This is a genomic window from Mycobacterium talmoniae (genome assembly GCF_001854525.1).
GTDB lineage: Bacteria > Actinomycetota > Actinomycetes > Mycobacteriales > Mycobacteriaceae > Mycobacterium > Mycobacterium talmoniae.
Genome location: NZ_MLQM01000016.1, coordinates 1 through 50,857, shown reverse-complemented (window position 1 = coordinate 50,857; position 50,857 = coordinate 1). Strand labels below are relative to the sequence as shown.

General features: G+C 69.6%; 46 protein-coding genes and 4 pseudogenes. 22 read left to right on the top strand and 28 right to left on the bottom strand.

The window, feature by feature from the left end; genetic code table 11:
* Window positions 1–198, bottom strand: a pseudogene (locus tag BKN37_RS29055) (hypothetical protein); the annotation flags it as partial.
* Window positions 199–311: 113 nt separating this feature from the next.
* Here BKN37_RS29055 and BKN37_RS05590 point away from each other — a divergent pair.
* Window positions 312–611 carry a GlsB/YeaQ/YmgE family stress response membrane protein gene (locus tag BKN37_RS05590; protein ID WP_071022922.1) on the top strand — a complete coding sequence of 100 codons (300 nt, stop codon included), beginning with the start codon at window positions 312–314 and terminating at the stop codon, window positions 609–611.
* Window positions 612–663: 52 nt separating this feature from the next.
* The gene (locus BKN37_RS05585; RefSeq protein ID WP_071022918.1) at window positions 664–1,692 is read left to right on the top strand and encodes a zinc-binding alcohol dehydrogenase family protein; all 1,029 of its coding nucleotides are present in this window, start codon (window positions 664–666) and stop codon (window positions 1,690–1,692) included.
* A gap of 10 nt (window positions 1,693–1,702) precedes the next feature.
* Here BKN37_RS05585 and BKN37_RS05580 read toward each other — a convergent pair whose 3' ends face one another.
* Together BKN37_RS05580 and BKN37_RS05575 are read right to left on the bottom strand one after the other, a co-directional pair.
* Window positions 1,703–2,470: a CPBP family intramembrane glutamic endopeptidase gene (locus BKN37_RS05580; RefSeq protein ID WP_071022915.1), complete on the bottom strand. Its 768-nt coding sequence runs from the start codon at window positions 2,468–2,470 to the stop codon at window positions 1,703–1,705.
* Window positions 2,471–2,480: 10 nt separating this feature from the next.
* The gene (locus tag BKN37_RS05575) at window positions 2,481–4,847 is read right to left on the bottom strand and encodes a phosphoketolase family protein (RefSeq protein WP_071022943.1); all 2,367 of its coding nucleotides are present in this window, start codon (window positions 4,845–4,847) and stop codon (window positions 2,481–2,483) included.
* A gap of 73 nt (window positions 4,848–4,920) precedes the next feature.
* Between BKN37_RS05575 and BKN37_RS05570 the strand changes: the two genes are divergently transcribed.
* From BKN37_RS05570 to BKN37_RS29740, 4 genes and pseudogenes are all read left to right on the top strand, one after another.
* Complete coding sequence (locus BKN37_RS05570; RefSeq protein ID WP_071022912.1) at window positions 4,921–7,323, top strand: CoA transferase; 2,403 nt, start codon at window positions 4,921–4,923, stop codon at window positions 7,321–7,323.
* A complete protein-coding gene (locus tag BKN37_RS05565) occupies window positions 7,323–8,798 on the top strand; it encodes an acetyl-CoA acetyltransferase (protein WP_071022909.1) in 1,476 nt (491 codons plus the stop codon). Before BKN37_RS05570 ends, BKN37_RS05565 begins: the two co-directional genes overlap by 1 nt.
* A gap of 120 nt (window positions 8,799–8,918) precedes the next feature.
* Window positions 8,919–11,045 carry an NAD-dependent epimerase/dehydratase family protein gene (locus BKN37_RS05560; protein WP_071022905.1) on the top strand — a complete coding sequence of 709 codons (2,127 nt, stop codon included), beginning with the start codon at window positions 8,919–8,921 and terminating at the stop codon, window positions 11,043–11,045.
* A gap of 13 nt (window positions 11,046–11,058) precedes the next feature.
* Window positions 11,059–11,194: pseudogene (locus tag BKN37_RS29740) on the top strand (alpha/beta hydrolase); the annotation flags it as partial.
* On the opposite strand, the gene BKN37_RS05555 reads toward BKN37_RS29740, so the two are convergent.
* The 8 genes and pseudogenes from BKN37_RS05555 to BKN37_RS05520 form a co-directional block, all read right to left on the bottom strand.
* Complete coding sequence (locus BKN37_RS05555) at window positions 11,176–11,673, bottom strand: DoxX family protein (protein WP_071022902.1); 498 nt, start codon at window positions 11,671–11,673, stop codon at window positions 11,176–11,178. The pseudogene BKN37_RS29740 and the gene BKN37_RS05555 overlap by 19 nt on opposite strands.
* 11 nt (window positions 11,674–11,684) lie before the next feature.
* Window positions 11,685–12,917: an NAD(P)/FAD-dependent oxidoreductase gene (locus BKN37_RS05550; RefSeq protein WP_071022899.1), complete on the bottom strand. Its 1,233-nt coding sequence runs from the start codon at window positions 12,915–12,917 to the stop codon at window positions 11,685–11,687.
* A gap of 44 nt (window positions 12,918–12,961) precedes the next feature.
* Complete coding sequence (locus tag BKN37_RS05545) at window positions 12,962–13,699, bottom strand: DUF72 domain-containing protein (RefSeq protein ID WP_071022896.1); 738 nt, start codon at window positions 13,697–13,699, stop codon at window positions 12,962–12,964.
* Between the two features lie 3 nt (window positions 13,700–13,702).
* Window positions 13,703–14,338: an endonuclease gene (locus tag BKN37_RS05540; RefSeq protein ID WP_071022894.1), complete on the bottom strand. Its 636-nt coding sequence runs from the start codon at window positions 14,336–14,338 to the stop codon at window positions 13,703–13,705.
* 134 nt (window positions 14,339–14,472) lie between these two features.
* Window positions 14,473–14,805, bottom strand: a complete 333-nt coding sequence (locus BKN37_RS05535; protein ID WP_071022891.1) for a TfoX/Sxy family protein — start codon at window positions 14,803–14,805, stop codon at window positions 14,473–14,475.
* Window positions 14,805–15,212: a nitroreductase/quinone reductase family protein gene (locus BKN37_RS05530; RefSeq protein ID WP_242657095.1), complete on the bottom strand. Its 408-nt coding sequence runs from the start codon at window positions 15,210–15,212 to the stop codon at window positions 14,805–14,807. Before BKN37_RS05530 ends, BKN37_RS05535 begins: the two co-directional genes overlap by 1 nt.
* Window positions 15,213–15,268: 56 nt before the next feature.
* Window positions 15,269–17,590, bottom strand: coding sequence for an endopeptidase La (lon, locus tag BKN37_RS05525; protein ID WP_071022939.1), 2,322 nt, complete (start codon window positions 17,588–17,590; stop codon window positions 15,269–15,271).
* Window positions 17,591–17,661: 71 nt separating this feature from the next.
* Window positions 17,662–18,618: pseudogene (locus tag BKN37_RS05520) on the bottom strand (sigma-70 family RNA polymerase sigma factor); the annotation flags it as partial.
* Between the two features lie 173 nt (window positions 18,619–18,791).
* Between BKN37_RS05520 and BKN37_RS05515 the strand changes: the two are divergent.
* The 4 genes from BKN37_RS05515 to BKN37_RS05500 all read left to right on the top strand — a co-directional run bounded on the left by BKN37_RS05515 (window position 18,792) and on the right by BKN37_RS05500 (window position 22,217).
* Window positions 18,792–19,508: an SDR family NAD(P)-dependent oxidoreductase gene (locus BKN37_RS05515; protein ID WP_242657093.1), complete on the top strand. Its 717-nt coding sequence runs from the start codon at window positions 18,792–18,794 to the stop codon at window positions 19,506–19,508.
* 110 nt (window positions 19,509–19,618) lie between these two features.
* Window positions 19,619–20,662, top strand: coding sequence for an NmrA family NAD(P)-binding protein (locus tag BKN37_RS05510; protein WP_071022884.1), 1,044 nt, complete (start codon window positions 19,619–19,621; stop codon window positions 20,660–20,662).
* A 33-nt stretch (window positions 20,663–20,695) separates the two neighbouring features.
* Entirely contained in the window at window positions 20,696–21,454 is a 759-nt protein-coding gene (locus BKN37_RS05505) for an SDR family oxidoreductase (protein ID WP_071022882.1), read from the top strand.
* Window positions 21,455–21,482: 28 nt separating this feature from the next.
* Complete coding sequence (locus BKN37_RS05500) at window positions 21,483–22,217, top strand: DUF899 domain-containing protein (protein WP_071022880.1); 735 nt, start codon at window positions 21,483–21,485, stop codon at window positions 22,215–22,217.
* A gap of 30 nt (window positions 22,218–22,247) precedes the next feature.
* On the opposite strand, the gene BKN37_RS05495 is transcribed toward BKN37_RS05500, so the two are convergent.
* The 4 genes from BKN37_RS05495 to BKN37_RS05480 form a co-directional block, all read right to left on the bottom strand.
* Window positions 22,248–22,763, bottom strand: coding sequence for an OsmC family protein (locus tag BKN37_RS05495; protein ID WP_423212761.1), 516 nt, complete (start codon window positions 22,761–22,763; stop codon window positions 22,248–22,250).
* A gap of 46 nt (window positions 22,764–22,809) precedes the next feature.
* Entirely contained in the window at window positions 22,810–23,448 is a 639-nt protein-coding gene (locus BKN37_RS05490) for a maleylpyruvate isomerase family mycothiol-dependent enzyme (protein ID WP_071022875.1), read from the bottom strand.
* 109 nt (window positions 23,449–23,557) lie between these two features.
* Window positions 23,558–24,958, bottom strand: a complete 1,401-nt coding sequence (locus BKN37_RS05485) for a mechanosensitive ion channel domain-containing protein (protein ID WP_071022872.1) — start codon at window positions 24,956–24,958, stop codon at window positions 23,558–23,560.
* A complete protein-coding gene (locus tag BKN37_RS05480; RefSeq protein WP_071022931.1) occupies window positions 24,955–27,126 on the bottom strand; it encodes an adenylate/guanylate cyclase domain-containing protein in 2,172 nt (723 codons plus the stop codon). Before BKN37_RS05480 ends, BKN37_RS05485 begins: the two co-directional genes overlap by 4 nt.
* A 122-nt stretch (window positions 27,127–27,248) precedes the next feature.
* On the opposite strand from BKN37_RS05480, the gene BKN37_RS05475 reads away from it, so the two are divergent.
* The gene (locus BKN37_RS05475) at window positions 27,249–27,674 is read left to right on the top strand and encodes a DUF1810 domain-containing protein (protein ID WP_071022869.1); all 426 of its coding nucleotides are present in this window, start codon (window positions 27,249–27,251) and stop codon (window positions 27,672–27,674) included.
* A 7-nt stretch (window positions 27,675–27,681) separates the two neighbouring features.
* Here BKN37_RS05475 and BKN37_RS05470 read toward each other — a convergent pair whose 3' ends face one another.
* The 4 genes from BKN37_RS05470 to BKN37_RS05455 all read right to left on the bottom strand — a co-directional run bounded on the left by BKN37_RS05470 (window position 27,682) and on the right by BKN37_RS05455 (window position 30,768).
* Complete coding sequence (locus BKN37_RS05470) at window positions 27,682–28,989, bottom strand: alpha-amylase family protein (protein ID WP_071022866.1); 1,308 nt, start codon at window positions 28,987–28,989, stop codon at window positions 27,682–27,684.
* Window positions 28,986–29,465, bottom strand: a complete 480-nt coding sequence (locus BKN37_RS05465) for a nucleoside deaminase (RefSeq protein ID WP_071022862.1) — start codon at window positions 29,463–29,465, stop codon at window positions 28,986–28,988. Before BKN37_RS05465 ends, BKN37_RS05470 begins: the two co-directional genes overlap by 4 nt.
* Window positions 29,466–29,630: 165 nt before the next feature.
* Window positions 29,631–30,170 carry an alkyl hydroperoxide reductase gene (locus tag BKN37_RS05460; protein WP_071022859.1) on the bottom strand — a complete coding sequence of 180 codons (540 nt, stop codon included), beginning with the start codon at window positions 30,168–30,170 and terminating at the stop codon, window positions 29,631–29,633.
* A 10-nt stretch (window positions 30,171–30,180) separates the two neighbouring features.
* A complete protein-coding gene (locus BKN37_RS05455) occupies window positions 30,181–30,768 on the bottom strand; it encodes a peroxiredoxin (protein WP_071022856.1) in 588 nt (195 codons plus the stop codon).
* Between the two features lie 118 nt (window positions 30,769–30,886).
* Between BKN37_RS05455 and BKN37_RS05450 the strand changes: the two genes are divergently transcribed.
* Both BKN37_RS05450 and BKN37_RS05445 read left to right on the top strand, forming a co-directional pair.
* Entirely contained in the window at window positions 30,887–31,822 is a 936-nt protein-coding gene (locus BKN37_RS05450; RefSeq protein WP_071022851.1) for a hydrogen peroxide-inducible genes activator, read from the top strand.
* Window positions 31,823–31,843: 21 nt separating this feature from the next.
* Window positions 31,844–33,301: a multicopper oxidase family protein gene (locus BKN37_RS05445; protein ID WP_071022848.1), complete on the top strand. Its 1,458-nt coding sequence runs from the start codon at window positions 31,844–31,846 to the stop codon at window positions 33,299–33,301.
* Between the two features lie 6 nt (window positions 33,302–33,307).
* Here BKN37_RS05445 and BKN37_RS05440 read toward each other — a convergent pair whose 3' ends face one another.
* Window positions 33,308–34,036 (bottom strand): VIT1/CCC1 transporter family protein, encoded by a 729-nt coding sequence (locus tag BKN37_RS05440; protein ID WP_071022845.1) that lies wholly within the window; start codon window positions 34,034–34,036, stop codon window positions 33,308–33,310.
* A gap of 43 nt (window positions 34,037–34,079) precedes the next feature.
* On the opposite strand from BKN37_RS05440, the gene BKN37_RS05435 reads away from it, so the two are divergent.
* Window positions 34,080–34,835 (top strand): enoyl-CoA hydratase/isomerase family protein, encoded by a 756-nt coding sequence (locus BKN37_RS05435; RefSeq protein ID WP_071022842.1) that lies wholly within the window; start codon window positions 34,080–34,082, stop codon window positions 34,833–34,835.
* Here BKN37_RS05435 and BKN37_RS05430 read toward each other — a convergent pair.
* Complete coding sequence (locus tag BKN37_RS05430) at window positions 34,816–35,061, bottom strand: (2Fe-2S)-binding protein (protein WP_071022839.1); 246 nt, start codon at window positions 35,059–35,061, stop codon at window positions 34,816–34,818. The two genes, BKN37_RS05435 and BKN37_RS05430, sit on opposite strands and share 20 nt — an antisense overlap.
* Window positions 35,061–35,747 (bottom strand): fatty-acid--CoA ligase, encoded by a 687-nt coding sequence (locus tag BKN37_RS05425; protein WP_423212760.1) that lies wholly within the window; start codon window positions 35,745–35,747, stop codon window positions 35,061–35,063. The genes BKN37_RS05430 and BKN37_RS05425 overlap by 1 nt, the downstream gene beginning before the upstream one ends.
* A gap of 258 nt (window positions 35,748–36,005) precedes the next feature.
* Between BKN37_RS05425 and bfr the strand changes: the two genes are divergently transcribed.
* The 5 genes from bfr (at window position 36,006) to BKN37_RS05400 (ending at window position 41,640) form a co-directional block, all read left to right on the top strand.
* The gene (gene bfr, locus BKN37_RS05420) at window positions 36,006–36,485 is read left to right on the top strand and encodes a bacterioferritin (RefSeq protein ID WP_071022831.1); all 480 of its coding nucleotides are present in this window, start codon (window positions 36,006–36,008) and stop codon (window positions 36,483–36,485) included.
* Between the two features lie 59 nt (window positions 36,486–36,544).
* Window positions 36,545–38,605, top strand: a complete 2,061-nt coding sequence (locus tag BKN37_RS05415; protein WP_071022826.1) for an MDR family MFS transporter — start codon at window positions 36,545–36,547, stop codon at window positions 38,603–38,605.
* Between the two features lie 97 nt (window positions 38,606–38,702).
* Window positions 38,703–39,197 carry a carboxymuconolactone decarboxylase family protein gene (locus BKN37_RS05410; RefSeq protein WP_071022823.1) on the top strand — a complete coding sequence of 165 codons (495 nt, stop codon included), beginning with the start codon at window positions 38,703–38,705 and terminating at the stop codon, window positions 39,195–39,197.
* Complete coding sequence (locus tag BKN37_RS05405; RefSeq protein WP_071022820.1) at window positions 39,194–40,537, top strand: type I glutamate--ammonia ligase; 1,344 nt, start codon at window positions 39,194–39,196, stop codon at window positions 40,535–40,537. The genes BKN37_RS05410 and BKN37_RS05405 overlap by 4 nt, the downstream gene beginning before the upstream one ends.
* Window positions 40,525–41,640, top strand: a complete 1,116-nt coding sequence (locus tag BKN37_RS05400; RefSeq protein WP_423212762.1) for an amidohydrolase family protein — start codon at window positions 40,525–40,527, stop codon at window positions 41,638–41,640. The genes BKN37_RS05405 and BKN37_RS05400 overlap by 13 nt, the downstream gene beginning before the upstream one ends.
* A gap of 624 nt (window positions 41,641–42,264) precedes the next feature.
* Here BKN37_RS05400 and BKN37_RS05395 read toward each other — a convergent pair.
* Both BKN37_RS05395 and BKN37_RS05390 read right to left on the bottom strand, forming a co-directional pair.
* The gene (locus BKN37_RS05395; RefSeq protein ID WP_071022813.1) at window positions 42,265–42,714 is read right to left on the bottom strand and encodes a nuclear transport factor 2 family protein; all 450 of its coding nucleotides are present in this window, start codon (window positions 42,712–42,714) and stop codon (window positions 42,265–42,267) included.
* The gene (locus tag BKN37_RS05390; protein ID WP_071022810.1) at window positions 42,704–44,485 is read right to left on the bottom strand and encodes an N-acyl-D-amino-acid deacylase family protein; all 1,782 of its coding nucleotides are present in this window, start codon (window positions 44,483–44,485) and stop codon (window positions 42,704–42,706) included. Before BKN37_RS05390 ends, BKN37_RS05395 begins: the two co-directional genes overlap by 11 nt.
* Window positions 44,486–44,719: 234 nt before the next feature.
* Between BKN37_RS05390 and BKN37_RS05385 the strand changes: the two genes are divergently transcribed.
* Window positions 44,720–46,510, top strand: a complete 1,791-nt coding sequence (locus BKN37_RS05385) for a CocE/NonD family hydrolase (protein WP_071022928.1) — start codon at window positions 44,720–44,722, stop codon at window positions 46,508–46,510.
* 13 nt (window positions 46,511–46,523) lie between these two features.
* Here BKN37_RS05385 and BKN37_RS05380 read toward each other — a convergent pair.
* Window positions 46,524–47,013 (bottom strand): annotated as a pseudogene (locus BKN37_RS05380) (SRPBCC family protein).
* A gap of 35 nt (window positions 47,014–47,048) precedes the next feature.
* Window positions 47,049–47,477: a DUF6188 family protein gene (locus tag BKN37_RS05375; protein WP_071022804.1), complete on the bottom strand. Its 429-nt coding sequence runs from the start codon at window positions 47,475–47,477 to the stop codon at window positions 47,049–47,051.
* 417 nt (window positions 47,478–47,894) lie between these two features.
* On the opposite strand from BKN37_RS05375, the gene BKN37_RS05370 reads away from it, so the two are divergent.
* Window positions 47,895–48,284 (top strand): hypothetical protein, encoded by a 390-nt coding sequence (locus tag BKN37_RS05370; protein ID WP_071022925.1) that lies wholly within the window; start codon window positions 47,895–47,897, stop codon window positions 48,282–48,284.
* Between the two features lie 57 nt (window positions 48,285–48,341).
* On the opposite strand, the gene BKN37_RS05365 is transcribed toward BKN37_RS05370, so the two are convergent.
* Window positions 48,342–48,608: a DUF1918 domain-containing protein gene (locus BKN37_RS05365; protein WP_071022802.1), complete on the bottom strand. Its 267-nt coding sequence runs from the start codon at window positions 48,606–48,608 to the stop codon at window positions 48,342–48,344.
* 149 nt (window positions 48,609–48,757) lie between these two features.
* Window positions 48,758–49,732: an esterase family protein gene (locus BKN37_RS05360; protein ID WP_071022799.1), complete on the bottom strand. Its 975-nt coding sequence runs from the start codon at window positions 49,730–49,732 to the stop codon at window positions 48,758–48,760.
* A 373-nt stretch (window positions 49,733–50,105) separates the two neighbouring features.
* Between BKN37_RS05360 and BKN37_RS05355 the strand changes: the two genes are divergently transcribed.
* Window positions 50,106–50,857 (top strand): DUF7159 family protein (locus BKN37_RS05355; RefSeq protein WP_423212759.1); only part of this gene is annotated, 752 nt, incomplete at its 3' end.

Genomic DNA, 50,857 nt, shown 5'->3' with positions numbered 1-50,857 from the left:
CGGCTGCACCGCCCGCCCCGGGCGCACCGGCTGCACCACCGGCGCCGGGTGCTCCCGCCGCTCCACCCGCTCCCGCCGCGCCGCCAGCCCCGGGAGCGCCGGCCGCCCCACCGGCGCCGGCCGCCCCGGCGGAGCCCGCTCCGGGGGCACCCGCGGTGGCTCCGGCACCGGCCGCACCGCCCGCACCGGCAGGGACACCGACCTAATTCGATCGTGGCCCGTTGAGGGCCCATTCGTTACGTTGCTGCGGTATACCCGAGAGAAGACGCAGACAGCCGCGCTGAGCGCGGCCGGATAGCAAGGGGTTCGGTATGGACATCCTGGCAGCAACCGAATATCTCGCCCGCTCAAGCACGCTGACCAGCGTCGGCTGGATCGGTTACATCATCATCGGCGCCATCGCGGGGTGGATCGCGGGCAAGATCGTCAAAGGCAGCGGATCCGGCATCCTGATGAACATCGTCATCGGTGTCGCGGGCGCGTTGATCGGCGGCTTTCTGCTGAGCTTCATCCTGAACACCGCCGGCGGCGGCTGGTGGTTCACGCTGTTCACCGCGGTCCTCGGCTCGGTGATCCTGTTGTGGCTCGTCGGGCTGGTGCGAAAGACCTAAGCGGTCCGCCGCGGCGCGCCGGTACCCGCCGGGGGCGGGGCATGATGAAGTCATGGCCTCGGGACTGACCGGCGCGACGATGAGCGCGTGGCGGGTGCGTCGACCCGGCCCGATGTCCACCGGCCCGCTGGAGCGGGTAACCACCGACATCCCCCGCCCGGCGCCGTCGGAGCTGCTGGTCACCGTGCACGCCTGCGGGGTGTGCCGCACCGATCTGCACGTCGCCGAGGGCGACCTTCCGGTGCACCGCGACCACGTCATCCCCGGCCATGAGGTGGTCGGGGAGGTCCTCGAGGTCGGCGCCGAGGCCGGCGACGAGTTCACCGTCGGCGACCGGGTGGGCATCGCGTGGCTGCGCCACACCTGCGGCAGCTGCAGCTACTGTCGCCGCGGCGCGGAGAACCTGTGCCCGGCATCGCGCTACACCGGCTGGGACGCCGACGGCGGCTACGCCGAATTCGCCACCGTCCCCGCCGCATTCGCGCACCACCTGCCGACCGGCTACAGCGACAGCGAACTGGCGCCGCTGCTGTGCGCCGGCATCATCGGCTACCGGGCGCTGCTGCGCGCCGAGCTGCCGCCCGGCGGCCGGTTAGGGCTGTACGGCTTCGGCGGCAGCGCCCACATCACCGCCCAGGTGGCGGTGGCGCAGGGCGCCGAGGTTCACGTGATGACCCGCGGCACCCGGGCCCAGCAGCTGGCGTTGGAGCTGGGCGCGGCCTCCGCCCAAGGCGCCGCCGACCCGCCGCCGGTACCGCTGGACGCCGCGATCCTGTTCGCCCCGGTCGGCGACCTGGTGCTGCCGGCGTGTGAAGCGCTGGATCGCGGCGGCACACTGGCCATCGCCGGCATCCACCTCAGCGACATCCCGACCCTGAACTATCAGTGCCACCTGTTCCAGGAGCGCCAGATCCGGTCGGTGACCTCCAATACCCGCGCCGACGCGCGGGCCTTCCTGGACTTCGCCGGCCGACACCACATCAACGTGACCACCCCGGAGTACCCGCTGGCCGAGGCCGACCGGGCGTTGACCGACCTGGCCGCCGGGCGGATCGCCGGCGCGGCGGTGCTGCTGGCGTAACGGTCTTAAGTCAGCTGGACAGGTGCCACACCAGGGCGGCGGCCAGCGCCCCCAACCCGTTCAGCGACCAGTGCAGGGCGATCGGCGCGATCAGGCTGCCGCTGCGCCGCCGCAGCCAGCTGAACACGAAACCGGCCACCGCGGTGGCGCACACCGCCAACGTCACCCCGGCGGCCATGCCCAGCAGGCCGCCGCCGAACAGCCGGGTGAACCCGACATTGCTGCTGGTCAACCCCAGCGACGTGGCGATATGCCACAGCCCGAACAGCAGCGAGCCCGCGGCGGCGACACCGCGAAACCCCCAGGCCCGGTTCAGCGCACCGTGCAGCACCCCGCGAAACGCCAGCTCCTCGGGGATCACGGTCTGCAGCGGGATGATGAGCATCGAGGCCAGCAGCGCCCCGGACACCGTCGCGTACCGGTTGTTGAGGAACAGCGGCCGCGTCCACGGCAGCAACGCCCCCACGGCGATCACCGCTACCACCACGGCCACCGCGGCCAGCGCGTAGCCCACCCCGGATTTCCAGTGGTCGCGGCCCAGACCCAGCTCGGCCCAGCCCAGCCCGCGGGCGCGCACCAGCAGCACCAGGCCCACCGCCGCGGCCGGTACGGCGGCCACCCCGGCCCACGGCGTGGTGAAGTGCGCGATCAGGTTGGTCAGCGCCAGCACCACCACGACGACGGCGACGTCGACGTAGATGCGGGCATGGTGCAGCGCGGAAAGCTGCGACTTCAGCGGATGCGGCCCCCCGGCCACCGCGCATTCCTGGGCTGACATTGCCGCGATTCTACCGGCGCGACGACGACGCCCAGGTCCAGCCGGCGATCGCCGGGTCGTCCTCGCCGTGCTCGCGGGTGTAGCGGCGGGCCGCCAACCGGGCGTCGGCCATCCGTTGCCGCAGCGGCGCGCACCGCGTCGCCAGCCCGTCCACCCAGTCGATGACGTCCAACACCAGGTGGAAGCGGTCCAAGCTGTTGAGCATCACCATGTCGAACGGGGTGGTGGTGGTGCCGCGCTCGTTGTAGCCGCGGACATGCATGCCGTGGTGGTTGGCGCGCCGGTAGGTGAGCCGGTGGATCAGCCACGGATAGCCGTGATAGGCGAAGATGACCGGCTTATCGCGGGTGAACAGGGCGTCAAACTCCTTGTCCGGCAGCCCATGCGGGTGCTCGGAGTCGGGCTGCAACCGCATGATGTCGACGACGTTGATCACCCGCACGGCCAGCTCCGGCAGCTCGCGGCGCAAGATGTCGGCGGCGGCCAGCGTCTCCAGCGTCGGGATGTCCCCGGCGCACGCCAGCACCACGTCGGGTTCGCCGGTGGCGGTACTCGCCCAGTCCCAGATGCCCAGCCCGCGGGTGCAGTGCGCGACGGCGGCGTCCATGTCCAGGTAGGCCAGCGCGGGTTGTTTGCCGGCGACGATCACGTTGACGTAGTCGCGGCTGCGCAGGCAGTGGTCGGCCACCGACAGCAAGGTGTTGCCGTCGGGCGGCAGATACACCCGCACGATCTCGGCGCGCTTGTTGGCGACCAGGTCGATGAAGCCGGGATCCTGATGCGACGCGCCGTTGTGGTCTTGGCGCCACACGTGCGAGGTCAGCAGGTAGTTCAGCGAGGCGATGGGCCGACGCCACGGCAGTTCGCGGCTGACCGACAACCATTTCGCGTGCTGGTTGAACATCGAATCGACGATGTGCACGAACGCCTCATAGCAGTTGAACAGGCCGTGCCGGCCGGTCAGCAGGTAGCCCTCCAGCCAGCCCTGGCACAGGTGCTCGGAGAGCACCTCCATCACCCGGCCGTCGGGGGACAGGTGCTCGTCGTCGGCGGTGGTCTCCTCCAGCCACACCTTGTCGGTGGCGTCGAACACCGCCGAGAGCCGGTTGGAGGCGGTCTCGTCGGGCCCCATCAGCCGGAACCGGTCGCGGTTGCGGGCGATGACGTCGCGCACGAACGTGCCCAGCACCCGGGTGGCCTCATGGGTGGTGGCGGCGGGCGCGTTGACCTCGACGGCGTAGTCGCGGAAATCCGGCAGGTCCAGGTCGTGCAGCAACAGCCCGCCGTTGGCGTGCGGGTTGGCGCTCATCCGGCGGTCCCCGCGCGGCGCGGCCGCGCGCAGCTCGGGCCGCAGCGCGCCGTCGTCGTCGAACAGCTCGGCGGGCCGATAGCTGCGCAGCCATTCCTCGAGCTGGGCGCGATGAGCGGGATTGTCGTGGGTTTCGGCCAGCGGCACCTGATGGGCCCGCCAGGTGCCCTCCACCTGCTTGCCGTCGACCACCGCCGGTCCGGTCCAGCCCTTGGGGGTGCGCAGCACGATCATCGGCCACAGCGGGCGGTCTTTGACCCCGTCGATCCGCGCGGCTTGCTGGATGGCCGCGATCTGGTCGAAGGCCTCATCCAGCGCGGTCGCCAGCTGCTGGTGCACGATCGCCGGATCATCGCCGGCCACGGTGATCGGCCGGTAGCCGTAGCCGTACAGCAGCGCATCGAGCTGGTCGGCGGGGATGCGGGCCAACACCGTCGGGTTGGCGATCTTGTAGCCGTTGAGGTGCAGCACCGGCAACACCGCGCCGTCGCGGACCGGGTTGAGGAACTTGTTGGAATGCCAGCTGGCGGCCAGCGGCCCGGTTTCGGCCTCCCCGTCGCCGATGACGCAGGCCACCACCAGATCCGGGTTGTCGAACGCCGCCCCGTAGGCGTGCACCAGGGCATAGCCCAGCTCGCCGCCCTCATGGATCGACCCCGGGGTCTGGGCGGCGACGTGGCTGGGGATACCGCCGGGAAACGAGAACTGGCGGAACAGCTTCCGCAGCCCGTCGGTGTCCTCCTCGATGCCGGTGTACACCTCGCTGTAGGTGCCCTCCAGGTAGGCGTTGGCGACCAGCCCCGGCCCGCCGTGCCCGGGCCCGGTGATGAAGATGACGTTGGCGTCGCGGTTGCGGATGATCCGGTTGAGGTGCGCGTAGAGCAGGTTGAGCCCCGGGGTGGTGCCCCAATGGCCCAGCAGCCGCGGCTTGATGTGCTCGGGGGTCAGCGGTTCGGTCAGCAGCGGGTTGTCCAGCAGGTAGATCTGCCCGACGGACAGGTAGTTGGCGGCGCGCCAATAGGCGTCGATGAGGTCGAGCTCGTCGCCGGAGAGGGTTGCGGTGCTCATCTGTCCGATTGTGGTCATCCGCGGTGAATAACCGGCGGCCAAACGCGGAAAACCTGCGCACTACGCTGACGGCATGGTCGACGCCGGGCTGCTGTCTTGTCTGCGGGTGCTCGACCTCGGCGACGACGCGTCGGACCCGGTGACCCGCCTGTTCGCCGACCTGGGCGCCGACGTGCTCAAGGTGGAGCCGCCCGGCGGCAGCCCAGGGCGGGCGCACCGGCCGACGCTGGCCGGCACCAGCATCGGCTTCGCGCTGCACAACGCCAACAAACGCAGCATCGTGCTGGACCCGGCCGACCGCGGCGACCGGCGCCGGCTCGTCGAGCTGGCCGGCACCGCCGACATTGTCGTGGACCGCGGGCTGCCGGGGCAGACCGCGGCCTACGGCACCTCGTGCGCCGAGCTGGCCGATCGGCACCCCCGGCTGGTGGCGCTGGCGATCTCGGACTTCGGCGCGTCGGGTCCGCGGTCGGCGTGGCGGGCCACCGACCCGGTGTTCTACGCGCTGTCCGGGGCGTTGTCGCGCACCGGCCCCACCACCGGCACCCCGGTGTTGCCGCTCGACGGCATCGCCTCGGCCACCGCCGCGGTGCAGGCCGCGTGGGCGACGCTCGTCGCCTACTACAACCGGTTGCGGTGCGGCACCGGGGATTACATCGACTTTTCGCGTTTCGACGCGGTGGTGACGGTGCTCGACCCGGTGTTCGGTGCGCAGGGGCAGGTCGCGGCGGCCCGGCGCAAACCCGACCGGTGGCGCGGCCGGCCGAAAAACCAGGACGCCTACCCGATCTACCGCTGCGCCGACGGCTACGTCCGGATCTGCGTGATGGCGCCGCGGCAGTGGCGCGGGCTGCGGGCGTGGCTGGGGGAGCCCGAGCCGTTCCGCGACCCCAAATATGACGTGATCGCGGAACGGTTCGCGGCCTGGCCGGCGATCGGCGTGTTGATCACCGAGCTGTTCGCCGGCAAAACCATGGCCGAGCTGGTGGCCGCCGGTCAGGCGCACGGGGTGCCAATCGCGGCGGTGCTGACCCCGACGCAGGTGCTGGCCTCCGAGCACTTCACCGCGGTCGGTGCGCTGGCGTCCACCGAACTGGCCGCCGGGGTGGCCGCCGACGTCCCGGTCGGCTATTTCACCGTCGACGGCCAGCACGCCGGTTTTCGCCACCCGGCCCCGCCGGCCGGGTCCGGGGACCCACGCTGGCTCGCCGACCCGGCCGATCCCGGCGCCGCGGCGGGCACGGTCGGCGGCTACCCGTTCGACGGGATCCGCATCCTGGATCTGGGCATCATCGTCGCCGGCGGCGAAACCAGCCGGCTGTTCGCGGATCTGGGCGCCGAGGTCATCAAGGTGGAAAGCGCGGCCTACCCCGACGGGCTACGGCAGGCCCGCGCCGGCGATGCGATCAGCGAGTCGTTCGCCTGGACGCACCGCAACAACCTCGGGTTGGGGTTGGATCTGCGCAGCGCGCAGGGCAAACGGCTGTTCGGCGACCTGGTCGCCGACGCCGACGCCGTCTTCGCCAACTTCAAGCCCGGCACCCTGGCCGCGCTGGGGTTTCCCTACGACGCCCTGCGCGCGCGGAACCCGCGGATTGTGCTCGCCGAGAGCAGCGCGTTCGGCGACACCGGCCCGTGGAGCACCCGGATGGGGTACGGCCCGCTGGTCCGCGCCAGCACCGGCGCCACCCGGCTGTGGACCTCGCCGGACGCCGTCGACGCCACCGGCGCCCGGCACCCGTTCTACGACGCGACGACGGTGTTCCCCGACCACGTGGTGGGGCGGGTCACCGCGATCGGCGCGCTGGCCGCGCTGATCCACCGGGACCACACCGGGGTGGGCGCCCGGGTGCATGTCTCGCAGGCCGAGGTCGTGCTCAACCAGCTCGACACCCGGTATGTCACCCAGGCGGCCGATCCCGATCAGGTCGAGGAGGACCCCGTCGTGCACGCGGTGTGCCCGTGCGCCGGCGACGACGAATGGTGCGTGATCTCGATCCGGTCGGAGGCCGACTGGCGCTCGGTCACCGACGTGGCCGCCCGCCCGCAGCTGGTCGACGACGCCCGCTTTGCCAGCGGCGGCGCGCGGCTGGCCCACCGCGCCTACCTGGTCGCCGAACTGGCCGCCTGGACGGGCACCCGCACCCCGGTGCAGGTCGCCGCGGCGCTGCAGAACGCCGGGGTGCCGGCCGGCCCGATGAACCGGCATCCCGACATCCCGGAGGATCCGCAGCTGCGGCACCGACGGCTGTTCCGCGAGATGACCCACCCGCTGATCGACCACCCGCTGCCGGCCGAGACCGGACCCGCGCCGTTTCGGCACATTCCGGCAGCGCCGCAGCGGCCGGCGCCGCTGCCGGGTCAGGACACCCGGGCCATCTGCAAGAACGTGCTCGGGCTGGAGCCGGCGCGCATCGAGCAGCTGATCACCGACGGGGTGCTGTTCGCCAGCGACGACGACAAGGAGCGGCGCTGATGGCCCTCGACCCGCGCACACCGGTGCTGATCGGCTACGGGCAGCTCAATCAGCGCGAGGAGCGGGCCGACCTGGAGCCGGTCGCGTTGATGGCGGCGGCGGCGCGCGAGGCCGCCGCGGCCCGGGTGCTCACCGCGGTGGACAGCATCCGGGTGGTCAATGTGCTCTCGGCGCGCTACCGCGACGCGGGACGGCTGCTCGGCGAGCATCTCGGCGCCGATCAGCCCGCCACCCGCTACAGCGGGGTCGGCGGCAACGTCCCGCAGTCCCTGGTCAACCAGGCGTGCCTGGACATTTGGCACGGACGCGCCGGGGTGGTGCTGGTCGCGGGCGCCGAAACCTGGCGCACCCGCACCCGGCTGCGGGCCCGCGGTGGCAGGCTCGTCTGGACCCAGCAGGACGAATCCGTTCCGCTCGCCGAAACCGACGGCGACAACGTCCCGATGAGCGGCCCGGCCGAGGACCGGATCCGGCTGGACCGGCCGGCCTACGTGTACCCGCTATTCGAGCAGGCGCTGCGGCTGGCCGCCGGCGCGTCGGTCGAGGAGCACCGCGGCCGCATCGGCGAGCTGTGGGCGCGGTTCAACGCGGTCGCGGTGCGCAATCCGCACGCCTGGATTCGGGAACCGGTCGGCGCCGCCGAGATTTGTCAGCCGGGCCCGACGAACCGGATGATCAGCTGGCCGTACACCAAGTTGATGAACTCCAACAACATGGTCGACCAGGGGGCCGCGCTGATCCTGACCTCGGTGCAGCGCGCCAAAGAGCTGCAGGTCCCGACCGAACGGTGGGTCTTCCCGCAGGCCGGCACCGATGCGCACGACACCTACGCCGTCGCCGAGCGCGCCGAGCTGCACCGATCCCCGGCCATCCGGATCGGTGGGGCGCGGGTGCTGGAACTGGCCGGGGTCGGGATCGACGATCTGGACTACGTCGACCTGTACTCGTGTTTTCCGTCCGCCGTCCAGGTCGCGGCGAGTGAACTGGGGTTGCCGACCGACGACCCGGCTCGCCCGTTGACGGTGACCGGTGGGCTGACCTTCGCCGGCGGTCCGTGGAGCAACTACGTCAGCCATTCCATCGGCACGCTGGCCGAACTGCTGGTCGCCAACCCGGGCCGGCGCGGCCTGATCACCGCCAACGGCGGGTATCTGACCAAACACAGTTTCGGCGTGTACGGCACCGAACCACCGACGTCCGGATTCCGCTGGGAAGACGTGCAGGCCGCGGTCGACCGCGAACCCACCCGCCCGGCCGCGGTGCAGTGGGACGGGGTGGGCACCGTGGAGTCGTGGACCACGCCGTATAACCGGGACGGGCAGCCGGAGAAGGCGTTCGTGGCGGTCCGCACCCCCGAGGGGTCCCGGGCCTTTGCGCTGATCACCGACCCGGCGGCGGCCGCGCTGACCGTGCGCGACGACATCGGCGGCGCCGCGGTCACGGTGCACGCCGACGGCACGGCCACGCTGCCTTAGCCCCGGGCATTCACCGGCACCCGCCGGCAGGTAACGACGGGCTAACGGCCACGACAAAAACCTACGCGAAGCGCGCCAATGTGCTTATTGTCGAGTTAGGCGTTGCGGAGGTGGGACGCGGTGCAGATTCTGATTACCGATGTCACCGGGGCGATCGGACGCTCCCTGGCCCGACAACTGCTGGCCGCCGGATACGCCGTGAGCGGCATCGCCGACTCCCCGCACGAACGGCTGGATCCCGAGGTCGATTTTGTCTGCGCGCCGCTGGCCGGCGCGGTGCTGGACGACCTGACCGACGCCGCTGACGTCGTCGTCCACCTGGCCCCGATCGAGGCCAGCGCCCCCGGCAGCGCCGGGATCGACGGCGTCGTGCAGGTCAGCCACGCGGCCGCCCGGGCCGGCGCGCGGCTGCTGTTCGTGTCCCACGCCGCCGGCCAACCGGAGCTGTACCGCCACGCCGAACAATTGGTGGCGTCGGCGTGGGCGCCGAGCCTGATCGTCCGGGTGGCGCCGCTGGTGGGGCGGCAGCTCGACTGGGTGGTGTGTCGCACCGTCGCCAGCCTGCTGCGGGCCAAGATGTCCCCGCAGACGATGCGGCTGCTGCACTTCGACGACCTGGTCCGGTTCCTGGTGCAGGCGGTGGGCACCGACCGGACCGGGCTCGTCGAACTCGCGACACCGGACACCGTCGACATGACGACCGCGCACCGGCTGCTGCGCACCGCCACCCGGCAGCCGCACACCCACCGCATCGCCAGCTGGCCGCACCCCATGCCGGAGCTGGATATGGCGGCGCTGCAGGACGACTGGACCTTCGAATGCGGTTGGCCGGCCACCGATGCGGTCGCCGACACCGTCCGCGGGCTGACCGGCCGCCGCCTGGACGTCGCCGGGGCCACCGAGGTGTCCGGCCACCTGCCGATGCCGGTGGAAACCGCGCCGGGCTGGGAGCCGTGCGACGGCGCCACGCTGCACTGCGCGGCGCCGGACGGGCTGGAGGGGGAGTTCGACGACCGCATCGATCCGCGGTTTCCGGTGTTCAGCGCCACCACGTTGGCCGACGCGCTGGCGGGTCCGCTGACCCCGATGACCCTGGATGTGCAGTTGGCCGGGCTGCGGAGCGCCAGCCGGGAAGTGGCGCAGGTATTGGCGCTGCACGGGGTGGTCGCCACGGAATGGGAGAGCCGAGGTATCGCGGTGTTCGGTCACCGCCCCTACATCGGGGTGTCCACCAGCGCGGTGGTGGCCGGCCAGCTGCCCGGCTGGGATGAACACGCCCTGACCGAACGGGCCCTCGGCGGGCATCCCCACGACCTGTTCCCGTTGGGCCGGCCCCGCTCGGCGGGAAGCCTGCCGGTGCCGGCGGCCCGGGCGATCGTGGTGACCCGGGCGTTGACCACGCTGCGGCACCTGAAAACCGACACCGAGGCGTACGCGGCCGCCGCGGCGGCCGCCCACCTGAAAGCCGCGCAGCTGGCGGCGCTGCCGGATGCCCGACTCGAGGTGCGGCTGCAGCTGCTGCGGGACCGAATCCACCAGGGCTGGAGTCTGATCGCGCTGTGGGTGGTGGACAACGGGGTCACCGCGGCCGCGGTGGAGCACACCGGCGCGGTCGGCCCCAGCACCGCCGCCGGTTTCGGGGCCGTGTTGGAAAGCCGGCGGGTGGCCGACGAGACCGCGTCGCTGATCGAGGTGTTGCAGCGCAATCCGCAGCTGCGCGAGCTGGCCCAGGAGGGCGACCTGGCCGGGATCCGCGCGGTGTCGCCGCGATTCGCCGCCGCCGTCGACGCCGTCGCGGGCCGGATCGGCCACCGCGGGCCGGGGGAGGCCGAACTGGCCAACCCGGTGTTCGGTGACGACCGGGCCCTGCTGTTGACCACCGTGGCGGCCGCCGGCACCGCGGCCGCGGTGCCGGCCCCGACGCCCGGGTCGGCGACCCTGGCGCAGCGGATGGTGGCCAACACCCTGGTCTCTCGGGAAACAGCCTACGACGCGACCATGCGGTTCACCCACGAGTTGCGGATGACGTTGCGCGAGATCGGATCTCGGCGGGTGCGCGCCGAACTTCTGGACACCGTCGACGACGTGTACTACCTGACCTGCGAGGAACTGCTGACCATGTCCGCCGACGCCCGGCTGCGGATCAAACGGCGCCGCGCCGAACGGGAACGCCTGCAGGCGCTGCATCTGCCGGACGTATTCGACCACACCTGGTCGCCGGTGGCGGCCCCCGAGGGAACCGCGTGAGGTGCCCGACTTTGTGCTTCCGCCGACCGGCCGCGAATGGTGCGACGCTGGCCGCTGGAAAGGTTTTCGTCCGGTCCGGACCGCGCGACGGTCCGACGCCGCTGCTGCTGCACGGTTTCCCGTCCAGTTCCTACGATTTTCGGTCGGTTCGCGTCGCCCATCGTCGATCCACCAGCTCGTCGAGGCTGGCCTTGCCGGCCCCGACACACAGCAGCCACAGCAGCAGCCCGATCAGCAGCCACTCCGGGGCATAGAACAGATTGCTTAGGAAATCCCACAGATCCGGGTACTTGTGCGCCAGGCTCGGCCCGATGTCGGTGATTAACGCGCCGACCATGTCTCCGGCCAGTACCAGAGCCACCAGCCGGGTACCCAGGCCCAGCATCAACGCCGCACCACCCACAAGTTCCACGGCCGCGGTAAACGGCGCGAGCACCTGCGCCGCTGGAATGCCCAAGCCGGCAAACATCGCCGTGAACTTACCGAGATCACCGAGCTTGCCGACCGCGCCACTGAAGAACATGAACCCAACGGTGAGGCGCAGCACCAAATTCGGCAGCCAGCCCAGGCCGTTCAGCGTGCCGGTGATGCGACGGTACGCAGCGCGTCCGAGCGGATGACGAACCATTGAGGCAGTGGCTAATTCAGCAACGCACCCAGCGGTGCCTGACTGTCGGCGAGCGCGTCGGGGTCCACCGGGGCCCGCGACCGGATGAGGTCCTTGATGTCGTCGAGGCCCTCCCAGATGTTGACGTTCATCCCGGCCAGCACCCGGTTTTCGCCGTCGAGCCAGAATGCGACGAACTCGCGGCCGTCGACGTCGCCGCGGAACACCACCCGCTGATAGCTGGCCGCGTACCCGACGTACTCCATGCCCAGGTCGTACTGGTCGGTGAAGAAGTACGGCAGCTCGTCGTATTCGGCCTGCTGGCCCAGCATCCCGGCCGCCGCCGTGGCCGGCTGCTTGAGCGCGTTGGCCCAGTGTTCGGTGCGGATCCGGGTGTGCAGCAGCGGATGCTGGGCTGCCGCGATGTCGCCGACGGCGTAGATGTCGGGGTCACTGCTGCGCAGCGACGCATCGACGAGCACGCCGCCGTCGCCCAGCCGCAGTCCGGCGGCGTCGGCGAGTTCGATGTTGGGCTGGGCGCCGACGGCGACCAGCACGGCGTCGGCGCTGATCCGCGACCCGTCACCGAGCTGCAGCCCGGTGGCCGCCCCGCCCGCTGTGCTGATCTCGGCGACACTGGCGCCCAGCCGCAGGTCGACGTCGTGCTCGCGGTGCAGCTTGGCGAACACCTCGCCCAGTTCGGTGCCCAGCGCGGCCTGCAGCGGCACCGGGGCCATCTCGACCACACTGACCTGCACGCCGCGCTGCCGGGCGCTGGCCGCCACCTCCAGCCCGATCCACCCCGCTCCGACGACCGCGAGCGAAGCACCTTGGGTCAGCGCGGAATCCAGCGCCTCGGCGTCGTCGAAGGTCCGCAGATAGTGCACGCCGGCGGCGTCGGAACCCGGGATCGGCGGTCGGCGCGACCGTGATCCGGTGGCCAGCAGCAGTTTGTCGTAGGACACCGTGGTGTCGTCGGACAGCCCCACCGTGCGGGTGGCCGGATCCAGCGCCACCGCGCGCACCCCGAGCCGCAGGTCAACGTCGTGGTCGCGGTACCAGTCCGCGGACTCGACGGTGAAATCGCTGAGCGTTTTCTTGCCCGCCAGGTATTCCTTGGACAGCGGGGGCCGCTCGTAGGGCAGCCGCCGTTCGTCGGCGATCAGCACCACGCGCCCGTCGAAGTTGTTGCCGCGGAGGGCTTCTGCTGCTTTAGCGCCGGCCAGGCCGCCGCCGACGATGACGAACGTGTCGGATGCTGACATGAGGGCTGCTCCGTTCCGTGGTGCGACCGATGTCGGGCCTTAGCCTACTCGGCCGGACCGGTCAGCCGCTGGCGTAACGCCAACGCGTCACCCACCGCGTGGCCATGTGGATCGTTGTTGAAATACACCCACACCTGCCGATTCTGGGCCCGCCAGGCCGTGATCCGCTCGGCCCACCGGTCCAGCTCGACAGCCGAATAGCTGCCGGTGTACAGCGCGCTCGGGTCGGGTCCGTGCATCCGCAGATACACCACATCGGTGGTGGCCCGCGGGATGCAGGCCAGCCCGGTCCCGCTCATCACCACGTACGCGGCGCGATGCCGCTGCAGCAGCGCATACACCCGGTCGTCGTCCCAGGACGGGTGGCGCAGTTCGACGGCCACCCGCAGCCAATCCGGCAGCCGGGCCAGGAACTGATCGAGGCGCGCGTCGTCGCGGCGTTGCTCGGGATGCAGCTGCACCAGCAACACGCCGGCGTGGTCACCCAGGGTGCGCCAGCAGCGTTCGAACCGTTCGATCCACGGCTCCGGGGAGGCGAGCCGGCGGTAATGCGTCAAGCCGCGGTGGGCCTTGACCGACATGGCGAATCCGTCGGGCAGCTGATCGCGCCACCGGGCGAACGTTGCCTCGGTCGGCCAGCGGTAGAAGCTGGCGTTCAGTTCGACGGTGTCGAACACCTCGACGTAGCGGGCCAGCCGGCGGGCGCTGGACAGTCCGCGCGGATACAACACCTCGGCCCAGTGGTCGTAGGACCAGCCGGAGGTGCCGATGCGCACCGTCATCGGTCAGTCGGTGACCTGGCGGCGCACATCGTCGTCCAACGACGAGCGCACCAGCGCGGCGGCCAGCTGCGCGTTGCGGCCGGTCGCCAGGTCACCCAGCTTCTTGGGGTCGGTGGGCAACCCCAGCGCCTTGGCGGCCCGGGTGGCCCGGTCATCGAAGTGGGGCCGCACCCAGGTCCACACGTCCTGCACCTCACGCAGGAACATGTCGGCCCCGGTGTCGCCGATACCCTTGAATTCCTTGAGCATTCGGGTGACCGCGGCCACATCGTGGTCGCTGCGCCGCGCCATTTTGCGCAGGTCGCCGGCGTAGTCGTCGCGGACCCGGGTGGCGATATCGGTCAGCCGGGTGGCCGAACTTTCGTCGTAGCGGACGTAGTGGGCGCGGCCGAAGGCGCGGATCATGGTGCGCCGATCGGAGTCCAGCACGGCGCGCGGGGTGCGCAGGCCGTCGCGGAACAGTTCCCGGGCGGCGCGCATGGCGATGGTCGCGTCGATCGGCTTGCTGGCCAGCATGCACAGCACCAGCAGCTGAAACAGCGGCATCGGTGTGTTCTTGAGCCGGATGCCGGCCTCGGCGGCGTAGGTGGTGCCGGCGACCTGCAATAGCCGGCGCACCCGCTGGTCGTGTGGGGCCATACGGCAGGCGTACCCGCCGCGCCCCGGCCTCTAACGTTCCGTTCGCGGGCATCGCCCGCCGATTGTGCGGTTTCATACGCTTTTCGGCGGCGGAGCGTATGAAAACGCACAACCGGCGCGGTTTTCGACGCCGGCTACTTCGGGGGCAGCCCGCGGACAAACTCGACCGATCGGTCCACCCAGCCCGTCAGCTGCCGTGTGGTGCGCACCCCGGCCCCGTCGACGCGCAGCCAGCCCCGCATCTCCCGGCCGCCCATCACCATCGGTTCGACGTGCGCGCGGTGCAGGAGCTTCTCGGCGTCCGCGGGCGGCACCCGTACCAGCAGCCCGCCGTTGCGGTTGGCCGCCACCGCTAGGTGCCCGCCGATCAGGAAGCCCAGCCCGCCGAACATCGCCTTCTCCTCGACGCCGCGGTGGGCGCTGAGCAGTTCGCGCAGCCGGTTGGCCAGGTCCTCGTCGTAGGCCATCAGTCCAGGTCGACCCGGATGGTCAGCAGATCGCTGCCCGCCACCCGGACCACCGCACTGTTCAGCCCGCCCAACTGGCGCAACCGCGCCGCCGGGTCGTCGTCGGGCAGCAGCTGGGCGGTGCCGGCGCGCCACCGGCCGTGAAGGCGCAGCCGCACCCGCGGATCGGCCTGGATGTTGCGGACATAGTCGGAGTGCGTGCCGTGCTCGGAGACCATCCAGAACTGGTTGTCGACCACCCGGCCGCCGACCGCGGTGCGCCGCGGCTGCCCGGACTTGCGGCCGGTGGTTTCCAGCATGGTCACCGGCATCCGCCGCCCAATCGGGTTGACCACCAGCCGCTGAACGGTGTGCACGACGCGTCGTTTGAGGCTCACCGCCCCATTTAACGCCGAGCAGACGCAGATTCGCACGATTGGGGCGCCGACCGTGCGAATCTGCGTCTGCTCGCGGGGGACGGGGGCTAGGCGGCCGCCGCGGTCGCCGCCCCGGCCGGCTCCAGCGCCTGCGCGACGATGTCGGCGACGTCGGTCATCGGCCGCACGTCCAGCACCTGCAGCACCTCGGCCGGCACGTCGTCGAGGTCGGGCGCGTTGCGTTGCGGGATGAACACCGTCGACAACCCGGCCCGCTGGGCGGCCAGCAGCTTCTGCTTGACCCCGCCGATCGGCAGCACCCGACCGTTAAGCGTCACCTCACCGGTCATCCCGACATCGGCGCGCACCTGACGCCCGGTGGCCATCGACACCAGCGCGGTCACCATGGTGACCCCGGCCGACGGGCCGTCCTTGGGCACCGCGCCGGCCGGCACGTGCACGTGGATGCGCCGGTCCAGCGCGGCCGGGTCGACGCCAAGCTCGGCCGCGTGCGACCGCACGTAGGACAGCGCGATCTGCGCCGATTCCTTCATCACGTCACCGAGCTGGCCGGTCAGCTGCAGACCGGGTTCGCCGTCGGTGGCGCCGGCCTCGATGTAGAGCACGTCGCCGCCCAGGCCGGTGACGGCCAGGCCGGTCGCCACCCCGGGCACCGCGGTGCGCTCGGCCGACTCCGGGGTGAACCGCGGCCGGCCCAGGTAGCCGACCAGATCCGGCTCGTCGATGGTGACCGGGGCCGGGTCCGCGGCCAGGGTGGTGGTCACCTTGCGCAGCGCCTTGGCCAGCAGCCGCTCGAACTGGCGCACCCCGGGTTCGCGGGTGTAGTCGGCGGCGATCTTGCGCAGCGCCGCCTCGGTCACCGTGACCTCCTCGGCGCTCAACGCGGCCCGCTCCCGTTGCCGGGGCAGCAGGTAGTCGCGGGCGATCGCCACCTTGTCGTCCTCGGTGTAGCCGTCGATGTCCACCAGCTCCATGCGGTCCAGCAGCGCCGACGGGATGTTCTCCACCACGTTGGCGGTCGCCAGAAACACCACATCGGACAGGTCCAGGTCCAAATCCAGGTAGTGGTCGCGGAAGGTGTGGTTTTGCGCGGGGTCGAGCACCTCCAGCAGCGCCGCCGACGGGTCGCCGCGATAGTCGGAGCCGACCTTGTCGATCTCGTCGAGCAGCACCACCGGGTTCATCGAGCCGGCCTCGCCGATGGCGCGCACGATCCGGCCGGGCAGCGCGCCGACGTAGGTGCGCCGGTGCCCGCGGATCTCGGCCTCGTCGCGCACCCCGCCCAGCGCCACCCGGACGAATTTGCGGCCCAACGCCCGGGCCACGCTTTCACCCAGCGACGTCTTGCCGACCCCGGGCGGGCCGGCCAGCACCATCACCGCGCCGGAGCCGCGCCCGCCGACGACCTGCAGGCCGCGCTGGGCGCGCCGGGCCCGCACCGCCAGGTATTCCACGATGCGGTCCTTGACGTCGTCGAGGCCGTGGTGATCGGCGTCGAGGATCTGCCGGGCGGCCTGAAGGTCGGTGGAGTCCGCGGTGGTGACGTTCCACGGCAGGTCCAACACGGTGTCCAGCCAGGTGCGGATCCAGCCGCCCTCCGGGCTTTGTTCACTCGCGCGTTCCAGCTTGCCGACCTCGCGCAGCGCGGCCTCGCGCACGTTCTCCGGCAGGTCCGCGGCCTCCACCCGGGCGCGGTAATCGTCGGAACCGTCGGGCTCGCTCTCGCCGAGTTCCTTGCGGATCGCGGCCAGCTGCTGGCGCAGCAGGAATTCCTTTTGCTGCTTGTCCATGCCGGCCCGCACGTCCTCGGCGATCTTGTCGGTGACCTCGACCTCGGTCAGGTGGTCGCCGGTCCACTCGATCAGCACCCGCAGCCGCTCGTCGACGTTTTCGGTTTCCAGCAGCTGCCGCTTTTGCACGTCGGTCAGATACGACGCATACCCGGAGGTGTCGGCCAGCGCCGACGGGTCGGTGATCTGATTCACCACGTCGACGATCTGCCAGGCCTCGCGGCGTTGCAGCATCGCCAGCAGCAGCTTCTTGTATTCGCCGGCCAGCGCGCGGGTTTGGTCGGTGGGTTCGGCCTCGGGCACCGCGGTCACCTCGACCCACAGCGCGGCACCGGGCCCGGTGGTGCCGGTGCCGATGTGTGCCCGCCGTTCACCGCGCACCACCGCGGCGGTGCCGCCGCCGGCGATGCGGCCGACCTGCAGAATCGACGCCAGCACGCCGTGGGACGGGTAGCGGTCATCCAGGCGCGGCGCGATCAGCAGGGTGCCGGACTCGCTGGCCCGGGCGGCGTCGACGGCGGCGCGGGCGGCGTCATCGAGGGTGATCGGCACCACCATGCCGGGCAGCACGATCGGGTCGCTGACGAATAACACCGGCACTGATCTGGGTTCGGTCATCAATCCTCCAAAGTTAAGCCTGATGCGCTCAACCTCGGTGGTCGCCGGTTTGTTCCCGCGACCTTCGGCGCTCACCGGGTCGACGGCATCCCAAACACGGTAAAAAGCGCCGGATCCAGGAAGACGGTGATCCCGGCGATCCCGCCGGCACCGGTGGTGAGGACGTGGATCGAATGGGCCCGCAGGACGTGGTCGCCGCCGCGACGGTATTCGGCGACGGCGGGTTGCCCGTTCGCGCCGGTCGGGACCATCACGATGTCGCCGGCCTTGGTGAAGGCCCGCTTGACCAGGAAGGCCATCACCGCGTCTCGACCGGTGAACCAGACCGGCACCGGCGGCATTTCGAGCTTGACCTCGGCTCGCAGCAGCGCGGTGAGGGCCGCGACGTCGGCGTTTTCGAAGGCCGCACAGTAACGGTCGAGCAATTCCCGGCGCTCGGCGTCGTCGGGCTCGTCCACGCTGTCTTCGGTGGCGGCGAGCTCGGCAAGATGCGCGCGGGCCCGCTGCAGGGCGCTGTTGACCGCGGCGGGTGTGGTTTCCAGGAGCTCGGCCACCTCGGCGGCGCTGAACTGCACGACGTCCCGCAGGATCAACACGGCGCGCTGACGGGCCGGAAGCTCCTGCAGGGCGGTCGCCACCGCCAGCCGGACGCTGTGCCGTGCGGTGACCGCTGATTCGGGTGTCAACGCGTCGGGCAGCGGCTCCAGCCAGTCATGGACGCCGGCATTTGCCTCCAGCGCCGTGTCCGGGTCGACCGAGCCGGCGCCCAGCCCCGCCGGCAACACCCGGCGGGCGCGGTTCTCCAGGGCGCGCAGACACGCCGTCGTCGCGATGCGGTACAACCACGTCCGCAGCGCGGCCCGCTCCTGGAACGCCTCATAGCCGCGCCAGCCGCGCAGGTAGGTCTCCTGGACCAGATCTTCGGCGTCATACACCGAACCCAGCATGCGGTAGCAGTGGGCAATCAGCTCGGCCCGAAACGGCGCCGCCCGCTCGATGAATTCCTGCTGTGCTGGCACGGTCGTTCTCCTTCGTCGGGCAGCGGGGACGGAAACCTACCTCAGTACAGAGACACCCCGCGGGCGAAATTCATCGGTGCGCACCGATGAATCGCGGTGGGCCGGCGGATCTGAAGTAGTGCGGCCGTCGCCGCGCCCGACGCTGCACCGGCACCGTCGGGCAGATCGAACAGGAGATCGTCATGGTGAGAATTATCGACAAAACGGTTCTGGTTACCGGGGGCAATCGCGGGATCGGGCGGGCGCTGGTCGAGGACGCGTTGCGCCGCGGCGCCCAGCGCGTCTACGTCGGTACCCGGGTGCCCATGACCCACCCGGATGGCCGCGTCACGCCGCTGCCCCTGGACGTGACCGACACCGCGCAGATTCAAGCGGCCGTCGACGCGGTCGAATGTCTCGATGTCCTGGTCAACAACGCCGGCCTGGCGCTCTACGACGACTTGAGCGACCGGTCTGCGCTGGAACGCCACCTGGCCGTCAACCTCTTTGGCCCCTACGCCATGATCCAGGCCTTCTTGCCGCTGCTGACTCGGTCGGGCGGGGCCATCGTCAACAACCTGTCGGTGAATGCCCTGGCCCCGCTGCCGCTGATTCCGGCCTACTCCATCTCGAAGGCGGCCGCGTTCAACCTGACGCAATCGCTGCGCACCCTGTTGGCCGAGCGGGGCGTGACGGTTCATGCGGTGCTGACCGGGCCGGTCGACACCGATATGACTCGAGGCCTCGACATCCCGAAAAGCTCCCCAGAATCCGTCGCGCAAGCCATCTTCGACGGGCTGGAGACGGACGAGGAAGACATTTTCCCCGATCCCCTGTCAGCGTCCATGGCTGAGAGCTGGCGCGGCGGCGCGGCGAAGGCACTCGAGCGCCAAAATGCGGCGCTCGCAGAGTCAGCGTAGGGATCGATCGGCGGCCGGTCCGCTCATCGCGACGAAGATGACGCCGGCTGCCGCAGCACTTCATGGATCTGGCGGAACCGAGCCCAACATAGACAAGAAGGAAGAAAGACATGAAGCACGTCATCGTCGTTACTGGCGCGACCGGCAACGTCGGTCGCCGCGTTGCGGAGCGCCTGCTAACCGCCGGGCTGGAAGTGCGCGTCATCGCGCGGACAGCCGAGAAACTCGCCCCGCTCGGCGCGCTCGGCGCCGATGTGCGGCCGGGCAGGCTGGGCGATCCGGCCTTCCTCACACAGGTCTTTGACGGGGCGACGGCCGCCTTCCTCCTGACTCCGGCGGACTTATCGACGCGAGATGTCAACGCCGAGCAGAAGAAGAACATCCAGAGCATGGTGACGGCGATCCGCGACTCCGGCTTACCCAATGCCGTTCTCCTGAGCAGCTGGGGAGCGGAGTTGCCAGATCCGGTCGGCGGCATTGTCGGGTGTCACCATTTCGAGCTATTGCTCAAAGAGATCCCGGCCCTCAACGTCGTTTGTCTACGGCCCGTGTGGTTCATGGAGAATTTCCTGTGGAACATCGGGCTGATCAAAATGGCTGGAATCAACGGTCTGGCCATCGAGCCACGGGTCCGTTTCCCGATGATCGCAACACGCGACATCGCAGCTGCTGCGGCGAACCATCTGCAACGACTCGACTTCCGCGGTCACAGCGTCCGGTACCTCAACGGACCCCGCGATTACACGATGACCGAGGTGACGCAGATCCTGGGTGGGGTGATCGGCAAACCGCAGCTGAGATATATCAATGTCCCCGAGCGCATCCTTCGCAAGGGCGTAGTCAACACTGGCGGCCTGTCACCCAACGCAGCCGACTTGCTGATTGAAACTAACCGCGGGATCAACTCGGGACGCATCACCGCCGAGCCGCGCTCCACGTCCAACACCACGCCCACGACGCTGGAGGAGTTCGCGAAGACAACCTTCGCTCCCGCGTTCGGGGCCGTTCCCGACCCGTCGTTGTCGCGCCGACTCGCAGGACGCCTGCTTCGCAGTGTTGTCGCCTTCGACCGCGCCAACTGTGGAGGACGGCACAACCCGCACCGGTCGTCCGCGGCACCGATGAATTACGGCGGCGCCACGTATCTGCATTAGTGACCGACCATGCCGACACCAGGAGTTAGCACCATGAACGAGACGACCAACGGTCTCGCCGGGACGACGGCGATCGTCACCGGCGCAAGCCGCGGATTCGGCCGGGGCATCGCCACGGCATTGACGGCCGCCGGTGCGCACGTCGTCGGCGTCGCCCGCAGCAGCGTGTATCTCGACGAGGTACGTGACGAGTTGGGTGGCACCTTCACCGCCGTGACCGCCGACGCCGCCGATCCGGCGACGGCCAGCCGGCTCATCGACGAGCACCGGCCGCGCACGCTGGTGCTGGCCGCCGGGGCCACCCCGCGGATGGGTTCGCTGCGGGAGCAGACCTGGGAGACCTTCAGCCAGAACTGGACTGTCGACGTCGCGCAGTCATTCCACTGGATCCGCCACGCGCTGCGGCGCCCGCTGGCGCCGGGCAGTGCGGTGATCGCGATCTCCAGCGGCGCCGCCCTCCACGGATCGCCACTGAGCGGCGGCTACGCGGGGGCAAAGGCCACCGTGCGGTTCATCGCCGGCTATGCCGCCCTCGAGTCGCGGCGGGCCGGGCTGGGGATCAGCTTCACGTCCGTGCTGCCGCAGTTGACGCCGGTCACCGAGCTGGGCGCGACGGCGGTGGCCGCCTATGCCGAGTGGGAAGGAGTTGACGTCGACACCTTCCTCACGGGTCGCGGTCCGGTGCTCACCGCCGAACGGCTCGGAAAGTGTGTCGTTGAACTGGCGAGCACGGCACACTCGGACCAGCACGCCTACCTGCTCAGCGCCGCCGGCCTTGCGCCGGTGGCCTGAATACCGAAATCGAAAGGCGGACAACCCCATGAAGACACCTCCGATCGTGTCGGCAGCGGACTGGGAGGCGGCGCTGCAGCGACTGCTCGTCAAAGAAAAGGAGCTGACCCGCGCCCGCGACGCGCTGGCCGCCCTGCGTCGACGGATGCCGTGGCTGGCCGTGGAAAAGGCCTACCAGTTCGACGGGCCCAACGGCCGGGTGAGCTTGGCGGACCTGTTTGACGGCCGCCGCCAGCTGATCGTCTACCGCGCCTTCTTCGAGCCCGGCGTGGACGGCTGGCCCGACCATGCCTGCCGCGGCTGCTCGATGATCGCCGACCACGTTGGCCACCTGGCGCACCTGAACGTCCGCGACACCACGTTGGTGTTCGCCTCGCCCGCGCCGCAGCCCGACATCGAGCGGCTGAAGACGCGGATGGCCTGGCGGATGCCGTGGTACACCATCACCGACGACTTCGACACCGACTTCGGCGTCGACCAGTGGCACGGCACGAACGCGTTCATCCGCGACGGCGACCGCGTGTATCGCACCTACTTCATCAACAACCGCGGCGACGAAGCGCTGGGGAACACCTGGAGCTACCTCGACATGACCGCCCTTGGCCGCCAAGAGAACTGGGAAGACTCACCGGAGGGCTACCCGCAGAGCCCGCCGTACGAGTGGTGGGACTGGCACGACGCATACGGCGAGCACGACCCGTCGCGGTGGTTTGGCGACCCCGACCCGAACGACGCTCATGACCCGCGGCCGCCGCGCGGGTAGGCGATTGAATCCGCTGCTGTGGAGGCCGGGTCAGGCGGCCACGCTGACCGCCGGGTCGTGGGTCACCGGGAAGTTCACTGAGTTGGCGATGAAGCACGCGCGGTGGGCATCCCCATGCAAGGCGAGCGCCTTGTCTACCATCTTCGCCGCGACAACCTGCACCTGCGGGCGCAGGACGGCCGCGGTGAAGTGCCCGCCCTCGGCGGTCTCGGTCATGGTGCCCACCGGGCGATCCACATAGGAGGTGACGACCACGCCATGGACTGCGCAAAGGTGGAGGTACCAGAGCAGATGGCATTGCGAGAGCGAGGCCAGCAGCAGCTGCTCGGGATTCCAGCGGGTCGGATCACCGCGGAAGGCGGGGTCGGCGGAGCCGAGGATCGTTGGGCGCCCCTCGCTGATGACCTCGTGCTCGCGTCCGTAAACGCGGTAATTGCTGGTCCCGGTCCCGCGGTCGCCGGTCCATCGGATCTCGACGGTGTAGGTGTGCTCGACAGACATCGGTGTAGTGGCCCCCTTCTGCGGCGGAACGAATTCAGTGTCCATCAACGCCGTGGTCGCCCTGGCGAAACAGTCACCAGACGAGCCGCGATCAGGTAGGCGACAGCCGTTGCTGCAGCAGGGGGAGTCCGGGCCCGTCGAGGTGGTGCAGCAGTGCGGTGCGGCCGCTGACGGCCATCATCAGGGCGGCCGCGGGACCGCGGACTTCCGCGCCCTTGCCCCACGACCGATCAATGTCGGTGCTGTGCAACAAGATACCCCGCAGCCGGCCCAGGGGCACGAAACCAACCGGCCACGGCCCGGTCAGGAAATCCAGCGCAAGCGTCGCCAGTTCGGGGTCGGGCTCGAACGGGAGGTTAAGGGGAATCCGGATGTCGCCGCCGTGGATCAAGATATCGGTGAAGGGCGCGAGTGGCCCGACCAACGGTGGGCTCAATGGGTAATCGGCGCGCTGACGCAATGTGGTAACGATGTCGGCCGCCGGCAGCTGCGCGCGACGCCGTGCGAGCTCGTCGATCGCGCGGGCCATGCTGGCGCGGCGCAGCGCCATCCTCATCGCGACCCAGACACCGTCGGTGAGGGAGCAGGCGAGATGCGCGGCCACGGTTTTGACGTCCCAGCCCGCGCACAGGCTGGGTGTCGCCAACTGCGCATCGTCCAACCCGTCGATCAGGGTGGCGATCTGGCGCCGCTCGTTCGCGACAGCGGCGAAGATACGCTCGCGGTCCACTCCCACGATTAAGACTCTAGGCCGAGTACATCCTTCGGCGTTCGCGACTGTGCGGTTTGATACGCCAAATCGCCGAAAAGCGTACGAAACCGCACAATCGGCGCAAAGCCTATTGGCCGACGGTGGCCAATGCCCGCTGCACGCCCTCGCGTTGTTCCTCGATGGTGCGTCCGATGTCCTGCAGCAGCAACGGTTTCCGCCGCACCAACTCCTCCAGGGCGCCGCGGTCGATGTGGGCCACCGCGGTTTCGGTCAGCGCGCGGGCGGTGGTCTTGACCGGCTCGCGGGTCAGCGTGGTTTGGCCCAGGCAGTCACCCACGCTCAAGGTGTGCACCGGGATCACCGCCCCGTCGTCGCTGGTGACCGCCAACTGCACCTGCCCCTCCACCAGGCAGGTCAACTGGTCGGGGACCTCGCCGGCGGACTGCAGGGTTTCGTCGACCCCGTACCGGGTGAGCCGGAGCTGCGGCCGCAGCTGCTCTTGGTCGTCGGCGCCCAGCCGCAGCGCCGGCGCGATGACCCGCAGCGCGGCCTCGATCCGCTCTGGGGTGGCGAAGTCGTCGTCGGCCTCGTCGAGGTGCAATCCGGCGCGACGCGCCGCGTACCACAGCCAGCGCAGGAACGCCGCGCGGGCGGCGCCGTCGTCGGCGGGGGAGCGCAGCGGGATCGTGGTGGTGTAGCCGGTGCCGCCGACCGCAACACTGTGCGGCGCCGCATCGCTGCGGCGTTGCGGCAGCGCGGCGGCCACCCGGGTCAACACGACGCACACCTGGTCCGGCGGGTCGCTCACCGCGAACACGGTGTCGACCGAAATCTCGTGTGCGCCTTTGGGGCGGCTCAGGTTCGTGAAGGACGCCGCCGACAGCACCGAGTTCGGCATGATCTGCAGGCCGCTGCCGGTGCGGACGTGGGTGGCCCGCCAGTTGACCTCCACCACCCGGCCGCGCGCCGACGGGGTGTCGATCCAGTCGCCGAGCTGGAACGGCTGCTCGAACAGCACGAACAACCCGGAGATGATCTGGCCGACCGAGTTCTGCAGCGTCAGCCCGAGCACGATCGAGGTGATGCCCAGCGCGGTGAACAGTCCGCCGACGTCGGCGCCCCAGACCCGGGACAGGATCACCGCCAGCCCGACGGCGATCAGCACGAATCGCGCGACATCGAGGAAGATCGACGGCATCCGGCGCCGCCAGCTGCCCTCCGGGGCGGCCTGGAACAGGGTGGCGTTGAATCCGGACAGCACCAGGATCAGTACCGCGAAACCGAACACGGTGGCGACGATGCGCACCGGGGTGGCCTCGGCGGACACCTGGTTGGCCTTGACCAGCAGCGCCAGCAGCGCACCCAGCGGCAGCAGGTAGCTGCGGATCATCCCCACCGGGCGGGCCAGCGCGCTGCCGCGCCGGGCCAGCGCCTGCTGCAACTCGGTGAACAGCACCAGACCCACCGGCAGCCCCACGGCCACCGCCAGGGCCCAGTAAAACCAGGGGGCGTCCAGGGGGTTGGTCACGGCTGGCCCTCGGCCAGGCGCCAGATCGTCTGCTCGACCCCGTCGACGGTGACGCTGCCGGCCGCGGTGAATGCGTGGCTGTCGCCGACGGCCTCGTAGACCCGGGCGGTGACGTAGATGCCGGGTTGCGGGGACTCGTTTTTGAGCTGGTAGGCGAAGTTGACCGCCGACCCCCACATGTCGTAGGCCAGGTTGGACCGGCCGATCAGCCCGCTGGTCACCGGCCCGGTGTCGATCCCGACCCGTAAGGTCAGCGCGTTGCCGGTCTCGCTGTTGAACCGCTCGACGATGCGTTGCAACTCGGCGGCGAAGTCCACCGCGCGCCGCGCGCTGTCCAGCCGCGGCACGCTGAGCCCACAGCTGGCCAGATACCAGTTGTGCATGGTTTGCACCGGCTCGATGCCGGTGCTCTCGGCGGCCGCATCGAACTGGCGGACCAGCTTGTTGACCACCGACAGCGACTCCTCGCAGGCCAGCCCGGCCGACAATTCGTCGAGATGGTCGGTCTCGGCGGCGATCACGGTGAGGTTCTGGTGCTCGATCGCGATGGATTCTTCGCCCTCGCGGTAGCGCTGCACGGCCGGCTCCGGCATCACCGACAACAACAGCCGGTCGTTTTCCCGGCGCTGCTCGTTGATCAGCTCCTGCTTGAGGGTGAGGTTGCGGCCCATGTCGTTGAACGCCACGGTCAGATCCCCCAACTCGTCGCGGGACAGCACCGGCAGCCGGACGTCGTAGTCGCCGGCGCTGATCTGGTGCGCCCCGGCCATCAGCTGGCGCACCGGTCGGACGAAGATCCGGGCCAGCAGCATGGCGGCCACGCACACCAGGAAGATGATCACCGCCGTGGAGACCACCAGGGTCTGGGTGAACGCGGCCACCGGCGCGAACGCCTCGGCGGAGTTGATCTTGGCCACGATGTTCCACCGCAGCCCGGTCAGCTCCAGCGGGGCATAGGCCTGCAGGGTCCGGCGGCCGAGATAATCCCGGGTGATCACGGTGCCGCGCTGGCCTTGGGCCGCCAGCCGGGTGGACTCGGTGGCCACCGGTTGCACCAGGGTGGTGCCGTGTTGCCGGATGGCTTTGGCGGCGACGTCCGGCGGGGTGCCGGCCCGCACCACGTCGCGCCGGTAGGCCTCGGGGTCCTCCAGGAACAGCCGCGAATCCGACCGCATCAGGTTGTCCGGACCGACCAGAAACGTTTCCCCGGTCTTGCCCATGCCGGCGGCTTGCCAGTCCCGGTCGACGGTCATCAGCCGGTTGATCTTGCCGATCGGGAACTCCAGCGCCAGCACCCCCACCCGACGGTCCGGCCCGTCGATGGGCACCGATAGCCACGCGGTGGGTTGCCCGACCGGCTCGTACTCGGCGAAGTCGGTGACCCCGACGTAGTCGACGGCGCGGGCGTTCATCGTGGTTCGGTACGCCTCGGCGAGATTGCTGTCCCGGTAGGGGCCGGAAAAGATGTTGGTGCCCAGGTCGACGTTTTTGTAGGCGGAGTAGACGACGTTGCCCCGGGTGTCCAGCAGCAGCGCGTCCTCGAAACTGGAGCGGCTCACGATGGTCCGGAAAAAGTCGTTGTAACGGGCGTTGGCGGCCGTCCAGGCGCTGCCGTCGCCGGCGTCATCGACCTTGATCGCCGCCGCGCGGTCGGTGAACGGGGCGGTGTAGTGGGCTTGCAGATACTTTTGCGCATTGGTGTTGGGCAGCAGCGAGTTGATCTGCACCTTGGTGCCGGTTTCGGCTTCCTCGCGTTTGCCCAGGTGGTTTTGGTAGAAGCTGCGCAGCGCCTGGTCTTGGGCCGGGTCGACGGGCGCGTCCGCCAGCTGATCGAGCCCGGCGGCAAACGCCCCGATCGCGTTCGCGCAGGTGGTGTCGTGGGTGTAGATGATCAGGGTGTCCTTGAGGTCCTTGAGCTGGGCCTGCAGCTGGCGCGCCTGGGCGGCGCGGATCTGGGTCAACCGGTCCAGCGCGGCCGCCTCCAACGATTGGCGCCCGGATCGGAAACCGATGACACCGACCACCGCGGCCGACAGCACACTGGTGGCCAGCAGCATCAACAGCAGCTTGGACTGGATGCTGATGCCGCGGCGCCGCTGACGTCGGCGCCGCAGTTTGCGGGCGAGGCTGGTCTCGGGTGCGTCGCGGCCTGCGGAGGTGGCGGTCATCAGGTCCTTCACGATCGGCGAGCGCGGCATCCGTTTCGACAGTAGTGCCAACCGGCGGGGCGCCCCCGCGTTACCGGTGAATCGAGGTCACGCCCGCACCCGGATGTGCGACGGTAAACGTCATGGCCGACCCGTATGACCTGTGGCGCTTCGTCGACGCGCAGGACCGCGTGTACGCCGGCGTGCTGGCCGAGTTGCGCGCCGGCCGCAAGCGCACCCACTGGATCTGGTTCGTCTTCCCGCAGCTGCGCGGGCTGGGTAGCAGCGCGATGGCCGACCGCTACGGCATCGGGTCGCTGGCCGAAGCTCGGGCCTACCTGAGCCATGACGTGCTGGGGCCGCGGCTGCATGAGTGCGCCCGGCTGGTCAACGGGGTGTCCGGCCGGTCGATCGAGGACATCTTCGGCTGGCCCGACAACCTCAAGGTCCGCTCGTCGATGACGTTGTTCGCCCGCGCCGGCGCCGACAACGCCGATTTCGTCACGCTGCTGGACCGCTATTACGGCGGGCAGCAGGATCCGGAGACGCTGGCCCGGCTGGCCGAATAGCCCCCGCTCACACCGGGCGCAGGATCCGCCAGCCGTGCGGTTCGACCGTCAGCTCGGTGACCACCTGCTGCGGCGGCGCGCCGCTGCCGGCCAGCACCTCCGCCCGCGCGGTGCCCAGGTCAGCCAACGCCACGTGCAGCGGGGCATCGTCGACGTTGAGGGCCACGATCAGCGCCTGGTCGCCGTGGCGGCTCCGGTAGATGTAGCGCCGGTTGTCCAGCCGCAGCGCCGTGGTGGACGCCTCGTAGAGCCACGGGTGCCGCCGCCGCAGCCCTATCAGGTACTGGTGCAGCGCCCGGATCTCCGCGTCCCGCCCGGCTAATTGGGCTGGGGGAGAGCCGAACTCGGGGCGCACCGCGTCGTCGCCGCCGGCCCGCTCCTCTTTGACGCCGCGATAGCCGAACTCGTCGCCGGCGTACAGGCTGGGGATGCCGCCGATGGTCATCAGGATCACTAGGGCCTGGGCCATGTGCTCGGGGTGCTCGAGCCGGCTGGCGATCCGGGTGACGTCATGGTTGCCGATGAAGGTCAGCGGCGCGAAGCTGGCCAGAAAGGCGTTGTGGCGCTGCATCGCCCAGTCCAGCTCGAAGAAGTTGGCGTCGTTGAGGCTGCTCCAGATCGCCTTCCACAGCTCGTACTGGGTGGCGGAGTCGAAGCCGGCGTCGCGCACCGTCGCGGCGTAGTCGCCGTGGATCAGTTCGCCGACGAACCAGGCATCCGGGTGCCGGTCCCGGACCCGCGGCAGCACCGTAGCCCAGAACGGTTGCGGCACGGCGTAAGCCGCGTCGAGTCGCCAGCCGTCGGCGCCGCGGCCCAGCCAATGGGTCATCACGTCGACGGTGTAGTCCACCACATCGGGATTGTCGTGGTTGAGGGTGATCAGCTCGGGGTGGCCCTCGAAGGTGTGGAAGGTGCCGCGATCTCGGCGAAACCAGCGGGCCGCCGTGTCGTTGTGCAGCGCGCGCCGATACCGGGGGAAGTCGAGCCCGACGTGGTTGAACACGCCGTCCAGCAGCACCCGCAGGCCGCGCCGGTGGGCCTGCTCGATGAGGTGGTCGAAGTCGGCGTCGTCGCCCAGCCGCGCGTCGATGCGGTAGTGGTCGGTGGTGTCGTAGCCGTGCGTGCGCGCGGCGAACACCGGCCCCAGCGCCACCCCCGAGGCGCCCAGTTCGACGGCGTGGTCGAACCAGTCGGCGACCCGGCGCAGCCGGTGCTCGTCCGGCTGCGGTGGCGTCTGCGCGGGAAACGCGCCGACAAAGCCCAGCGGATAGACCTGCCACCAGATGGCGTGCCGGGTCCAGGCCGGCGGCGTCACGGCTGGTACGCGGCCTGGTACAGGGCCTTGATCTCGTCTTCGAGCTGCGGCGCGGGACCGTCGACGACCGCCTTGGGGGCCACGGTGGTGATCGGCAGCGGCGACACCGGCGGTCGCGGGGCGCCCCACTCGGCGAGCCATTGACCCAGCTGCGCGGCCGACGTCGCGTACACGATGCGGCCCAAACCGACCCAGGCGTGCGCGGCCGCGCACATCGGGCAGTGCTCGCAGGAGGTGTAGACAGTGGCGCGGATGCGGCGCACCGGCGCCAGGTTCGCCGCCGCCCAGCGGGCGATGGCGAACTCCGGATGTTGGGTGGGGTCCCCGTCGCCGGAGCGGTTGTAGTCCTCGAACAGGATGGCGCCGTCGGCGCCGACCAACATCGAACCGAACGGTGCATGCCCCTCGTCGAGCGCGGCGCGGGCTAACTCGACGCAGCGGCCCAAGCGGTCCAGGTCGGTGTCGCTAACTGCCACGAATCCGCAGTCTACGTCGGCCCACCCAGTGCGCGAGCGTGCGTGTCCCCGGCCGACACGCCGAGCTAAAACCCGGGTTTGCGCACGCTCGCCAGTGACGGGCCCGAAAAGCGGGGAAGGGGTGTGTCAGTGGCTGACACACCCCTTCCCGATGAGTAGCGAGGGTTACCCGACGAGGTCGGCCAGGGTCTCGGCGGCGGTGATCGCCTGCGCCACCCCGGCGACGATGGAGGCCGCCTTGAGCGCCTCGAAAATCGTCTCCCGGTCGACGCCGGCCTCGCGCAGCGTGTGCTCATGGGCGGCCACGCAATGCCCGCATCCGTTGATCGACGACACGGCGAACGACCACAGCTCGAAGTTCGCCTTGTCCACGCCGGGGTTGCCGATGATGTTCATCCGCAGCCCGGGACGCAGGTCGTCGTAGGCGCCGTCGAGAAACCCTCGACCACGGTAGAACACGTTGTTCATCCCCATGATCGAGGCGGCGCCCAGTGCCGCCTGGTAGGCCTCGGCGGAGAGCGTGTCGGCAGCCTCGGCGCCGATCTCGGCCAGCACCTTGGCATTTCGCGTCGCCGCCGCACTGGCCAGCAGGGTGCCCCAGAGCTGTTCCTCGTTCAACGCCGTGGTTCGGGTGATCGAACCCAGGTTGAGTTTGAGGTCCTTGGCGTATTCGGGCAGTGCCTCTTTGAGGTTGTCGACACCCATCACGGCCTCCTTAGGCAGATGCTTTGAGCAGCTCGCCGGCGTCGAGCGTCGGGTCGCCCTTCTTCCAGTTGCACGCGCACAGCTCGTCGGACTGCAGCGCGTCGAGCACCCGCAGCACCTCGTCGACGTTGCGGCCCACCGAGCCGGCGGTCACCGACACGAACTGGATCTCGTTGTTGGGGTCGACGATGAAGGTCGCGCGGTCGGCGACACCGTCGGCGTTGAGCACGCCCGCCGCCTCGGCCAGCTCCCGCTTGAGGTCCGACAGCATCGGGAACGGCAGCTTCTTGAGGTCCTCGTGCTGCGCGCGCCACTGGAAGTGCACGAACTCGTTGTCGATGGAGGCGCCCAGCACCTGCGCGTCACGGTCGGCGAACTCGTCGTTCAGCTTGCCGAACGCGGCGATCTCGGTCGGGCACACGAAGGTGAAGTCTTTGGGCCAGAAGAAGATCACCCGCCACTTGCCGGGGTGGTCGTCGCTGGAGATCGTGGTGAAGTAGTCCTCGGGCTGCTTCGCGTCGACCTTCGACAGGTCGCCCGCGATGAGGGCGGTGAGCCGGTAGGCGGGGAACTGATCACCGATGGTCAGCAGTGCCATGTCACTCCTTCGTCGTTGAAATCATCGTGGAAATCTCTGCGCGTCCTCGCGCGCACCTTCCATTCTGGACCGAGTCCAGTCTAAACGAAAGGTGATATTTCCCACTATACTCATCGGCATGACCGATAAGAGTTATCAGCCCACGATCGCCGGATTACGGGCCTTCGTGGCGGTGGCCGAAAAACATCACTTCAGCGGTGCCGCAACCAGTCTCGGCGTCAGCCAGTCAACGCTGTCGCAGGCGCTGTCGGCGCTGGAATCGGGCCTGGGCGTCCAGCTGGTCGAGCGGTCCACCCGGCGTGTCTTCTTGACAACGGAGGGTAGGCAGCTGCTGCCGCGCGCGCAAGCCGTGATCGAGGCGGTGACCGCGTTCACCGCGGCCGCCGCGGGCTCCGCCGATCCGTTGCAGGGCAGCATGCGGTTGGGTCTGATCCCCACGGTGGCGCCCTACGCGCTGCCCGCCGTGCTGGCCGGGTTGGCGGACCGGCTGCCCGGGTTGACGCTGCGGGTGATCGAGGATCAGACCGAGCGGCTGCTGACCGCGCTGCGCGAGGGCGCGGTGGATGCCGCGTTGATCGCATTGCCGGCCGACACCACCGGGGTCACCGAGATCGCGATCTACGATGAGGATTTCGTGTTGGCGCTGCCCCCCGGTCACCCGCTGACCGGCAAGAAGCGGGTGCCGCCGACCGAGTTGGCGCAGCTGCCGCTGCTGCTGCTCGACGAAGGCCACTGCCTGCGCGATCAGGCGCTCGACGTGTGCCGGATGGCCGGGGTGCGTGCCGAGTTGGCCAACACCCGGGCGGCCTCGCTGGCCACCGCCGTGCAATGTGTGACCGGGGGGCTCGGGGTCACCTTGATCCCGCAGACCGCGGTGTCGGTGGAGGCCGAGCGCACCCGGCTGGGCCTGGCGCAGTTCGCCACGCCCCGCCCGGGCCGGCGCATTGGGCTGGTGTTTCGGTCCTCCAGCGGCCGCGACGAACCGTACCGACGGCTGGCCGGGATCATCGGCGAGTTGATCAGTGCCGACCAGCAGGTGCGCCTGGTGCGGTAGCACCGCGTTTAAACTCCCGCCATGGAGCTGGGCCGGCGCGAGTTCCTCACCCTCGGCGGTGCGGCGGTGTTGGGCGGGCTGGCCGGCGCGACGGCCGCGTGCCAGCGGGCGCCGGCCGGCAACGCCGACTACACGCTGCGGATCGGGACCGGTCTGGTGGACCTCGGCGCGGATCGGATCGTCTCGACGACGCTGTACAACGGCCAGTTCCCCGGCCCGCTGCTGCGGTTCACCGAGGGCACACCGGTGATCGTCGACGTGCACAACGACACCGACACCCCCGAACAGGTGCACTGGCACGGCCAAACCCTGCCCGTCGATGTGGACGGCTCGGCCGAGGAGGGCACCCCGTTCATTCCCGCCCACGGCATGCGGCGGCTGCGGTTCGTGCCGGGGCCGGCCGGGCTGCGCTTCTACCACACCCACCTGGTCGCCGGGGCCGACCTGAGTTTGGGGGCGTACTCCGGTCAGGCCGGGCCCGTCTACATCGAACCCAAGCGGCACCCGGGCGCCTACGACCAGGAGGTGTTCTTAACCCTCAAGGAATTCGCCCCCACCCTCAACCGCTCCGGCGATATGGGCACCGATTACCTGGCCGGTCCGCAAGACCCGCGGCTGCGTGACACCGGCGAGGCGGCGCTGGCCCACGCCCGGGCGCGCGGCCTGCCGCTGGGATTTGATCTCGATTACGGCGTGGGCGCCGTCAATGGGCGCGCGCTGGGGCACGGCGACCCGATCCGGGTCAAACCCGGTGATCGGGTGCTGCTGCAGGTGCTCAACGCCAGCGCCACCGAAACCCGCAGCCTGGCGCTGCCCGGGCACACCTTCACCGTCGTCGCCCTGGACGGCAACCCGGTGCCGAAACCCGCGCCGGTGCCGGTGCTGTGGCTCGGCGCCGCCGAACGCGTCACCGCGCTGGTCGAGATGACCACCCCCGGCGTGTGGGTGCTGGGCGACACCGACGATGAGGACCGAGCCAACGGCATGGGCATCGTCGTCGAATACGCCGGCGCCACCGGCCCGCCGCAGTGGGCGCCGCCGCCGCCATTCCGCTGGGACTACCGGCTTTTCGCGCCATCGGCAACCACCCCATCGCCGCCCGATCAGGTGATCGACATGCTGTTCGAGCGGCAGGACGCCGCCGACCACGGCTTCGACGTGTGGACGATCAACGGCCAGCGCTTCGCGATGCAGTCCGGGCGGCCCCGGTTCGCCGTCGACCACGGCAAGCGCTACCGGCTGCGCCTACGCAACGCCAGCGACAGCAACCACCCGATCCACCTGCACCGGCACACCTTCGAGATCACCCACATCGCCGGCACTCCCACCGCCGGCGTCCGCAAGGACGTCGTGATGCTGGGCAGCTACCAGACCGCCGAGATCGACTTCACCGCCGACCAACCCGGCAAGTCACTGTTTCACTGCCACAAACAATCCCACATGGACTTCGGGTTCATGGCACTGATCGACTGCAGCTGACCGGTATCAGATCAGATCGGCGATCAGCGGACCGAGGTTGTAGGTCACCACGACGGCGAAGGCGCCGAAGGCTAACTGCCGCAACGCCGCCCACCACACCGGTTTGCCGGTGAATCGGGCGGCCAGCGCACCGGCGATCAGCTGGCCGACGCCGGCGCACACCAGCCCCACCCACAGCAGGTCAAAACCGAGGATGTAGGGAATCAACGGGATGACGGCGCCGACGGCGAACGTCGCAAACGAGGACACCGCGGCCAGCCGGGCCGACGGCTTCTCCCGCGGGTCGACACCGATCTCCAACGCCATGTGGAAGTTGACCGCGCTGTCCTCGTCGCGGTGGATCTCCTCGCTGGCCTGGTGCGCAGTCTGTTCGGACACGCCGATGGCGACCAGCATGTCGACCAACTCGGCCCGCTCGGCGTCGGGATGCGAGTGGAAAGCGCGGCGCTCGACGGCCACCTCCGCGTCGATTTGTTCGTTGGCCGTGGTCACCGACGCGTACTCACCCAGCGCCATGGAGAACGCCCCGGCCAGCAGGCCGGCGACACCGCTGACTTCGACGGCGTCGGCGCTGGCGGTGGCGGCCACCGCGGCGATCAGCGCGGTGTTGCTGACCAATCCGTCCATCGCGCCGAACGTCGCCGCCCGCAGCCAGCCGCCGCTGACGTCGGTGTGCACATGATCGAAGTCGTGGGGGAGTCGACCTAACGGACGACCGGCAGCTGCGTCGGACATGGCGACATTCAAGCACCGCGAGCCCTCCGATTAGGCTGCACCCGTGACGCTGCAGATCGACGACACCAACCGGGTGCGCACCCTGACCCTGAACCGGCCCGAGGCGCTCAACGCGTTCAACGAGGCCCTCTATGACGCCACTGCCGAGGCGCTGCTGGCCGCCGCCGACGATCCCGAGGTCGCGGTGGTGCTGCTCACCGGCGCCGGGCGGGCGTTCAGCGCCGGCACCGACCTGGCCGAAATGCAGGCCATGGTGACCGATCCGGATTTCACCCCCGGCCGGCACGGATTTCGGGGCCTGATCGAGGTGCTCAGCGGGTTCCCCAAGCCGCTGATCTGTGCGGTGAACGGCGTCGGCGTCGGGATCGGCACCACCATCCTCGGCTATGCCGACCTGGCCTTCATGTCGTCGACCGCGCGGCTCAAATGCCCGTTCACCAGCCTGGGGGTGGCACCCGAAGCGGCCTCGTCCTATCTACTGCCGCAACTGGTGGGCCGGCAAAACGCGGCCTGGCTGTTGATGTCCTCGGAATGGGTGGACGCCGACGAGGCGCTGCGGATGGGGCTGGTGTGGAAGGTTTGCGCGCCCGAGGACCTGCTGGCCGACGCGCGCCGGCACGCCGAGGTCCTGGCCTCCCGGCCCATTTCCAGCCTGATGGCGGTCAAGCACACCATGGTGGAGCCGACCCGCGGCGAGATCGCCGCCGCCAGCGCGCGGGAAAACGCCCACTTCGCCGAGCTGTTGGGCGGCCAAGCCAACGCCGCGGCGTTGGCCGATTTCACCGGCCGAGGTAGCTGAACTGCGCGACGCTGCGCTCGTCGTCCACCGAAACGCAGTCGCTGTCCAGGCAATTGGGCGCCGTTTTCGACTCGGCGGCGATGATCGCCCGCAGGGTGCGTCGGCACCGGCCGCAATCGGCGCCGGCACCGCATTCGGCGGCGATCTGCTTGGAGGTGCAGGCCCCGCGGGCCACCGCGTCGCAGATGGTTTGGCTGGTGGCTCCCACGCACAGGCACACGTACATCAGCGGGCCACCTCCGTGCTCATGACGTGGGCCAGCTTTCCGACGAACAGGCTCGGGTACGCGCCGATCCCGGCTCCGGACATCCACTCCGCGGCCGCGTCGGGATGATCGATCCAGCGCTGAGCGCTGGCGAGGCTGTCGATCTCCAACAGGGTCATCACTTCCTGCCCGTCGTCGAGGGCCCGATAGAGCCAGACTTTGCGTACCCCGGCGTCGCGGAACCGATCCAGCCCGCCGTGGACCTTGACCATCAGCTCGGCGACGTCGTCGACGGTCGAGACCGCGCCGACGATCACCCCGGCCGGGACGGTGTCGGTCGCCGATGCCGTCAGATCGATCTTTTCCAGCACCTCGCCGGCGAATATCGCGGGCAGGTCGCTGACGCCAATGAGGTCAAACCATTCAAATACCGCGGGGGACCGCAACAATTCCTGCACCGATTCGCGATGGCGAATTCCCATTGTCACCAGAACTCGACCCGGTTCCCAGATCGAGTGGTACATCACCACATGGTGGGCGCCCAGCGCGACCAGCGGCGAGCGGCCCTCTTTGATCAATGACCACATTCGGTCGACGTCATTAATGCGGTAGTCCGCCGCCAGCACCAGCGAATGCAATTCGGGGCCGTTTTCCACGCGCCCGCAGCCGGGTGCGCCAGCACCGTTGGGGGATCGCACAGGCCTCATGTTAGCCGAGTCTAACCTAAGTCGACTTAGTGGAGTCTAACCTAACACCGACACGCCCGTGAGCAGCGAAGATGTCATCCGGCGCCGCAGCGGGGTCGCCGCGGGCGCCGGCGGTAGCGGCCCGCGGCGCGTCGTCGCCAAACGGCCTGCCGACGGCCACCACCTGCACTAGATTGAAAGCGCCACGACCGGCGGCGCACAGCCCAGCCCGCTTGTCGCGGCGCCCCGTGCGACAGCCTCAATATGTAGGGAGAGATCATGCAAGGTGATCCTGATGTTCTGCGCCTGCTCAATGAACAATTAACCAGCGAACTTACCGCCATCAACCAATATTTTTTGCATTCCAAGATGCAAGACAATTGGGGTTTCACCGAACTGGCGAGTCATACCCGCGACGAGTCGTTCGAGGAAATGCGGCACGCCGAAGACGTCACCGACCGAATTCTGCTGCTCGATGGGCTACCCAACTATCAGCGCATCGGATCGCTGCGGATCGGCCAGACCCTGCGCGAGCAGTTCGAGAGCGACCTGGCGCTGGAACTCGAGGTGGTGAACCGCCTCCGGCCCGGCATCATCATGTGCCGCGAGAAACAGGACGCCGTCAGCGCGAACCTGCTGGAGAAGATCCTCACCGACGAGGAAGGCCACATCGACTACCTGCAAACCCAGCTGGAGCTGATGGACAAACTAGGCGAGGCGCTGTACTCGGCGCAGTGTGTCTCTCGACCCCCGAGCTGACGCCGGGCCCCGTCGGCAAGGCGCTTCTGGTTAGCATCGGTCGCTGACGGAAGGACGCTATGACCGGATCGAGGACACCCGCGGCCGCCGCGGCGGGTCCCGAACCCGGCCACGCGCCGCTGAGCCCGCAGCGACGCAACCTGATCTTCACCGCGATCGTGCTCGGCATGCTGCTGGCGGCGCTGGACCAAACGATCGTCGCGACCGCGTTGCCGACCATCGTCGCCGACCTGGGCGACGCGGGGCATCAGTCGTGGGTGGTGACCAGCTACCTGTTGGCGTCCACGATCGTCACCGTGCTGGTCGGCAAGCTCGGGGACCTGTTCGGCCGCAAAACGGTGTTCCAGACCGCGGTGGTCTGCTTTGTGATCGGTTCGGTGCTGTGCGGACTGTCGCAGTCGATGCTGATGCTGGTCGGGGCGCGGGCGCTGCAGGGCGTCGGCGGCGGCGGGATCACCGTGACGGCCACCGCGTTGATCGGTGAAGTCATTCCGCTGCGGGAACGCGGCCGCTACCAGGGCATGTTGGGTGCGGTGTTCGGCGTGAGCTCGGTGGTTGGGCCGCTGCTGGGCGGCTACTTCACCGACTACCTGACCTGGCGGTGGGCGTTTTGGGTCAACGTGCCGATCTCGGCGGTCGTCATCGTGGTGTCCGGGGCGGCCATCCCGGCGCTGGCCCAACGCGCGAAACCGGTGATCGACTACCTCGGCATCGCGCTGGTGGGGCTGGGCGCCGCCGGCCTGACCCTGGCCACCAGCTGGGGCGGCACCCGGTATCCGTGGGGGTCGGCGACGATCGTCGGGCTGTTCGTCGGCTCCGCGGTGGCGCTGGGGGCGTTCGTGTGGGTGGAAAGCCGCGCGGCCGCACCGATTCTGCCCACCCGACTGTTCGCCAGCCCGGTGTTCACCGTGTGCTGCGTGTTGGCGTTCGTGGTCGGGTTCGCGATGCTGGGGGCGCTGACCTTCCTGCCCACCTACATGCAGTACGTCAACGGTGTCTCGGCGACCACCTCGGGTCTGCGCACGCTGCCGATGGTGGTCGGCATGCTGATCACCTCGACGGGCAGCGGAACCGTGGTCGGCCGCACCGGCCGGTACAAGATCTTCCCGGTGGCCGGGACGGCCCTGATGGCGCTGGCCTTTGTGCTGATGTCGCGGATGGATGCCGCCACCCCGGCGCTGCTGCAATCGGTGTACCTGCTGGTGCTGGGTGCCGGCATCGGGTTGTCCATGCAGGTGCTGGTGCTGATCGTGCAAAACACCTCCAATTTCGACGATTTGGGGGTGGCGACCTCGGGGGTGACGTTCTTCCGCACCATCGGCAGTTCGTTCGGCGCCGCGATCTTCGGGTCGCTGTTCTTGAACTTCCTCGATTCGCGGATGGGGGCGGCGCTGCGCGCCAGCGGCGCCCCCGCCGAGGCGGCCAGCTCCCCGGCGGCGCTGCACCGGCTGCCCGGCGGGCAGGCCGCGCCGATCGTGGCGGCCTACGCCGGCGCGCTCGGGCAGGTGTTCTTGTGGGCGGCGCCGGTCGCGGTGGTTGGGTTCATCCTGGCGCTGTGCCTGCGCGAGGTCCCGCTGCGCGATCTGCACAGCAACGCCGCCGATCTCGGCGACGGGTTCGGGATGCCGACCGACGAAACCTCGGATGCGCTGCTGGAGATCGCGATCGGACGGCTGCTGCGCGGCGCCCCGGGGGTGCGGTTGCGCAGCATCGCGCTGCGGCCCGACTGCGACCTCGACGTCGCCGCGCTGTGGGGGGTGTTGCGGATCCACCGCTACATCCAGACCTACCGGGCGGCGCGGTTGTCCGAGATCGGCGACGACCTGCGCGTGCCCTACGAGGTGCTGGAACCCGTCTTCGACCGGCTGGTCGACACCGGCTACGCGCTGCGCGACGGCGACAACCTGGGGCTGACCCGCGCCGGGCTCGCCTACGTCGATTTCGTGTCCCGGCTGATCCACGAATGGGTGCTCGACAAGCTGTCCCGGTCGGCGAGCTTCCAGGGCCGCCCGGACCGGGCGGCCGTCGATGCCGCGTTGGAGCGGATCTCGCAACAGCTTCTGGCCCAACGCGATTGGGATGCCCGGGATCAGCTCACCGGCAGCGGCCATCGAGATTGAATCCGCGCAGGCGAACTTCGAGTGGCGCCCTGCGTGCGATCAATCTCGACGCTGCAACGGCCAAAAAGACGGCATCGCGTGGCGTAGCATCACGGCCATGAGCCGAATCGGAACCTTCGCCGACGACGACCTTTCCGGCTGGTTCGTCAAATCCCCGGAACTCGGCGGCGCGCTGGCCGGCCTCAGCGACGCCGTCTACAACCGCAGCCGGCTGCCGATGCGCACCCGCGAACTCGCCCGGATGGTGATCGCGCACGACAACGAATGCGCGGTCTGCGTCAACACCCGCGACGCCGACGGGCCCGCCGCCGGGGTGGACGAGGAGCTCTACGAGCACGTCGCGCAGTGGCGCACCTGGCCCGGCTACAGCGCCCAGGAACGGTTGGCGGCCGAGTTCGCGCACCGCTTCGCCACCGAGCACACCGTGCTGCGCGACGACGAAGACTTCTGGGCCCGTGCCGCCGAGCACCTCTCCGAGGAGCTGCTGGCCGACTTGGCGTTGTCGTGCGCGCTGTGGCTGGGCATGGGGCGGGTGCTGCGGACCCTGGACCTCGGCCAGGCCTGCAGCCTCACCCTGCCCAGCCGGGTGTGACCCGCCCGGCCGCGCCGCTGGCCGCCGCGGCGATCGCCCAGCTCGAATCCGAAGGGGTGGAGGCGGTCATCGGCACCGTGGTGAATCCGGCCGGGCTCACCCAAGCCAAGACCGTGCCGCTGCGCCGGACCAACACCTTCGCCGACCCCGGGCTGGGCGCCAGCCCGGTCTGGCACGGCTTCGCCATCGACCGGACCGGGATCGCGTTCACCGACCAGGTCGGCGTGGTGGGGGACCAGCGCATCCGCATCGACCTGTCGGCGCTGCGGATCATCGGCGACGGGTTCGCGTGGGCGCCGGGCGCGTTCTTCGAGCAGGACGGCAGCCCCGTCCCGGCGTGCAGCCGGGGCACCCTGCGCCGGGTGGAGGCCGCGCTGGCCGAGGCCGGGATCGAGGCGGTAGTCGGTCACGAAATCGAGTTCGTCCTGGTGAATCCGGACGGAACGCGGCTGCCATCGCCCCTGTGGGCGCAGTACGGTGCGGCCGGCCTGCTCGAGCATGAGACCTTTATCCGCGACATCATCGCCACCGCCGCCACCGCGGGGGTCGGCGTCGAACAGATCCACCCGGAGTACGGGGTCAACCAGTTCGAAGTTTCGCTGACCCCGCAGTCGCCGGTCGCCGCCGCCGACCAGCTGGTGCTGACCCGGATCATCATCGGGCGGGTCGCCCGCCGGCACGGGCTGCGGGTCAGCCTGTCACCGACCCCGTTCACCGACGGCGTCGGATCCGGTGCCCATCAACACTTCTCGCTGACCAAGGCCGGGAAGCCACTGTTCTCCGGGGGCGACGGCACCGGCGGCATGACCCCCGAGGGCGAAAGCGCGCTGGCCGGGCTGCTGCACGGGCTGCCCGAAGCGCAGGGCATCCTGTGCGGATCCATCGTGTCCGGGCTACGGCTGCGGCCGGGGAACTGGGCCGGCGCGAACCTGTGCTGGGGCACCGAAAACCGGGAAGCCGCACTGCGTTTCGTGCACGACGGGCCCGGTGCCCCGGCCGGCGGCAACGTCGAGGTAAAAGTGGTCGACGCCTCGGCCAACCCGTATCTCGCCTCGGCAGCGATCCTGGGCCTGGCGCTGGACGGCATCGGGCAGGGCGCCGTGCTCCCGGAGGAAACCACGGTGGACCCGGCAACACTGCCCGACCTCGACCACGGCAGGTTGGCCAGCACCCAGGTCGAAGCCCTTACCGCGCTGGAGAACTCGGGGCGGCTCCGCAAAATCCTCGGCGATCCGGTGATCGACCTGCTGGTCGCCGTGCGCCGCCTGGAGCACGACCGGTACGCCGACCTGGACCCCGAGGAGCTCACCGAGAAGTTCCGGATGGCCTGGAGTGTGTGACGGTGTCGGCGCTGGCGGACCACATCGCCACGGTGGGATTGATCGATCAGCATGCCCACGGCTGTTGGGTCACGGCCGGCGACCGGCGACGGTTTGAGAACCGGCTCAACGAGGCCAACACCGAGCCGCTGGCCGCCTTCGACTCCGGTTTCGACTCACAGCTGGGGTTCGCGGTGCGCGCCCGCTGCGCCCCGCTGCTGGGGCTGCCCAGACACGTTGACCCCGAGCGGTATTGGCAGCGGCGCAGCCAGTCCGACGAAGCCGAGGTGGCCCGGACGTTCCTGGGCGCGGCGGGTGTCACCGACTGGCTGGTCGACACCGGGCTCGACGAGGTAGCCGACGTGGCGACCATGCGCGCGCTGTCCGGGGACCGCGCGCACGAGGTGGTGCGGCTCGAGCAGGTGGCCGAGCAGGCCGCGGCGGCGCCCGGCGATTACGCCGCGGCCTTCGAGGACATCCTGCAGCGGCGCGCCGCCACCGCGGTCGCCACCAAGTCGATCCTGGCGTACCGGGCCGGGTTTGCCGGGGATCTGAGCGCGCCGTCGGCGGCGCAGGTCAGCCGGGCCGCCGCGCGGTGGCGCGACAACGGCGGTGTCCGGGTTTGCGATCCGGTGCTGCTGCGGTTCGGGCTGCATTGTGCGCTGCGGCTGGGGAAGCCGCTGCAGTTGCACGTCGGCTTCGGGGACCGCGACGCCGACCTGCGCACCGCCAACCCGCTGTATCTGCGGGAGTTCCTGCAGCAGGCCGGCGACACACCGATCGTGTTGCTGCACTGCTATCCGTACGAGCGGGAGGCCGGCTACCTCGCGCAGGCGTTCAACCACGTCTATGTGGACGGCGGGTTGACCATCACCCATTTGGGGGCGCGCGCCCCGGCGTTCATCGCCCGGCTGGTGGAGCTGGCGCCGTTCCGCAAGATCGTGTACTCCTCGGACGGGTACGGGCCGGCCGAACTGCATTACCTGGGCGCGGCGTTGTGGCGCACGGGTCTGCACCGGGTGTTGCAGGGTTTCGTCGAGGACGGCGAGTGGAGCGAGGCCGACGCCATCCGGGTGGTGGACCTCATCGCCCGCGGCACCGCGGCGCGTATTTACCGGATTTGACGCGGCGGTGTGCCTATTGGACGCGCTGAGTGTGCATTGAGGGCGTCGAGTGTGCGTCCAGGGCGGAGATTCCGCGAAAATCCCGCCCTGGACGCACACTCGGCGTCGCGGTGGCACACTTGAGTCCCGAGTTGGCTCTATTTAGAGTGCCCTCACCGTTCTCACGTGCATCACCAGTCGCTGGCTAGCGGAATAGTGCCTTGTCGAATTGGATATCGCCGCTGATATCAACCCGTTTTTGTGCCCGTGTCGCTGTCCGAGGCGGCCACGCGGCACGTGCCGCGGAACCACCGATCGGGCCACCGCGACGGGTGATATCACCTACGCCATCCGATTCCGCAAGCATGACATGGTCGAGAGACGGTGCCGGTGTGACCAGTGTGGCTGTCCGCAACGTGTCGCTGTCGCGGCAACATCCCACCGGCCGTGCACCAGGCTGATGGCGCGACACCGGCTGGGCTCAGCGTCATCCCAGGTGCCGTCGCTTCGGGGCAGGGAACGCGTCGAGTGTGCACTCAGGGCGGAGATTCGGCGAAATTCCCGCCGTGGACGCACACTCGACGCCGTGGATGCACACTCAGCGTCGCGAGGACACGCCCGATGGCACACGCGACGCCGCGAACCTCAGATCAACCCCGTCGCGTCGAACACCCACGACGTGTCCGCGACGGCCAGCTCATCCATCCAGGTCGGCGGCGCAAAGTTGGTGAGCCCGCCCATATCCCAATAGTCCTTCCACAGCGTGATTTTGCCGTCGCGCACCCGGTGCACGGTCACGAACGGCAGCACCGCGGTTTCCCCGGTGGCCCAGTTCCAGGTTTCGGAGTGCTCGTACATCACGTCGGCGCCGGTCGACACCAGCAGCCCGTCATGGTTTTCGTAGCCGGCCAGCGGCTCCAACCCGACCTTGAGCCGCTTGACGATGTCCTCGGGGCCCCGGGCGGCCAAGCTAGGCCCGACCGGCATGTCGACATAGATGCAGTCCGGCGACAGAAAGGTTTTCACCGCCGTCCAGTCGCGCCGCGACAGCGCCCGCCACAGCCCGAGCACCGGCTCGTGGATGTCACCCGGCATGGGCCAGCTCCGCTGCATCCACCGCCGCGAACTGCCCGGCCCGCAGGAACCGGCCGGTGCGCTTGGTGCCCACCACCGCGGTGGGGGCACCGTCGAGGAAGACCGCCCGCCCGCCGACGAACACCGCCCGCACGGCGTCGTCGTTGCGGTTGACCATCCGGGACAGCCCGTCGTACACCGCGACCGGCGCCTCGGCGTAGTCGTCCAGGCGGGCGTCGAGATGCTCGGGATCCACCACCACCAGATCGGCGCGATCACCGACCCGCAGGTGCCCGGCGTCGAGCTGATACCAGTCGGCCAGCTCACCGGTGAGCCGGTGTACGGCATGCTCGATGGTCATGAACGGCCGCCCCGATCGCTCGGCGTCGCGGACGTGGCGCAGCAGCCGCAACCCGAAGTTGTAGAACGCCATATTGCGCAGGTGCGCCCCGGCATCGGAGAACCCGATCTGGATGCCGGCGTCGCGGGCGAGTTTCTTGAGCACCTCGGGGCGGTGGTTGGAGATGGTGGTGCGCCACCGCAGCGCGGCGCCGTGCTCGAGCACCAGGTCCAGAAACGCGTCCACCGGGTGCAGCCCGCCGCGGTCCCGCCCGACCTCGCCGAACGATTTGCCGATCACCGCGGTGTCCGGGCAGGCGACGATCTCGGCGTCGAAGAAGTCGCGGTGCCACACCCGCAGCCCGAACTTGCTGTCGTAGTCCTTGCGGAAGCGGCGACGGTAGGACTCGTCGCGCAACAGCTCGTTGCGTGCCAGCTCGTCCCGCAGGTGCAAAGCGGCGGCACCGGAACCGAATTCCTCGAACACCACCAGGTCGATGCCGTCGGCGTAGACCTCGAACGGCACCGGCAGATGCTGCCAGCGGAAATCGGCGCCGAACCGGTTCACCAGCCGCGCCAACGGACCCAGCGCCGCGATCGCGAACCGATTGGCCTTGACGTCGGCGGCCGAGAGCAGGCTGGTCTTGAGCCGGTTGCGGAACACCGGCAGCGACTGGGCGACCTGGGAGGCCAGGTTCAGCGGGTTGGTGATGTCGGGGCCGGACTGCAGCACCCGGCCCCGGCGGCGCAGCAGCGATTTCAGCCGGCGCAATTCGCGCGGCTTGGCATAGGTGGACGGCAGCGTCCGCGACCGGCACGTATCGCCGTCGAGTTTGTCGAAAAGCAGCTGCTGCGACGACATCCCGACGAAGCCGGCATCCAACGCGTCGGCCAGCATGCGTTCCATCCGGGCCTGCTCGCCGGCGGTGGGCCGCACCTCGGCGCGGGTGGCGCGGTCCAAACCCATGGTCGCGGCCCGCATATCGGAGTGGCCGAGGAACGCGGCGAGGTTGGGGCCCAGCGGCCGAGCCTCCAGCGCGTCGATGTACTCCCGCGGGCCGCGCCAGGTTTTGTGCGCGTCCACCGCGGCGATGACGTGTTCGCGCGGAATCGCCTCGACCCGACCGAACAGGTCACCGGCGTCGCTGCCGTCGACATGGATGGTCGACAACGAACAGGAGCCCAGCAGCACCGTGGTGACGCCGTGCCGCAGCGACTCGGCCAGCGCCGGGCCCTCCAGCACCTCCACGTCGTAGTGGGTGTGGATGTCGAGCAGCCCGGGCAGCACCCACGTGCCGGCGGCGTCGATCACCTGCGGGCAGCCGGTCTCGTCGAGGGGATCCGGGCTGATCGTGGCGATGCGGCCGTCGCGGATCCCGATGCTGCGCACCGCCGACGGGGCGCCGGTGCCGTCGAACCAGCGGCCGCCCCGAATGATTGTGTCGTATGTCACGTGCGTCAATATAACGGCGGCACTGGACACGTGTCCATCAAACGGCTCGGCTTAGAGTGCGGGGAGTCGATACGGAGGTAGCAGATGGCGGGATTGGGGCGGAAAGCCGGATGGGCGCTGGCGGCGCTCGGGGCGGCGGCCGTGGTGGGCCGGGCCGCGACGGCGGTCCGGGACCGCAGCGAGAACCCGTCGCCGTTCACGCCGTCGTGGACCCCGGGGCCGGCGCGCTACCGGGTGGGGGTGCGGCGCAACGTCGCGGTGCCGATGAGCGACGGGGTGGTGCTGCGCGCCGACATCCATTACCCCACCGTGCCGGAGACCGGGCAGCCGGCCGACGGCCCGTTCCCGGTGCTGCTGTCGGTGACCCCGTACGGCAAGATGGCCCCGCCGCCGGCCGCCCAGATCGGTGGCGGCCCCACCCCGTACCTGATCAAGCGGGGTTACATCGAGGTGATGGTCGACGTCCGCGGCACCGGCGCCTCCGGCGGCTCGTTCGAGATGTTCGGCCCCGAGCAGACCCAAGACGGGGTGGACCTGGTGGCCTGGGCGTCGACGCTGCCCAACGCCAACGGCCGGGTCGGCATGTTCGGGATCTCCTACCTGGCGATCAACCAGCTGTTCACCGCGGCCGCGGTCGGCCCGGATTCCCCGCTGAAGGCGATCTTCCCGGTGATGGCCGCCAACGACTTCTACCGCGACGCCGCCGCGATGGGCGGGGTGCCGCACCTGCGCACGGTGCGCGCCTACGGCGCGCTGTACACGCTGCTCAACGTCGTCAACCCCACCCTGGAGTTCTTCGCCCGCGGCGGGCATCCGCGGCCCCGGTCCGGGGGACTGGCCGCGGTGCGCCAACGCGGCCGCGACCAGCGACGCTACTTCGGGCCGCTGGTCGCCGAGGCCATGACCGGCGGCGACACCGCCTACGACGGGCCGTTTTGGGACGCCATGCGCCCCGACGTGGTGCTGCCCGACATCGCCGCCAACGGGGTGGCGGTGTTTTTGGTCGGCGGCTGGCACGACGCGTTCCAGCGCGGCGCGCCGCTGAACTACGCCGGACTGCAAAACGTGTGTGCGGGACGCCCGGCCGGGGCGCCGATGGAGCCGGGCCAGCCGGTGGCGGACCGGATCCGGCTGCTGATGGGCCCGTGGTATCACGTGTCGAACTTCGACCGGCTGCACCTGCAGGCCCTGCAGCTGCGCTGGTTCGACCACTGGCTCAAGGAGGATCCCGCCGCCGCATTCGCCGGGGCGCCGCTCACCTTCCAGGCGATCGGGAGCCCGCGCTGGTTTCACGCCCGCGACTACCCGCTGGCCGAGGCGACACCGACCCGCTACTACTTGTCCGACTCGGGCCGCCTGACGCCGGAGGCGGCAGAGCAGGAAACCGTCGCCACGCTGCCGTACCGGGCGCGGGGCCCGGTGGCCGGCCGCAGCCTCGAACAGTGGAGCCTGGGCATGAACAGCTTCATCGCCACCCAGGCCGGCCGCCCGATTCGCTACGACCAGGACAACCGCCGCCTGCAGCGCGGGGCGCTGACCTACACCACCGAGCCGTTCGCCACGCCCACCCTGCTGGCCGGCCCGATCACGCTGACCGTGCAGGCCACCGCCACCACCACCGAAACGTTGTGGGTCGCCCACCTCGACGACGTCGCCCCCGACGGGGCCAGCCGGCCGTTGACCCAGGGGGCGCTGCTCGGGTCACACCGCGCGCTCGACCCGGACCGCACCTGGTATCTGCCCGACGGCACCGTGCTGCGGCCGCACCACGTCAGCACCCGCGCGGCCACCGACCCCGTGGTGCCGGGCGAGCTGACCCGCTACGAGATCGAGGTGTTCCCCACCGCGGTGCTGATCGCCCCCGATCACCGGCTGCGGCTGACGGTCACCACCTACGACTTCCCGAATCTGGTGCCCACCAAGCCCGCCCGGGCCGCGTTGACCGGCGGCAGCTACCGCATCCAGCAGGGCGGCCCCACCGCGTCACACCTGCTGCTGCCGCTGCTCGACCCGGACCGGCTCTAGCGGCGTCCCTCGGCTAACGCTCCTCGACCACATCCCTGATGCGCTCCAGGGTCTTGGTCATGTCCCGGATATTGCGCCGCTGGCGCAGAAAACCGCCAAACACCCAGTAGTACACCGTGGTCAGCGGCGAGGAGGCCAGCCGGAACGACTCCGTGACATCGGTGCCGTCGCCGCTCGGCGTCAACCGGTAGAGCCAGTTGTTCACCGCCCGGTCACCGGCCAACACCGCGAACCCGAATTCGCGGCCGGGCTCGCAGGCGGTGACCCGACACGTCGTCCAGTACACCGGCCCGATCTCGTTGCGCCGCACGTGTCCGCGGAACCGGGCGCGCAGCGCAGGGCCGGTGGCGCCGTCGAGCCACTCGGCCTCAAACGTTTCGGGGGAGAACCGCCCGGTGTTGCGGATATCGGCGATCAGCTCCCAGATCTTGTCGGGGGGCGCCGCCATGTGAACCGTCGCCGAACCTTGCATGGCTTTGATCCAAGCATGTTTGGGGGCGCAGTAAAACCGCGCCGCGGTGGCGATCGAGGGGGTGATTTAGGCCCGGTCGCCGTCCTCGGGCATATCGTGGCGCACCACGCGCAGCTTCCCGCGGGCCAGGCAGGCGGCATACCCGTGGTGCTTGCCGTACATCTCCCAGGCGGTGGCGTGCATGTCCGGCGCCACATCGATCTCGTGCCCGTCGGAGAATTCCACGTGCAGGTTCCCGTGGTCGTCCCAGAGCACCCGGGTGCACATCTCCCCGGCGAAATCGAATAGCGCCCGCTCGTGCACGGCCGGGTCGTGCGGGTTAATGGTGACCACTTCGGCAGGTGCGTTATCCGTCGCGGGCAACCTCAGCCGGACCGGCGCCGATATGACGAGCTCGTTGTAATCGTCGAGGTTGAGCACCAGACCGTCGCGAAACATGATCCGTTGCAATACGCAACCGTCAATCCACGGTCCGAGCAATTTCTGTTCCGCCATACATTCCACTCTGGACGTTTTCCCAACGCGGCACAAGAGCCGAATGTCGGCTGGCCGCAAAAGCAGACAACGCTGATACCGAAGCGCCCGCGAGTGGCGCGCATCGCGACGAAATTGGCAATGGCCACCATCCGCATCGATTACCGTGTGTACGGCGAGTTAACTGACGCGATCGGGCAAAGCCCCCCGTGCCGGCCGACCTGCTCGGCGTTGCGCTGCCGGGGGCTGATAACCCTTGTATAGCCGGTCGATCCGCGCTAGCGTGTCGTCGGCCTCCCGCACGATTAAATGGGGTGATGACCATCGACACGCTGACCAGTGCCACCACCTACCGGAGGGGTCGGTTCCATGGCTGAGGCCGCGCTGGATGACGGGGAAGCCCCGGTCATCGTCAGCTTGGTCGAGGCGGCGATGCAGATGTTTACCGCCGCGATCGAGGCGCTGCCCGATCCCAGCGACGAGGAGTTCTCCGGTCGCGCCGCGGTAATCCTGTCCGGTCTCCGCAAGCTGCAGACCGCGCTGACCCAGGCCGCCGCCCGCGGCCGGGCCACCCCGTCGGTCATTGTGGCGCTCAGCGGGGTCCGGACCCGCTACGACGACCTGATGGCCGACGCGGCCAGCGCGCCCGGCGCCACCCTGGGGCAACGGCTCTACGTCACCCGCCGCCGCGCCAAACTGTCGGCGCAAGAAACCGCGAACGGCGCGGGCCTGCGGGCGGATCTGCTCGACGCCATCGAGGGCGATGAGACCCCGACCGACGAGGAAGCCGGCAAGATCAAGGAGCTCATCGCCGCGCTCGGCGGATAACGCCACCGCAGCACCTCATCGCCGTCTGCGTTGCGGACGGCGATGAGCAATCCCGGTCTACCCGCTGGTGATGTGGTGCGCGATCGAGGTTGCCACCGATGCGGACTTGGACCGGGTCCGCTCGTCGGCGGCCTGCAGCTCCGCGGCGGTGACGATCATGGCGTCCGAGCCGGGAAACACCGTCGCCACATGGTCCTTGGCCCACTGGACCACGTAGGGCGGCGAGCCGTCGGCCGAGTGCACCTCGGTGATCCGTCCGCGCTGATCCGGCTGCGTGATGGTCCCACCCTTGATCACCAACCAATCGCCAACATGGGCCTTCATCGCCCCTCCTTCCGTTGCGCCCCGTGACGATTGTGCGCGCTCTCGACGCGGTTGGGGAGGGCCCAATTGTGGCCGGGCGCGCGGGGCCGGAAAAGAAACTGCGCTTGGCGGCGGTGCCGACAAGCGCAGTTCTCGCGGTCCGGGTGGCGCTATCCGGCGCCCAGCGAACTCTGCAGGTCAGGCTTCATCGCCTGCAGTTGGGCGCCCCAGTACTCCCAGCTGTGGGTCCCGTACGGCGGGAAGTTGAACACCGCGTTGTGACCACCGGCGGCCTCGTAGAGCTCCTGGAACTTCTTGTTCTGGCCGATCATGAAGTTGCTCTCCAGGAACGTGGCGGGCAGGTTGGCGCCACCCAACTCGTTGGGGGTGCCGTTGCCGCAATACACCCACAGCCGGGTGTTGTTGGCGACCAGCTGGCCGACGTTGACGGTGGGGTCGTTGCGCTGCCACGCGGGGTCGTCGTCCGGCCCCCACATGTCTTCCTTCTTGTACCCGCCGGCGTCACCCATCGCCAGGCCGATCCAGCCCTTGCCCTCCGACGGGTTGACGTAGCCCGACAGCGAACCGGCGTAGATGAACTGCGCGGGGTGGTAGATCGCCAACGTCATGGCCGAACCACCGGCCATCGAAATACCGACCGCGGCGCTGCCGGTGGGCTTCACGTTCTGGTTGGCCGACAGGTAGCCGGGCAGCTCACTGGTGAGGAAGGTTTCCCACTTGTAGGTGCTGCACCCGGCCTTACCGCAGGCCGGCGCATACCAGTCGGCGTAGAAGCTGGACTGCCCGCCCACCGGCATGACCACCGACAGGCCCGACTGGTAGTACCACTCGAACGCCGGGGTGTTGATGTCCCAGCCGTTGTAGTCGTCCTGGGCGCGCAGGCCGTCCAGCAGATACACCGCCGGGGAGTTGGGGCCACCGCTTTGGAACTGCACCTTGATGTCGCGCCCCATCGACGGCGACGGCACCATGAGGTAGTCCACCGGCAGACCCGGCCGGGAGAACGCCTGCGCGGGTGCTGTCCCGCCGGCGAGACCGCCCAGCCCGGGCAGCGCGGCGGCGGCGACCGCGGCGATCAACAGCCGACGGCCCCAGCCGCGCCATATTTTGCTCACGTTTGTCATACCTGGCCCCTTAGAGATGTATGCACCGCGTGCTCCGCGGGTGAACTTACCCTGAAAGCGGCCGATGTGTCGATCACAACGCGAAGACATCGCGTTTTTGTAACGAAATGTGTGTTGCGCCGACGGCACGTGATAAGGGCGGGCAGCCGGCTTAACCGGCCACGCCGACGGCGCTGTGCTTTTGGTCACCCAATGCGGTGGCCTTGGGCGCCTTGGGTAGGCTCACCCGCGATAAAGCCGACGACGACCACGCTGTCCTGATCCCGTCCGGCGCGCGCGAACCCATACACACCGCACGAATTCGCGCTGCGGCGGAATCGCAGGTCGGGGCACGATTGGGGTGCGAATTTTGGAGACCGTTCTAGGCATATCGATGACGCGGACCAGGGTGGGGTGGGTCCTGGTGGAAGGCCACGACGCCGATGGCGTCACGCTCGACCACGACGAGTTCACCGTGCGCGCGGGGCGGGGGGTGCGTGCGGTCGATACCGCCGAACAAACCATGGCCGCGGTGTGGCAAACCCAAGCCCTGGTCGATAAACGCGACCAGCGGTTACACGCCATCGGCATGACCTGGAGCGACGAGGCCGCCGCCGATGCCGCCCTGCTGCTGGAGTCGTTGACCGATGCCGGGTTCGACCACGTCGTACCGATCCGGTTCGCGGATGCCGCCGAGGCGTTGACCCGCGGAATCGGGCCGGTCATCGGGTCGGAGCGGACCGCGGTTTGCCTCATCGAGGACGACGCGGCGACGGTCGTCATGGTCGAGGACGGCGGCGCCGGTGCCCGCACGGCGGTCAAACAGCCCATCGACGACAACGGCCTGATCCGGTGGTTGACGACGCTGTTCGACCGGGCGAACTGGCACCCGGACGGGTTGGTGCTGGCGGGCTCGGGCACCAGCACCAACCTCGACGCCATCACCCGGCGGCTGGAGAAGTCGCTGGGTATACCGGTTTTCGCGCAATCCGGTGCGCAACTGGCGGTGGCCCGCGGTACGGCCCTGGCGGCCGCCCCCGGCGACGGGGAGTTCACCAATGCGCGGTTCGTCGCGCCGCGCCGCGGGCCCGCCGCCGCGCCGCGGCGCGACGAACCGCGCATTGGTGAACTCCCCGTCGCCGGGGG

What these genes read in the sequence shown, in the direction of transcription:
- BKN37_RS05440 (WP_071022845.1), bottom strand. Translation starts at nt 34,036, where the DNA reads ATGTCCGACGCAGCTGCCGGTCGTCCGTTAGGTCGACTCCCCCACGAC.
- BKN37_RS05460 (WP_071022859.1), bottom strand. Translation starts at nt 30,170, where the DNA reads ATGGGTGTCGACAACCTCAAAGAGGCACTGCCCGAATACGCCAAGGAC.
- BKN37_RS05425 (WP_423212760.1), bottom strand. Translation starts at nt 35,747, where the DNA reads ATGAGGCCTGTGCGATCCCCCAACGGTGCTGGCGCACCCGGCTGCGGG.
- BKN37_RS05375 (WP_071022804.1), bottom strand. Translation starts at nt 47,477, where the DNA reads ATGGCGGAACAGAAATTGCTCGGACCGTGGATTGACGGTTGCGTATTG.
- BKN37_RS05495 (WP_423212761.1), bottom strand. Translation starts at nt 22,763, where the DNA reads ATGGACACTGAATTCGTTCCGCCGCAGAAGGGGGCCACTACACCGATG.
- BKN37_RS05510 (WP_071022884.1), top strand. Translation starts at nt 19,619, where the DNA reads ATGAAGCACGTCATCGTCGTTACTGGCGCGACCGGCAACGTCGGTCGC.
- BKN37_RS05505 (WP_071022882.1), top strand. Translation starts at nt 20,696, where the DNA reads ATGAACGAGACGACCAACGGTCTCGCCGGGACGACGGCGATCGTCACC.
- BKN37_RS05585 (WP_071022918.1), top strand. Translation starts at nt 664, where the DNA reads ATGGCCTCGGGACTGACCGGCGCGACGATGAGCGCGTGGCGGGTGCGT.
- BKN37_RS05410 (WP_071022823.1), top strand. Translation starts at nt 38,703, where the DNA reads ATGAGCCGAATCGGAACCTTCGCCGACGACGACCTTTCCGGCTGGTTC.
- BKN37_RS05535 (WP_071022891.1), bottom strand. Translation starts at nt 14,805, where the DNA reads ATGGCCTACGACGAGGACCTGGCCAACCGGCTGCGCGAACTGCTCAGC.
- bfr (WP_071022831.1), top strand. Translation starts at nt 36,006, where the DNA reads ATGCAAGGTGATCCTGATGTTCTGCGCCTGCTCAATGAACAATTAACC.
- BKN37_RS05500 (WP_071022880.1), top strand. Translation starts at nt 21,483, where the DNA reads ATGAAGACACCTCCGATCGTGTCGGCAGCGGACTGGGAGGCGGCGCTG.
- BKN37_RS05475 (WP_071022869.1), top strand. Translation starts at nt 27,249, where the DNA reads ATGGCCGACCCGTATGACCTGTGGCGCTTCGTCGACGCGCAGGACCGC.
- BKN37_RS05455 (WP_071022856.1), bottom strand. Translation starts at nt 30,768, where the DNA reads ATGGCACTGCTGACCATCGGTGATCAGTTCCCCGCCTACCGGCTCACC.
- BKN37_RS05360 (WP_071022799.1), bottom strand. Translation starts at nt 49,732, where the DNA reads ATGACAAACGTGAGCAAAATATGGCGCGGCTGGGGCCGTCGGCTGTTG.
- BKN37_RS05450 (WP_071022851.1), top strand. Translation starts at nt 30,887, where the DNA reads ATGACCGATAAGAGTTATCAGCCCACGATCGCCGGATTACGGGCCTTC.
- BKN37_RS05555 (WP_071022902.1), bottom strand. Translation starts at nt 11,673, where the DNA reads ATGGTTCGTCATCCGCTCGGACGCGCTGCGTACCGTCGCATCACCGGC.
- BKN37_RS05415 (WP_071022826.1), top strand. Translation starts at nt 36,545, where the DNA reads ATGACCGGATCGAGGACACCCGCGGCCGCCGCGGCGGGTCCCGAACCC.
- BKN37_RS05570 (WP_071022912.1), top strand. Translation starts at nt 4,921, where the DNA reads ATGGTCGACGCCGGGCTGCTGTCTTGTCTGCGGGTGCTCGACCTCGGC.
- BKN37_RS05395 (WP_071022813.1), bottom strand. Translation starts at nt 42,714, where the DNA reads ATGCCGGGTGACATCCACGAGCCGGTGCTCGGGCTGTGGCGGGCGCTG.
- BKN37_RS05590 (WP_071022922.1), top strand. Translation starts at nt 312, where the DNA reads ATGGACATCCTGGCAGCAACCGAATATCTCGCCCGCTCAAGCACGCTG.
- BKN37_RS05565 (WP_071022909.1), top strand. Translation starts at nt 7,323, where the DNA reads ATGGCCCTCGACCCGCGCACACCGGTGCTGATCGGCTACGGGCAGCTC.
- BKN37_RS05370 (WP_071022925.1), top strand. Translation starts at nt 47,895, where the DNA reads ATGTTTACCGCCGCGATCGAGGCGCTGCCCGATCCCAGCGACGAGGAG.
- BKN37_RS05445 (WP_071022848.1), top strand. Translation starts at nt 31,844, where the DNA reads ATGGAGCTGGGCCGGCGCGAGTTCCTCACCCTCGGCGGTGCGGCGGTG.
- BKN37_RS05365 (WP_071022802.1), bottom strand. Translation starts at nt 48,608, where the DNA reads ATGAAGGCCCATGTTGGCGATTGGTTGGTGATCAAGGGTGGGACCATC.
- BKN37_RS05540 (WP_071022894.1), bottom strand. Translation starts at nt 14,338, where the DNA reads ATGGCCCCACACGACCAGCGGGTGCGCCGGCTATTGCAGGTCGCCGGC.
- BKN37_RS05575 (WP_071022943.1), bottom strand. Translation starts at nt 4,847, where the DNA reads ATGAGCACCGCAACCCTCTCCGGCGACGAGCTCGACCTCATCGACGCC.
- BKN37_RS05550 (WP_071022899.1), bottom strand. Translation starts at nt 12,917, where the DNA reads ATGTCAGCATCCGACACGTTCGTCATCGTCGGCGGCGGCCTGGCCGGC.
- BKN37_RS05480 (WP_071022931.1), bottom strand. Translation starts at nt 27,126, where the DNA reads ATGACCGCCACCTCCGCAGGCCGCGACGCACCCGAGACCAGCCTCGCC.
- BKN37_RS05515 (WP_242657093.1), top strand. Translation starts at nt 18,792, where the DNA reads ATGGTGAGAATTATCGACAAAACGGTTCTGGTTACCGGGGGCAATCGC.
- lon (WP_071022939.1), bottom strand. Translation starts at nt 17,590, where the DNA reads ATGACCGAACCCAGATCAGTGCCGGTGTTATTCGTCAGCGACCCGATC.
- BKN37_RS05580 (WP_071022915.1), bottom strand. Translation starts at nt 2,470, where the DNA reads ATGTCAGCCCAGGAATGCGCGGTGGCCGGGGGGCCGCATCCGCTGAAG.
- BKN37_RS05430 (WP_071022839.1), bottom strand. Translation starts at nt 35,061, where the DNA reads ATGTACGTGTGCCTGTGCGTGGGAGCCACCAGCCAAACCATCTGCGAC.
- BKN37_RS05545 (WP_071022896.1), bottom strand. Translation starts at nt 13,699, where the DNA reads ATGACGGTGCGCATCGGCACCTCCGGCTGGTCCTACGACCACTGGGCC.